Consider the following 57,671-nt stretch of genomic DNA (forward strand, 5'->3'; position numbering starts at 1 on the left):
AGTCATTGCATGCCAATTTCTCGGTTATTGACTCCGAACAAAGTCATTAGCCGGGGCTGCCATTGCTTGATACTGCCGCACCTGATGTGAAGGGAACCACCTGTCCGGAGATTCCAACGGTTCTAGAGTCAGGGCAATGATCCCTGCCCTGCCCTGCCCTGCCCTACCCTGCCCTGCACAAAGCTGGAGCTCAATTTCCGATATCCGCATGGCATGAGTGAGCCCGGGGTCAGTCTGCGCGCTGTAGAGCGATCTCTTGAAAATGCCGCTCAATCGCTTCAATCAGGTCATCCAGGGCATCTTGTAGCCTCATGTCTTCGCGCGGATCAGAGCTGTTCGGCTTGAATGTCCGCGCGTGATGCAGGAGTGCTTCTGCATCATTGGTATTGAGATCGAGCTGGATCACGTTCCCCTCCTCGTTCAGCCCTCAACCGAGCCCCTGCACACTAGCCTCACTGGGTGGCTAATGCCCCGCAGAATAGCCGCGCAACCGGCTAGCGCTCAGGCAGGATTGAAGCTGGTAAGGGGTTGTGAGCCACAACCCCTTACCAGCTTCAAGGCAAAAAAAATTCTCGCTCGCGCTGCTTTTGATTTCAAAGCGTAAGCCGCAGCCTGTCGGCTGCGAAGAAGACGAGCTCCCCCCTCACTGCCTTCCGGCAACTCATCTCAGCTATCTGTTTACGATGCTGGTACGGGCATCCTCGCCTGGTAGTACCTGGGCAAAGCTCGCCAAAGGAGGGGGCTGGCAGGGACTCGCTTTTTCTTTGCTCTCAAATATAGAGATCCGTCGTTTAAAAAATTTTTTAACCCCCCCTACCCATAAAAGCCGACGAACGGTAGCTAAAGAAGGACGTAAAAACCCTCGAAAAACACACGAAACCCTTGCAGCACTAAGGCTTCAGCCCTTTCACCCCTCCGACAAAGAAAAACCAAAAAGCGACCGACGGACGGTAAGGTTTTCACCAAAAAACCGGGGCAGTTTCGTCCAACAGCAAGCGCGTTTCTGGCCAATCGGAGTGCAGAAGTCACATGGATCACAGCTAGTATACTTTGTATACTATATTGATTTTTTCTATCGAAACGTCTTTACAGATAGTCTTAGCCTTGCTAGCTTACCTACTACACGCTTGCCCCTAAGAGGGCATGGGGCACTCGGCCCCAGCGACTTCAAGCTCCTTTAAGCCCGATCCACCTTACGAAAAGCCTCAGGAGGAGGTTCCATGGTCGACATCCCAGATAAGTTAATGCCCAACGGAGACCTTCGAGAGCCAATGGCTTTCGCAGCAAAAAACGCAGTCCGCGTGGGTAATTGGGCCAACGGCAGTCTCTGGACAGCGACAATCAAGGCCTACCGTTGCGGTGAGCCATCAAGAATCTTCGAAGACGTTTGCTTTTTCTCGACAGGCTCGCTGGCCGGAATCATCGGAATCGAGTCTAAAAGCGGGTACCCGACTGACCTGCCTCAAGAAGCCGCCATCCGCCAGCAAGAGTTCATTGCATTTCTACGCAAAGAGCGGCAGCGAAAAGTCGACAGCATGGGCCTGATGGCGCGCTGCTTTGAGGGCTGGGAGTACAGCACCGAAGCGGCAGCTACAGCCAGCTTCATGGTGCTGTGCAAGGGCCTGACAGATATCGCGGTTGGCTTCCATGACGATCACGGCGAGTACAAACTTTTTCGCGTGGATGCCGGTGACACGGGCAACGATTGGTTGGATCTCGCTCGCCGGGTCACCCCTTTCGATTCACTTAACTGAGCCCCAGATCCTCACTGTCGAGCATGTCCTGCTCACGTGAGCGGGAACATGCTTGGTCAATTCATAGCCCCTGGAACGTAGTTAGAGGCATTAATCGTGAGCGATCTTCAAGCCATCACCGAACTTCTTCATGGCCCCGGCGAGCTCATGGTTGCGTCAGCGATGACCGACGAGCGGGCCTTAGCCTTCGCGCATGAGCTCCTTTCTTACTCCGGGTTTTGCCTGGTACGTCAGTGGCTGTGGATCGATCTCGATGTTAGTGACGCCCAGCGTGAAGAGCTGAAAAAAACGCAGCGGCTGCCGGTGATGCTGTATGCCCATCATGTGGTGTACGACTCGGCACGCCGTTGGGATATCGGCGATTGCGTGCGTACATCGTTTTTGACGTCTTTTGATCATGGCTTCCTATTCAGGACACTGAATACAACGTACCTGCTACTGGGTGAAGGCCAGCGGAAACGCGCGGCTTTAGAAACCGTTGGCCGCATCCGATTCTGATCCCGGGCCACTCAGCCGGGATGTGCATAACTGCTGCGGTTAGTTGACAGGACACCCCGCCCCCCCCACTCGTCACACCTGGAATGATCGTGATGGATAAGTCGACTCAGACCAATGGCGATATTCATTGCGCGGTATGCGACCGCAATACCCGTGTACCGGGTTATGGCCAGCAGCACGGCACCTTGCAAGCTATTTGGGGATACGGCTCGCAGCATGATGGCGAGCGTTGTATCAACACCTTATTTGATGACGCGCAACTGCCAGACGACAAGGTATTTGGCCGGGTTGCCCACGATGATTATTTCAGTGAGTCGTAAATCACTTTCAACACGATGGACACGACGATGCGCATCCAACCTGCTGTCCGACCTGCACAACGAGTTCATTCAGTCTCTTCAGCCCGCAAGTACTGGATACCCTGCGCTCGCTCCAGAACAACCCTCATGCAGGTCATGTGGACGCGGCCTACGCGAATCGCTGAGCAGACCTTATGAATAATCATATTTTTGGGAGCATGGTCATTCGCACACGGCGGTCGACTATGGCAGCGAGGGCACATGAGTCGTGTGCAATCCGAGGGGCTACCTCGGCGTAAACGCAGGCCTCAATGCCAACATGGTGCTAACGCTATAGTCATGAGGGGAAGTGATCCTGAGCACACACTCTGAGTCTGAAGCAGATCGTCTGGCAGAAGCGCTCAACTACCCATTCGGTGAGCCGGTAACGGCATACCTTTCCGACGCGGTGATTGTTTCCTGCTGTGGTTTCGGCGTCATGCATCGGCATGTCAAAGCCGAGCCATCTGGCCGGTTTCAAGATGGCAACAGGTTGAGAACGTCAGACATTCTTAAAGCGGAGCAGCACGGGCCGCACTGGGTTCTGCGAACGCTCAGCGGGAGTTTTTATGTGATTGTCAGCTTTCACCCGCACGGTGGTCGGCAGTCACTTGAGGCGTTTCTCAAGCTTCGTAGCCAGGGCGTTCACTTGACGCCTCAACTTCTACAGTGAGGATCTGATGTTGATTCAGCCCATTCGCGATGAAGTCATGCGTCGCGCTCAGCGTTTGGGAGAAAAATGCCATCCTGTGGTGGCAGAAAGGCACGCTCATGAGTTGGCTCGCTATGCACGAGTAACATCTGCGTGCGATGCCCTAGAGTCGTTCACCGGCCTTCGCCCTCCAGAGGATGAAGACGTCTTCAACCTACTCGCCCAGCGGCGTGGTCAGATTGCCGATGTGCTCGCTCATGCCTCTCTTGAGGCTTATGAGCAAGAGGCCGCCCCTGGGATCTATCTGGCTATCCCGTACTTCGTCCGGTGTTCTGACAAGCAACCTGTTTGGCTAGTGAATCGAACTGATCAGCAACTCACTTACATCCGGCGATCCCTGTACGCATATGCGAGCACGGATGATGGCGTTGATGAGTACCGAGCAGCAGGGAGTGCGTTTGTCGATGGTGTTGCTGCTGACGCAGTGATCGATCCTGGTCAAAAGCTTCAGATCGACACGTACTCAATGAGCTGGGACGGGGACTTTGTCAGCAATAGGCGGGTTGTGTTGCTAATTGAGGGCCAGCGCGGAGAGTGGTTGGCTAGCATCTCAAAGCTAGCAGGCTATTTGTGGGATGAGCACTTGCATGGGCTGCATCCGTTAAAGGTGGTGAAGAACCTTTAGTTCTGCGGAACCACCACTCTTCAGGGACTGCGCACTAGCCCATCCGGGGAGCTGACTGCCTTGGCTTCAACGCGAGGTCGGGGTCGTCGACGTACTCCCTGGCCCACCAGGACATGAGTCGCTCAGAGGTTTCTTGCAGCTTGTAGAGCAGCCAGCCATTCCACTCAGGCGGTAACTGCGAACCTGGCTCATACTCTCCAGCCCCCAGCTCCACTCGATCTGCCACAGCCTCTACAAGCTCGATCTCAGGATGTAACCACACGCCTTCACCGCTCAATACAATGTCGGCCTGGTTGACAGGCGGTGGCAGTAATCTGGCCATCGAGACGAATCCTTTTGGAGGAGTGGCAATACTAACCCATCGATTAGGCGGGTAGATGCCTATGGTTTTCTGTTACGTATTTCCTGCTCTCGTCGATCCTTGATGACATTCTCTAGATCCGTGATATGGCGCTGGGTGAGCTGGCCCGGCAACGAAAAGGAAGCCAGCATAGCCAAGCAGGCCAAGAACAACAGCAAGCACTCAAGGCTCACCTGAATAGGGGCAGGCCACTTGAGCCCCAATGAGACCAAGAATGCCAGCGCCAAAATCACCAAGTAGAGGTAAAACAGGATCGCATGCCGGCGCAGATCCTTTTTCACCTGGGTCAGGTAGTACGTGTTCTGCTTCCAGCCAGTGCCTCTCAGGGCTCGCTCACTGCCTACGATGGCCATAACCGCCACAAGGAAGCCTGCCAGAATGGAGAACACCGTGACCAGCACTGTGAGGGCATTGGCGTTGTCGTGATAGCGAGGTTGGAAGCGCCAGGCAAAATAGCCAGCCACAACAACGCTCGCCAAGGCATAAACCAACTTGCGCTTGCTGATGCGTTGTTTGCTGTCTGTCACTTTTGCCAATGCCTTTGCGTAATCAGTTCCGTTCGGTAGTTCTTCAGGGCGGTGTAAACATCTGTATTCACTAGATCGTTTGCATTGCTTCGCCGAAACAGCCGAACCTTCTTGATCGGGGTTACCTGGCCGAGACGGATCTCGGTGTTCTTCTTGGTGATAACAGTGACCTCGACGCTGTCGTCTTCTTCTTCGATGACGCCTTGGCCCACGATGTTCATTACATCCAGAACAATTTCCTCTGCCCTGGAGCCACCGTCAGCCCGAATCACTGTATTGACCTGCATTTCGTCCCAGTGCTTTGCCAGGAGCGCACGCTTGGCCTCGGACATGTCCTCTGCAAACATATCCTTAAGCGTGCCGACGAACGACTTAAGGGTAGATGTGACTTTGCTGTCGGCATCATCAGCTCCGCTCAGTTCCCGAGTGGCCCGGTACATATTGGTGTTGAGGCGCAGCTCCTTGATGCCCTCGGCCTCAAGGACAGCAGCTGTTTCTTGATTCGTTACCTTGCGCAGCTCGAAGGCGCTATCACCTGCTTTCAGGTTGGCCTTGGAAATTAGCAGCCGGAGGTAAACAGCAACCCCCGCCGTACGGAAGCTGCCTTCAGTCATAATCAGCAGGTCATTCTTGTCGATCAGGACAAAGGCCTCCGAAAGCTTGAATGCTCTGCTTGTAGGCGGCTGTGTAGACTGATCAACGTCTTCGGCTGCTTTGACCTTCAGGCCAACCGTTGTTATCTGTTCGCCAGGAACCCCAGCCCCGATATCAAGTAGCAAGGGCTCATCGGCGGTATCCCGGCGATGGCGAATGACTGCCGTGCCCAGATTGCCCATTGCTACTTCTGTCTGTCCCATACTTCCCAGCTTACGCATTGCTGCTCTGACGAGCTGCTCCAAGGTGAATTTGGGCGTCGTATTCTGGTTGTAGATAGCTCGCACATAGTGAATCGGCTTGTCGGTTGGGCGTCGGGACACTGCTCACACTCCGTTGCATTGATATCTCCGCATCCTCGGAGATTTGTTTGCATATGCCAATAGGCAAGGTAGCTACGGGCCCGCGCCGGCACCACCGCCGTAGTGTTCTGCTAGATCGCGATAGCTGGGATTGATACGGTATTTGGACGAAACCAACCCACAATCAGGGGGGGGGGCCGGCAGTATTGCAAACCGCGCTACCAGCCACAGCTCGCAGCAGATGCGGCATAGCTCGAATGACAAATATGCCCGGTTGTCACCTCCCCCAAAAAATACGAAACCCCGGCCACTAAATGGCCAGGGTTTAGAAGCGCGTAACCTACTCAGCAGCTATCAGCCTGGCTCACTCGTTACGGCGTCAATCACCTCGGATTGCATTCGCCCTTCGACAATCAGAGGCGCAATCCAGTGATAAATGAAATTCCGCACACCCGAGCGCGGCCCTTTCCAGTACCCATGCCAATGGCCTCGCCTCAGGTGGGTTTTGACTGTTCGACCAGTTACCTCAGATTCAATGGCATTTCGCAACATGGGCCCAACGCTCCCACCGACCGAGAAGACGCTGGGTTTATCAGGCGTGAACAGATAATGCCCTCGCTTCCCTTTTTTCAGAGCAGGCCTACTTGGCCTGGGCTGCGGTGTTCTGGATGGGTCGAAATCCGGTTCGTCAGAACACAGGTACAACAAGATGGAAATTAAGGGCTTCAGCTCCGCGAGCGGTGAAAAACCAGCCAAAGTTTCCATATCCAACCATTGCGTCAGCCAATTTTTCTGGGCATTGCCCAGCGTATATTCCAATGTCTTGTGCAATGCCTCCTCAATAGACCAATTGCCAAGATGCAGTGGCTGCATTACCAGACCACGGTCAGTATTCAGAAGCAGCCTGAGCTCTTCACGCTGAAGATTGTAGTCCCACTCCAAATGCGCCCAGAACCCATGAAGCGCCGAACCAAGCCAGGTAAATCCTGGCGTTTCAATGTAGACACACCACTCAGGCAGCCTACGAAAGACCTTTGACGGAAGCTCACCGGAGAGCTTTGAATCCGCAAGCGCTGAGAGCAAGTCGGCGTCATAACGATAGATGCCCTGCGAGTATCTCCACATTCCAATAGCCGAGAGCCGCGCCAAGTCAGCAGAAACCGCCAACTCCTTCAGACAAGGATCAAGGCCAGCACACCTCACTTGAATCAACGCAGCCCAGGCAGCCATGGGCATAAAGCACCAGTTGGGCCAATCGGGCTCGCCAGGCTTGCCTTTATCCTGAAGGCAGGTGCTGACCCAAGAGGACATTCCAGGATAGGACTCAGTGAGCCTCTTGAGATGCTGCATTGGGCTTACCTTAGCCATGCTGCACCTCCTGATATGCCACGATCACAGACAAATGCTTTCGCATCCCATCACTGCCAGCTTTCAGGCTCTGTCGCTCAACACTCAGTCTTTTCATCACTCTCACTCCAGATCGGTCATATAAAACAGCATTTGCTGTTTTCACAAATACTATTGACCTTCCTGCAATTGTCAATAGCATTTATTGACAGGGCTGTTAGAGATGAGTACTATCGAGCCAACTGATGAGGAAAGAAGCTGATGAAAGCCTTCGACACGAACACGCTCGGTGGCCGGATCGCCACTGCACGCAGGGCTCGTAAACTGACCCAAAGCGACCTTGCAAGACTGGTCGGCATTACCCAGTCAAGCGTTGCCCTGCTTGAGAGCGGATCGTCCAAGAGCTCCCACAACGCTGTAGAGCTCGCACAGGCACTCAAGGTGCCTGCTGACTGGCTTATCAACGGAGAGGGCCCTGCCCCCTTTGCTGATACCGGTGGCCCAATTGCACAGGATGAAAGTGGTGAAAGCATTGCTATCACCACACAGAAATCGCTAGCTAGCTTTGCTGAACGCCTGACTTTCCTGCGTGAAGAACGCCAGCTGACGCAAGCCCAACTGGCCGCAAAGTCAGGCCTTTCGCAAGCTACCATCGGCAACTTAGAGACAGGGCGTAATAAGGGCACCAAGAAGATACTTGAGTTGGCAAACGCCCTGCATATCACGCCCGAATGGCTGATCCATGGCGGTAACCTTGCCCAAGCGAAAGGAGCTTTTTTCCGAAAAGATATGGGAGTCTTGCCTGCGGAAGAGACGGGCCCTCAGCACTTATTGGGCTTGATCAGCCGCGCCAAAATGGCACCAGTTGTCGAGGATGAGCCAGAGACGCAGGCCGGTATACCGACCCCTCCCCCGGCGCGAAAATTGCCCATCATCTCCTGGGAGAACGAAGCGCTGAGCACACCGCTCGAAGCCCACCTAAAACATCAAGACAAAGACTGGTTCTTGAGCCCCTTTGAACATAGCCCCCACGCCTTTTGGATGAGGGTCTGCTTTGATCAGATGGAGCCTCATTACCTCGTAGGCGACCTGATCCTGGTGGATCCCACAGTCACGCCCAACAATAACGATGATGTCGTGGTTCGGAACGCCAGGGACATTACTGATTTTGGACGTCTATGCCAGACACCAAGCGCAAAGTACCTAGAAATCTTTAACCCCAAGTACCCCGAAAAGATGCTCCGCCTAGACGAGAACACAGTGACCGTCGGTACCGTCATGGGACTAGTGAGAGCGCGCCGTGCCATGGCTTAGCCGTGGCTCCCCCTTTTTTTACCCACCACAACAGCATTTGCTGTTATATATTGGCAGCCAGGAGAAAGAGCAGTGACAGCAACAGCGAAACAACCCACCGACAACGACATCATCCAACCACCAAGCATTAAGCAGTTATTCGCGATTGTCCCCGCCAAGTGGGTCAGGCAAGAGCTCCTGTTCCCTGTCTTCGGTATCAGTCCTGAGGCTGCTCGAAAGTACCGAGGAAGCGGCCAATGGCACGAAGGTAAGCACTGGGATCGAGACCCCGCGAATCGCGTCATCTACAACCGCGATGCCATCGAAAAATGGATGTCAGGAGCGCTATGAACATGAAGATGCCCACAGGGGTTGAAATCCACAACGGCAAAGTCCGCATCAACTTCATGCTCAACGGCAAGCGCTGTCGCGAAGTGATCCGCGACATGCCGGTGAATGAGAAGACCATCGCGTACGCCAAAAGCATCCGCGAATTGGTGGTCGACGAAATCAAGCGGGGCGTCTTTGACTACCAACGCCGATTTCCGGATTCCGTCAAAGTGACTAAAGCCGTGGTGGTTGATCAGGTGGAAAGTCCTCTTCCTGTCCAACCTGCTATTACGGCACCAGTTGCGACGCCCCCTGCCCCCACGTCCGATTGCATGACCGTCAAAGAGGGCGTCCTGCTCTGGCTGCGCGTGGCACAAAGCGGGTTGGCATCGACCACATACCTCAATTACAAGTGCAAAGCAGGCCATGTGATTCGCTACTTCGGCGACACCGCTATCAACGAAGTCACGATTCAAGAACTCAAGTTGTTCCGTAACCACCTGGTGAAACCCTTGGACGGCTCAAAGGGGCTTTCGCCTAAGACGGTTAACGACGTTTTGACCGTGGTTCGGGGGGTATGGGCTGACGCCAAATCAAACCAACTGATTACGACCAATCACATGGAGGGGATCCAGAACCACAAGGTGAAATACAAAAGCCTGGCAGACCCGTTCACCCGCGAAGAAATCAAACGGATCCAGCATGCAGATCCCCTGAGGCTGCGTGAGGCCCGTGTGGTGGTGATGAACTGCTGGGCCGGCCTCTCACGCTCTGAGATGATGGGACTGGCTCGTGAGGACGTGGATCTGGACAACAAGCTAATCCATGTGCGCCGCGCCTATGTGGATGGCATTTACCGAGTGCCCAAAGAAGAATCGCGTGAGCGCTTTGTTGAGCTGATCAAGCCAGCTGCGGAATTGATGGCGCTCGTCCTGGAGGACACCGTCACCTGCCAACCGCAGCAGATTGATGTCACCCAGCGCGATAACCTGACCAGTGAGCCTGAGAGCGTCACCTTCCTGTTCCGGGACTGGACGACGGGTAATGCGTGGCACCCTGACCGCCTGGATGAGTGGTTCAAGGAGCACCTGGTCAAGTCCAAGGTGAACCATCGCGGGATCAACCAGTGCCGGCATACGTTTGCCAGCCAGGCCCTATCAAGCCACGTGACGCTGGAGTGGCTGGCCAAACAGCTGGGCCATGCCGACACGACCATGATTAAGAAACACTATGCAAAGCTGATCCCGTCTGACACCAAGCGAATGGCCCACCAGGTGTCTGAGCAAATGGGATTTGGGGAGGATTGGAGCGGTGTATAGCGGTTTGGGAGGACTGGTTTTTGCCCCCAAATGCCCCCAATTTTGCCCCCAAGCGATTTTTTACTTTCCTGAAGACAAGAAAAAGCCCCGTAACTCATTGAATTACGGGGCTTTTTAGTATGGCGGGAAGATAGGGATTTGAACCCTAGGTGCCATTGCTGACACAACGGATTTCGAATCCGTCCCGTTCGACCACTCCGGCATCTTCCCAAGCGGCGCGCATGATAACAGCTGAATGCGCTTTGGCGAAGCTTATTTTGAAAAATTTTCTTGTGCTATCAGGCGCTTGTGAAAAGGCCGGGGCTCAGGCGGTCAGACGGGTCAGCGCTTCGCGATACTTGTCGGCGGTCTTCTGCGCGACATCTGCCGGAACTGCCGGGGCCGGGGGTTGTTTGTTCCAGCCGGTGGACTCCAGCCAGTCGCGCACGAACTGCTTGTCGAAGCTCGGCGGATTGCTGCCCTCTGCATAGCTGTCGGCGGGCCAGAAGCGGCTGGAGTCCGGGGTCAGCACTTCGTCCATCAGGGTCAGGGTGCCGTCTTCGTCCAGGCCGAATTCGAATTTGGTGTCGGCGATGATGATGCCGCGGGTAGCGGCGTACTCGACTGCCGTGGTGTACAGCTTGATCGCCGTGTCACGCACCTGGGCGGCCAGTTCGGCGCCGATGATGGCTTCACACTGCTCGAAGCTGATGTTCTCGTCATGATCGCCCACGGCGGCCTTGGTCGAGGGGGTGAAGATCGGTTGCGGCAGCTTGGCCGCTTCTTTCAGGCCGGCCGGCAGGGCGATACCACAAACGGTGCCGCTCTTCTGGTATTCCTTCCAACCAGAGCCGACGATATAGCCGCGCACGATGGCTTCCACGGCGACCGGCTTTAGGCGCTTGGCGACGACCGCGCGGCCTTCGACCAGCGGCAGCTCGGCAGCCGATACGACGTCCTCGACCTTGTCACCGGTGAAGTGGTTGGGCACCACGCCAGCCAGCTTGTCGAACCAGAAATTGGAGATGGCGGTGAGGATCTTGCCCTTTTCCGGGATCGGTTGTTCGAGGATGACGTCGAATGCCGACAGACGATCGGTGGCCACCATCAGCATGCGCTTGTCGTCGATTTCGTAGAGGTCGCGGACCTTGCCCGAGTAGATTTTCTTCAGGCTCAGGGTGGTGGGTGTGCTCATGTCGGCATTTCCGTTTCTGGCAAACGAAACAGGCGAAACCTTTGCGGGGTTTCGCCCATCGATTAGCGGCTGGAGCGCAGTGCGCTGATCAGCCGAGATTATCCTGGATCAGGCTCAGCACGCGGCGCGATACATCGGCCGGAGCGACGGTGTTGAGGTCTTTTTCCACAGTGACCTGCACGCCATCGCCCACCGGGGTCAGACGCACCTGGTAGCGCTCGGCACGGGCTTCGATCTCTTCCTTGCTCGGCGCGCTGCCGAACATGCGGCCGAAGAAGCCGGGCTTCTTCTCGTTGACCTGAGCACCTTCGGCCAGGTTGATGTAGTACAGGCCGAGGCTGCGGTTGAGGTCGTCGACGCGCACATCGCCAAGCTCCAGCGAGCGACCGACACCGGACCAGGCACGGTCGAAATCGGCGCCCAGGTTGAGCACCGGGTTACCGTTGCCGTCTTCGCTCAGGCTGACGCGGCTGGGGGCGTCGAAGTCGCGCGCGGCCAGCAGCGATACGGAACCGCCCTGCTCCACGCCGCGGGCCATGCTCACCAGCATTTCGTCGAGCAGCGCCGCTTCCAGACTGGCGTTGCCGCTACGCGATGCGAAATCGACCTCGGCCGCACTACCGGCAGGACGCTCGGCACTGGTGACGAAAATTTCGCTGGTGTTGCGCTGCACGCCCGGTTCGATGCGCACACGCACGCGGGTTTCTGCATCCGGCGCAACGCCGGAAACACGGCTGCTCAAACGGCGCGCCATACCAGCGGAGAGCTCGTCGAAACGCTGCCAGGAGGTGGTGAACTCACCGACCTGCGGACGCTCGTTGGCGATACGGAAGCCATTGTCTTCGAAGAACTGACGCGCCAGCGGCCAGACTTCGGCCGGCACGCGCTGAGCCACCACCCAGCGCGAATCGCCGCTGCGCTGCAAGCTGAACTCACGCTCGTCGGCGCGCACCTGCAGGCCTTGCGGGCGCGGCACTTCGAATTCGGCAGGAGTGGCGGTGGTGCTGGCAATCTGTGCAGGCACAGGCAGTAGCGGATCGAGGCGCTTGGCCTGGACGTCGGCCGGCAATTGCATCGGTGCAGTCTGGCGCGCTTCCAGGTAGTCGCTGCCGCGATCACGGAAGTAGCCATTTTCACCCCAGAGCCAGCCGCAACCGCTGGTGCTGGAGACGATCAGAGCAAGGGCGGAGAATCCGGCCAGTCGCTTCATGCGTAAAGTCCTTGAGTTAAGCCAATACACCGCACTGGCGCATGGCCTGGCGCAGCGGTTCGTGACAGCGCGGGCTGAGCCAGGTCAGCGGCAGGCGGATACCATCGCCCATCAAGCCCATTTCGTGCAGCGCCCATTTCACCGGAATCGGATTGGATTCGAGGAACAGGGCCTTGTGCAACGGCATCAGACGGTCATTGATGGCGCGGGCGATGGCAGCCTCGCCACGCATGGCAGCAGCGCACAGGTCGCTCATGGCGCGCGGCGCAACGTTGGCGGTAACCGAGATGTTGCCCTTGCCGCCCAGCAGCATGAGTTCAACGGCGGTGGCGTCGTCACCGGAGTAGACGAGGAAATCCTTGCTGACGCGATCCAGCACTTCCTGGGCGCGCTGCAGGTCGCCGGTGGCTTCCTTGATACCGATGATGTTGTCGATCTTCGACAGGCGCTCGACGGTCTCCGGCAGCATGTCGCACACGGTACGACCCGGCACGTTGTAGAGGATCTGCGGGATGGACACGGCTTCGGCAATGTGGCGGAAGTGCAGGTACAGGCCTTCCTGGGTCGGCTTGTTGTAGTACGGGGTCACCAGCAGGGCAGCGTCGGCGCCAACCTCCTGGGCGGCACGGGTCAGCTCGACCGACTCGCGAGTGGAGTTGCCACCGGTACCGGCGATCACCGGAATGCGGCCGGCGACCTGCTTGACCACACGCTTGATCACTTCGATGTGTTCACCCACGTCCAGCGTGGCGGACTCACCGGTGGTGCCGACCGCGACGATGGCATTGGTGCCCTCCTGCAGGTGGAAATCCACCAATTTGCTCAGGGCCTCCCAATCCAGACCACCCTGCGCATCCATGGGCGTGACCAGTGCCACCATACTGCCCGCAATCATGCAACCGCTCCTGCCGGAAAAATTGAGCCGTAATGGTACTGGTGCCACCAGTCCGGCACAAGCAACGGCCCGTTATACGTGCTGGCCGTCGTCCGATGCACCAGGTGCCGCCATTCCCCTCGGCGGTGCTTTTCGCTAACCTGCTGCCTTTGGTCTGCGGCTGCTCATGCGCGGACCGTTCATCGCTTTAGGAAGGCTGCATGTCCACCCCCCCCGTTCGCGAACAATTCCTCGTTATCAGCGCTCTCGGCCGCGATGCCATGGCCCTGACCAACCTGCTCAGCCGCACCAGCCACGAGAACCGTTGCGCGGTGATCAGCACCCGCTTGAGCCGCCATGGAGAGTTCAGCGCTCTGGTGCTGCAGGTGTCCGGCAGTTGGGATGCACTGGCGCGCCTGGAGTCGAGCCTGCCGCTGCTGGCCAAGAAGCACGACTTCACCGTGGACCTGGTGCGCAGCGCCGCCGCGGAGGTACGCCCGCAGGCGCTGCCTTACGTGGCCTACGTCAGCGCCGTTTACCGCCCGGATATCCTCAACGAACTGTGCCAGTTCTTCATCGATCACCGCGTCGAGCTGGAGAGCCTGACCTGCGATACCTACCAGGCGCCACAGACCGGCGGCACCATGCTCAACGCCACCCTGACCGTGACGCTGCCGGCCGGCACGCAAATCAGCTGGCTGCGCGATCAGTTTCTGGATTTTGCCGATGCGCTTAATCTCGATGCCTTGATCGAACCCTGGCGCCCGCAGAATCCATGACGATCTGCTGCGCGTCGGCCCTGCTGCGTTAGAAACAGGTTCGGCTCATTTACCACTCGTAAAGGCGTACGCGATCCCGACCGGGCCTCACCTGTTTCTGCGGGGCCGCAATCGGTATTGCATGGCTCGAGCGCGAGAGGTCGCCGACAACCCCTGAATGAAGGAGTCTCCATGTCCGTTGAACTCGACAAACCCGTTGCCGACTTCCAGGCCCAGGCCACCAGTGGTCAGCAGGTAAAGCTGTCCGACCTCAAGGGCAAGCAGGTGGTGCTGTACTTCTACCCGAAGGACGCCACGCCGGGCTGCACCACTGAAGGTATGGATTTCAGCGCTCGCTTCGAGCAGTTCGAAGCAGCCAATACGCTGGTCTTCGGCGTATCGATGGACAGCCTGAAGAAGCACGAGAGTTTCAAAAGCAAGCAGGCCTTTCCCTTCGAGCTGATCAGCGACGAAGAGCACCAGCTGTGCGACCTGTTCGGCGTGTATCAGCTGAAAAAGAACTACGGCAAGGAATACATGGGCATCGTGCGCAGCACCTTCCTCATCGACAAGAACGGCGTGCTGCGCGAGGAATGGCGCAATATCAAGGTCGCCGGCCATGTCGACAAGGTGCTGGCAGCGGCCGAGGCCCTGAACAAGGCCTGATCCTCGCCACAATCGAAAAAGGCCGCGCTTGCGGCCTTCTTTCTATCTGCGTGTCCCTTTCAGTCGATAGCCACCAGCTCGGTACGCGGCCAGGCATTGATCACGGCCTTGAACAGGGTGGCCAGCGGAATGGCGAAGAACACGCCCCAGAACCCCCATAGCCCACCGAACAGCAGCACCGCGCAGATGATCGCCACCGGATGCAGGTTGACCGCCTCGGAGAACAGCAGCGGCACCAGCACGTTGCCGTCGAGTGCCTGGATGATGCCGTAGATCACCATCAGGTAGAGGAATTGGTCGCTCCAGCCCCACTGGAACAGACCGATCAGCGCCACCGGCACCGTCACCACCACCGCACCGATGTAGGGCACCACCACCGACAGGCCGACCAGCAGGGCCAGCAGCGCGGCGTAATTCAGGCCCAGGTAGGCGAAGGCGATGTAAGTGACCACGCCGCAAATGATGATCTCGATGAACTTGCCGCGAATGTAGTTGGCGATCTGCTGGTTCATCTCCTGCGCCACCTGAGTGATCAGCGCGCGCTCGCGCGGCAGGTAGCCGCGGAACCACTGGCCGATCTGCTCTCGGTCCTTGAGGAAGAAGAACACCAGAATTGGCACCAGCACCAGGTAGATCATCACGCTGACCAGCACCGGCAGGCTGGACAGGGAGAACGACAGCGCCCACTGGCCAAACTTGCCGGCTTCGCCGCGCATGCTGTCGATCAGTTGCACCACCTGTGCATCGGTAATCAGATTCGGGTAACGCTCAGGCAGCAGCAGGAAGACCGACTGCCATTCAGCCGCCATGCGCGGCAGTTCGTTGAACAGGGTGCTCAGCTGCTGCCAAAGCAGCGGCATCAGCACCAGCAGAAATACCGTCAGCCCGCCCATGAACAGGGTGAACACCAGCCAGACTGCCAACACCTGCGGTACCTTGAGACGTTCCAGACCGTTGACCAGGCCCTGCATGAGAAAGGCCAGCACCAGGCCGGTCAGCACTGGCGCAAGCATCCCGCCGAGCGTCAGCACCACGGCAAAGCCCAGCACCAGCAGCACCGCCAGCACCACGGCCTGCTCATCGGAGAAATAGCGGTACAGCCAGTCGCGAATAACCTTGACCATCAACAATCCTTAATCTGCAAAAGAGGCGCGCCCGTTATCTTTTAGCCTGCGTGACGGGGATGGTTCAGGCTTTACGCAACCAGTAACGATAAATACCTGCGTCGACCTCTTCATGCAGCAGCGCATGCCCGGCGAGACTGGCGAAGGCGCGAAAATCGCGCTGCGAGCCGGCATCGGTGGCGCTGACCTTGAGCACGGCACCGCTGGCCAGGCGATTGAGCTCGAGCTTGGCTTTGAGCAACGGCAGCGGGCAGTTCAGCCCGCAGGCATCGAGTTCGGCATCGAACGCCGGTACGTCTGTCATCATCTACTCCTGATAAGTCGGCTAGGATACCCAAGCCGCCGCAACCCTGGCCAGCGCGGTGTCTGGCCGGCTACAGTAACGCCTTTGCCTCCCGAGAGCCCTGAGTGCATGACTTTTCTGCGCCCCACCCTGCTGACGCTGGCCTGCCTGTTCGCCGCCCATACCGGCGCCAGTGACCTGCCGTCGCTTGGCGACGCCAGCTCCTCGATCGTCTCGCCGCAGCAAGAACACCAGCTAGGCCGCGCCTGGCTCGGTCTGCTGCGTGGTCAGGTTTCGCAACTGGACGACCCGCAACTCAAGGACTTCGTCGAGTCCAGCGTCTATCGCCTGGCAGAAACCAGCCAGCTGCAGGATCGCCGCCTGGAATTCGTCCTGCTCAACAGCCCGCAACTGAACGCCTTCGCCGCCCCTGGCGGAATCGTCGGGGTCAACGGCGGCTTGTTCCTCTATGCTCAGACCGAAGCCGAGTACGCCTCGGTCATGGCGCACGAACTGGCGCACTTGTCGCAGCGCCACTTCGCCCGTGGCGTCGAGGCGCAGCAGCGCATGCAGTTGCCGCTGATGGCGGCCATGCTCGCCGGCATCGTCGCCGCCGCGGCAGGTGCGGGCGACGCCGGTATCGCCACCATCATGTCGACCCAGGCCGCGGCCATTCAGGAGCAACGGCGCTTCTCCCGACAGAACGAGCAGGAGGCCGACCGTATCGGCCTGGTCAACCTGGAAAAGGCAGGATACGACCCACGCGCGATGCCGATGATGTTCGAGCGATTGATGCGTCAGTACCGCTACGACGCCAAACCGCCGGAATTCCTGCTCACTCACCCGGTGTCGGAATCGCGTATCGCCGATACCCGCAACCGCGCCGAACAGTATCCGGCCCAGGGTCGTGAGGACAGCTTGCGTTACCAGTTGATGCGTGCACGCGTACAACTGACCTACGAGGAAACACCGGGCGTCGCTGCCAAGCGTTTCCGCGCCATGCTCGACGAGAACCCGGGCCTCGATGCAGCCCGCTATGGGCTGGTGCTGGCACAGATGAAAACCGGCCAACTCGCCGAGGCCGGCGAGACCCTGGCCCCGCTACTGAGCAAGAGCCCGGACGACATCACCTACAACCTGGCGCAGATCGAGCTGGATATGGCGGCCAACCGCCTGGATGCCGCCGAGCGCCGCCAGAAGCGCATGTTCACCCTCTACCCGAGCAACTACCCGCTGCAGCAGACGCAAGTCGACCTGCTGCTCAAACAGCAACGCATCGCCGAAGCCGAGCGCGCCCTGGACAACCTGCTCAAGACCCGCGCCAAGGACCCGGACGTGTGGTATCAGGTCGCCGAGGTACGCGGCCTGAGCGGCAACACCATCGGTCTGCATCAGGCGCGCGCGGAGTTCTTCGCCTTGGTCGGCGATTACAACCAGGCCATCGAGCAACTGGACTTCGCCAAGCGCCGCGCCAGCAACAACTTCCAGTTGGCATCGCGCATCGATGCCCGTCAGCGCGAACTCTCCGAAGAGAAGCGTCTGGTCGAGCAGATGCTGCGCTGAGCTTGGGTACGTAGCCCGGAGGAAAGCCGGGGCGTCCCTGAGCCTGACCCCGGATTGCATCCGGGCTACGGGTTTCCGTCTAGCGAGACAGACAGATGACTCGCGGCGCTACCGCCCTCTCCCCCTGCCCCTCTCCCATGGGAGAGGGGAGCACACTGCGTAGAACCTGGATGTGTAGCCCGGATGAAATTCGGGGCGTTCTTGAGCCTGCCCCCCGGATTGCATCCGGGCTACGGGTTTCCGTCTAGCGAGACAGACAGGCGACTCGCGGCGCTACCGCCCTCTCCCCCAGCCCCTCTCCCATAAATGGGAGAGGGAGCACATTTGCGTAGAACCTGAATGTGTAGCCCGGATGAAATCCGGGGCGTTCCTGAGCCTGCCCCCGGATTGCATCCGGGCTACCCGACTACCAAAGCCTGTGAATACCGCCCCAGAAAAAGAAGCCCCGCACTTGGCGGGGCTCTTTGATTTCAGCGGACAGCTCAGGCGCTTTGCGCCAGATCCATCAGCTCGCGGTTGGCCACCGCATACATGGCGTAGTCAGTGCCGGTCGCCGAACGCAGCTCGACCAGCATCGCCTTCCAGCGGTCGACCAGGCGTTGATGCTGGTCGAGCCACAGCGCCACGCGCGCCTCGATTTCCTGTGGCCCCTCGGCCATCTGCAGCACCGACACGGTGATCGCACGCTGCTGCCAGTCCAGATCGTCACGGAAGGCTTCGCGGGCCAGCGCCTGCCAGTTGGTTTCCACCGGCAGATTGGTGATCTGCTGCAGGTACCAGGACAGCTCCAGCGCGCCACCGACGGCGAAGTAGGCGGTGGCCACTTCGCTGGTGTCCTTGCCGGTGACATCCGCCGCTTCGATGATCGGCAGCAGGGTGTACAGATGGCTGGTGCCGGCCACAACACGCGCCAGCTCTTCCGGCGTGCCGGCTTCGACGAAGCTCTGGTAACGCGCCAGCCACTGTTCGCGAGCCGGGCCTTCGAGCAGCTCGTCCAGACGACCGACCAGCGCCTCGATGCGCGGCGCGAAGTGCGCGACATCGCGCGCCGCATCCAGCTCGTTGCGACGGCTGCGCAGGAACCAGCGGGTGGCACGACGGCCCAGACGCATCAGCTCGTCCATCAGCTGCAGCTGCAGCTCGGCCGGTACCTTGTAGTCCAGCGCCTCGATCTGCGCCCACCAGTGCGGCAGACGGAACAGGTCACGCACGATGACGTAGGCGCCGGCGACGTTGGCCGCGCTCATGCCGGTGGACTCCTTCAGGCGCTGCACGAAGGTGATGCCCATGTGGTTGACCAGATCGTTGGCGATCTGCGTGCTGACGATCTCGCGCTTGAGGCGATGACGGCGCATGGCGTCGCCGAACTTCTCGGTGAGGATTTCCGGGAAGGCGGTTTCCATCTCGCGCGCCAGGTAGTCGTCGTCCGGCACCAGGGACTTGAGCAAGGATTCCTTGAGGTCGATCTTGCTGTAGGAGATCAGCACCGACAGTTCCGGGCGGGTCAGGCCCTGGCCGTTGGTGGCGCGCTCGTTCAGCTCTTCGTCCGAGGGCAGGAACTCCAGCGCGCGGTCGAGCTTGCCGGCGCTCTCCAGCGCGTTCATCAGGCGCTTGTACTCGCCGACGCGCTCGCGGGCGCGGCGTTCGGCCAGCGACAGCGCCTGGGTCTGCTTGTAGTTGTTGCCCAGCACCAGCTCGGACACGTCATCGGTCATCTCGGCCAGCAGCTTGTTGCGCTGCTTCTCGGTCATGTCGCCGCCCGAGACGATCTCGCCCAGCAGAATCTTGATGTTCACTTCATGGTCGGAGCAGTCCACACCGCCGGCGTTGTCGATGAAGTCGGTGTTGCTGGCGCCGCCATGCAGGCCGAACTCGACGCGGCCAAGCTGGGTCATGCCCAGGTTGCCGCCCTCGCCCACCACCTTGGCGCGCAGTTCACGACCGTCCACGCGCAGCGCGTCGTTGGCCTTGTCGCCGACGTCGGCGTGGCTTTCCTTGCTGGATTTGACGTAGGTGCCGATACCGCCGTTCCACAGCAGGTCGACCGGTGCCTTGAGCAGCGCGTTGAGCAGCTCGGTGGGCGCCAGCTTGTCGGCGGCGATGTCGAAGCGCGCCTTCATCTGCGGGGTGATGGTGATGCTCTTGGCGCTGCGCAGGAAGATGCCGCCGCCTTCGGAGATCAGCTTGCTGTCGTAGTCGGCCCAGCTCGAACGCGGCAGGTCGAACAGACGCTTGCGCTCGGCGAAGCTCCTGGCCGCATCCGGGTTCGGATCGATGAAGATATGCATGTGGTTGAAGGCAGCCACCAGCTGCAGCTTGTCCGACAGCAGCATGCCGTTGCCGAACACGTCGCCGGCCATATCGCCGATGCCGATCACGGTAACGTTGTCCTTCTGCACGTCGATGCCGCGCTCGCGGAAGTGGCGCTGCACCGAGACCCAGCCGCCCTTGGCGGTGATGCCCATGCCCTTGTGGTCGTAACCGGCCGAACCGCCGGAGGCGAAGGCGTCGCCGAGCCAGAAGCCGTACTCGGCAGCGATGCCGTTGGCGATGTCGGAGAAGGTCGCGGTGCCCTTGTCCGCCGCCACCACCAGGTAGGGATCGTCAGCGTCGTGGCGCACCACGCCCACCGGCGGCACCACCTCGCCTTCCTTGAGGTTGTCGGTGATATCCAGCAGGCCGCTGATGAAGATGCGGTAGCAGGCGATACCCTCGGCCATCACCTCGTCACGCGAACCGCCGAGCGGCATCTTGCGCGGCACGAAGCCGCCCTTGGCGCCCATCGGCACGATCACCGCGTTCTTCACCTGCTGCGCCTTGACCAGGCCAAGCACCTCGGTACGGAAGTCTTCCTCGCGGTCCGACCAGCGCAGGCCGCCGCGGGCGACGTCGCCGAAGCGCAGGTGCACACCCTCGACGCGCGGGCTGTAGACGAAGATCTCGAACTTAGGCACCGGCCGCGGAATCTCCGGAATCAGGCGCGGGCTGAGCTTGAAGCTGAAATAGGACTTGGCCACGCCGCTGGCATCGGCCTGGAAGAAGTTGGTACGCAGGGTCGCCTTGATCAGATCCAGGTAGCGACGCAGGATGCGGTCTTCGTTGAGTACGGCGACGTTGTCCAGCGCAGCCAGGATGGCCTGCTCGAGCTTCTGCTGCTTGTCTTCCAGATCCTCGGCGGTGAGCTTGCGCGCGAGGTAGAAACGGGTGCGGAACAGGCGCACCAGCTCCCTGGCGATATCGGCGTGGTTGATCAGGGTCGAGGCGATGTAGCTGAGGTCGAAGCCCAGGCGGATCTGCTTGAGATAACGCGCATAGGCACGCAGCAGAGCGACGTCACGCCAGGGCATGGCGGCGATCAGCACCAGGCGGTTGAAGGCATCGTTCTCGGCTTCGCCGCCGACGATATGGATGAACGCGTCCTGCAGCGTGTCGTTGAGCTGCTGGATGTCGACATCCAGGCCTTCGGCGTAGGTGAAGGCGAAGTCGTGAATCCAGAATTCGCGGCCGTCATTGCGGCGCAGCTTGTAGGGGAACTCGCCGAGCACGCGCAGGCCGAGGTTCTCCAGAATCGGCAGCACGTCGGACAGCGGCAGCGGCGTGTCGGCGTGGTACAGCTTGCAGTGCAGCTGTTGGTCGCCCTGCGCCAGCGGCTGGTAGAAGCTCATCACCAGCGGTTTTTCGTTGCTCAGGCTGAGCAGGTGCTGCATGTCCACCACCGCCGAATGCGGGGCGAAACGCTCGCGGTAACCGGCCGGGAAGCCGCCGGGGAATTCGGCCAGCACACTGGTGCCCTGGGCTTCTCCGAGGCTTTCCACCATCAGGCTGGCGTAGTCGTCCTTCCACGAACGGCAGGCCTGGATGACTTCCTTCTCCAGCCGCACGGGGTCGATCTGGGTTTTGTTCTTCGGGTCGACGCGCAGGATGAACTGGACGCGCGCCAGCACCGATTCGGAGAAAAAGGTCCAGAACTCGCAATCGGTGGCCTGCAGACGATCCATCAGCACCTGCTGGATCTTCATCCGGGTTTCGGTGGAGTAGACGTCGCGCGGCACGTAGGCCAGGCAGTAGCAGAAGCGGCCGTAGGGATCGCGACGCAGGAACACGCGAATCTTGTTGCGTTCCTGAATCTGCACGATGGCCAGGGCGGTGTTGAACAGGTCATCCACCGGGGTCTGGAACAGATCATCACGCGGCAGCACTTCCAGCACCTGGGCCAGTTCCTTGCCGAGGTGGGCGCTGCTGTCGAAGCCCGAGCGCTGCTTGATCACATCCACCTTGCGGCGGATGTAGGGGATGTTCCACACGCTTTCGGCGTACACCGCCGAGGTGTACAGACCCATGAAGCGGCATTCCTTGACCACGTTGCCCTTGGCATCGAGTTCGCGGATGGAAACGAAATCCGGGTAGGCCGGACGGTGCACGCGGCTCGGCACCGCAGCCTTGGCAAAGGACAGCAGCTGCGGCTCGCGCAGGTAGGCCACCGCTTCCGGCTCGATGTGCAGTTCCTCGGCGGACAGTCCGGTGCGCAGGCGCTTGGACAGGCCCAGCAGGGATTTCTCGTCATAGACCATGGTGCCGCCATCGGCGGTCGGCGCGACGGTGAACTCTTCGTAACCGAGGAAGGTGAAGTGGTTGTCCAGCAGCCAGTTGAGGTAGACCTTGATTTCCTCCAGCTCGGTCTTGTCCACCTTGAGCTTGGCGCGATCCAGCCAGGCCAGCAGCTCGCGTGCCTTGGCCTTCATCGGCTGGAAGTCGGCGACGCTCATGCGCACGTCACCGAAGACTTCGTGAATGGCTTTCTCCAGGGTCTTCAGCTCGGCGGCGCTGGAGCAGCGATCGATCTCCAGGAACATCAGCGCTTCCTGCAGCACGCCCTCGCCCTGGGTGCCACGCGGGAGGATTTCCAGCAACTGGCCATTCTGGTCGCGGCGCACGCTGAATACGCTGTTCTGCAGGGTGTGGATGCTGTAACCGTGGCGGTTCAGCTCCATGCGTACCGAGTCGACCAGAAACGGAATGTCGCCATGCAGGATTTCCACCGCGGTGTGGGTGGACTGCCAGCCGTGCTTCTCGTAATCGGGGTTGAACGCGCGCACCTGCGGCTTGGCGTGATCGAACTGCTCCAGCATGCGCCAGGCCGACAGGGTGCAACCGACCAGGTCGGACAGGCGCCGCTGGGTCAACTCCTCGAGGGCGATGATGCCGAAGAACTGTTCGGCGAAAAGGGCTACTTGTGGCAGCGCCTGCTCACTCACGTGCTGTGCCAGGGCCGCTTGCAGTTGGTGCTGGAAGTCGGCTTTGCTGGCCGCCGTAAAGAACGCCATGGTTTTGCTCCATTGGGCTGATGGTTCGACAGAAGTCTGGATTGCTGTCGCAGGGTTTAGCAGGCTGTTGAAAACTACCTACGTTGCCATTGCTGCGTTAAAAACAGGCTCAAAATGCTCATTTACAACTCGTAAACTCCGCTTTTTCGCCTGTTTTCGCCTTGCACTGGCTGCCTCGCCTACGTTTTTCAATAGCCTGCTCGTTCAACGTTAGTCCATGAAGCGACAATGACACTTGCAAGTCGCATGCGGACCAGCGTGAAGGCGGGCGACCAGGTGGTCACACTTAATCGGCGAGCTTAACGAGGGACGCCCTGCCACCGCTTGCGGCGCTGCGACATTTTCTTTCAAGGCTGCACCGAGACGGTGCATGACTACAGAACAGACCGACCGGTAAGCCATTCTGTGGGGTATGGCAACCGCAACCACATGCGCCCCGGTCCTGCTGCGTGACAACGCCATTTGAATCCGCTACGCCAGGGTTCGCGGGGACACTTCCGATCGCGCGCAAGAGCCTGAGCCGGGTCTGTAAACCACCCACGCATAAAACGCCCACACAGCCATAGACTTTTAATCAAGTTGTATGACAACTTGCCGATTCCTAAGAATCATCCACAAGAAGATGGCGAGGCCTTATCGTGAATTTTTCACTGTCCTGGCAACAAAAATTCCGCGCCCTGATCGCGCTCACCCTGATCAGTCTGACCCTCATGGCAGCCGCCTCGTTATGGTCCAGCCACCGTCTCAGCAGCGCGCTGCAGGCGCGAGAACAGGCGGCTGCCTATGCCAGCGCCAGTACCCAGCTGATGAACCGCTGGTGGCAGCAGAACGCTCTGCGCCAGCAAATCACCCCGGAAAGGCAGGAGGACTTCAACGATGGGCTCAACGAATTGCAGGAACTCATCGGACAACTGTTGACGCAAGCCCAGGCTCTGGAAGATGACGTCACTTTGCAACAAGCTCAGCAGATCCAGGCCGCGCTGCTCGAGGAACTGGCTCAGCAACGCCAGTGGCTGACGCTCAATCAGGCCCTGGGCCTGACACCATTCGAAGGCCAGCGCAAAACGCTGACGGAGAGGGGCAAGGCGTTGGAAGCGATCAGCTTCGACCTGATCAAGCCCTTTATCGCCAGCGCCCTGAGCAGCCAGCGTGACTATCTGTCGACATTCGATCCGGCCTACGCCCAGATTGCTCTGACGGCGATCGGCAAACTGCAGGAGCAGATTGCGGACCTCGAATGGGAGCAGACGCCGATCGGCAAGAATGTGCAGGGCTACGCTCAGGCTTTCGCGGACATCCACGGCAATATCGAACGCATCAACGCGACCAACCAGCGCCTACGCCAACTGGGCGAGCAATTGCAGACGCGTATCGATGAACAGGCGCAAGCGCTGCAAAGCGGCCTGCTGCTGCGGCGTAGCCAGGAAGCCGAACAGGCTCGCCTGTCCGCGCTGTGGATGATGGGGCTGAGTTTCCTCGCCGTCGCCGCCCTGCTCTGCTTCACCCTGCTGCAGGCCTCACGCACCCTGGTCACTCGGCTACGCAACGTGATCCAGCTGCTCACGCAGGTCGCCTCCGGCGATCTCACCGGCAAGCTGTACGTGGGGAGCAACCCGCGCGACGAGTTCAATCAGTTGGCCGACGCCGCCAACCGCATGATTCAGGGCATCGGCGGCATCGTTGCCGAAGTGGTGCGTGCCAACGGCGAGCTGAGCCGCCTGCATAACCACCTGGGCGATGCCATGCGTCAGTTGGGCGACAACAGTACCCAGGTGGAAATGCAGACCGAGCAGGCCGCCTCGGCCTCGCACCAGATCAGCGCCACACTCAATGACATGGCGCAACGCACCGCGGAAGTCGGTAGCGCCACCACCAGCGCCTACGATGCGGCGCGCAACGGCGGCGAGGTGATAGCCGCCAGCCTAGACAGCATGAGTCGCCTGGCGCAGCTGATCCAGGACACCCACAGCCAGGTCGACGCCCTCGGCCAAAGCAGTGCACGGGTCAACGGTATCGTCGACGTGATCAACAGCCTCGCCGATCAGACCAACCTGCTCGCGCTCAATGCGGCCATCGAGGCTGCCCGTGCGGGCGAAGCCGGTCGAGGCTTCTCGGTGGTGGCTGATGAGGTGCGCTCGCTGGCACAGAAAACCGTCGCCGCGACCACTGACATCAGCGCCATCGTCGGTGAATTCCAGCAGCAGACCCGACACATGCACCAGTTGATGAGCAACGGCCTGAACCTGGCCGCCGACAGCGAACGACATGCCGCTCAGGTGGCGGATGCGATCACCTCCATCACCTCGGCGATGGAACGACTGACCGGCGAAATGAATCAGGTCGTGGTGGCCATCGAGGAAGTCTCCACCACCACCGAGGACATTGCCGACAAGATGGAAACCATCCATGTGCATACCGGGCAGAGCAAGGACCTGCGCCACACCTTAGGCGGTCACACCGAGGGGCTGTCGTCCCAGGTGGACGCCTTGGGACGCAGCGCCAGCCAGTTCCGCCTGGCCTGAGCCGGCTGTTTTTTGCTGGACGCCCCCGACATGCCGCTGAAAAATGACGCCAGGGGATGACGACCATGTCCGTCCCCAATCGCGCCACTATGGCTTACCAAAGCTCGCAGGAGGAACGCCCCGCGTGAACGACATGCTTGTGCATTGCGCTGTTGGCGCACGCTTGCGGGCCCGGATCATGGGCCGCGATGCCAGGACCACACCCCGCCATAACTCGGTGGCTGCCGTGCAACATATCCGCCAGCCCCTCGACGGCCCGGTTCAGGCATGAAGGGGCCCCACGCCCGGCTGGAAGTCGCCGGCATCGACAGCCTGATCCTGCGCCTGTTCGACCATATCGATGAAGCCAACCTGCCGTGGATGCTGGCGGCGCGTGCACGTCTGCAGGAGGCGTTCGGCAACGCGCTGATCGATCTGGTGCCCTCCTACACTACGCTGCTGCTGCACTACGACCTGTGCCAGCTCGACAGCGAGCAGGCGCGAGCGAAGATCGCCGGGGCGCTCGATGGCTTGCAGCCTGGCGATCTGCAGGGCGGCCGCGAACACCAGTTGCCCACCTGGTACGACCGCAGCGTCGGCCCGGAGCTGCAACTGCTCGCCCGGCGCAGCGGACTCAGCGAAGCCGAAGTGATCGCCCGGCACAGTGGCCATGCCTATCAGGTATTCGCCCTGGGTTTCGCGCCCGGCTTCGCTTTCATGGGCCTGGTCGAGGAAATTCTCGCCGCGCCGCGCCTGAGCACGCCGCGCAAGCGCATCGCCGCCGGCAGCGTCGGCATCGCCGAACGGCAGACGGCCGCGTACCCGGCAGTTTCCCCCGGCGGCTGGAACCTCATCGGGCGCACACCAAGCCGCCTGTTCGGCAGCGATATCGAGGGTTACAGCCTGCTGCAACCGGGTGATCGCGTGCGCTTCGTGCCCATCGAGCGCGCCGAATTCGTCCGCCTGGGCGGTGATGACAGTCCGCTGGAGGCCAACCAATGAGCGCCATCGATGGCGGCCTGCGTGTATTGCGCAGCAGCCCTTTCATTCACCTGCAGGATGCTGGCCGCTTCGGTGTTCGCCATCTCGGCGTAACCCAGTGCGGCGCCCTGGACTGGATCGCCCATCGCTGGGCCAACTGGCTGCTGGGCAACCCGCTCACCGCCGCGGTGGTGGAGATCACCCTGGGCAACGTCGAGTTCGAATGCACTCGCGACGCCACACTGGCGCTGACCGGGGCCGACCTCGGCGCACGGCTGGACGATCAGCCGCTGGCGCCCTGGCGCAGCTTCGACGTGCGCAAGGGCCAGCGCCTGAGCTTCGCCCAACCGCGCCAGGGCGCGCGCGCCTACCTGGCCGCTCCAGGTGGATTGCAGGCGCCGCTGGTGCTTGGCAGCTGCGCCAGCATGCTGCGCGAAGGCCTCGGTGGTTTGCACGGCGATGGCCGCGCCATCGCTGTCGGCGATGCCCTGGGTTGGAGCAGCAGCGCCAAGGCAACGAGGCAGATGCCCGCCGAGTACATTCCCGAGTACCAGAGCACGCCCCGCCTGCAGCTGGTGCTGGGCGCGCAGATCGGCGACTTCCGCGGCCAGAGTCTGTTCGATGCGTTCAACAGCGAGTGGCTGATCGACCAGCGTGCCGACCGCATGGGCATTCGTCTCAACGGTCCGCAGCTGCAATGCCAACGTAGCTCGATGATCTCCGAGGGCATTCCCCTGGGCGCCGTCCAGGTGCCGCCGGATGGCCAGCCGATCGTCCTGCTCAACGACCGCCAGACCATCGGCGGCTACCCGCGCCTGGGTGCGCTGACGCCGCAGGCCGTGGCGCGGCTGGCGCAATGCCTGCCAGGCCAGACGCTGTACCTGGCGCCCATCACCCAGGACCGCGCACAGCTTGCCCAGCGCCGGCTACTGGCGCAGTGGCAATAAGCTCCGTCCTGGACGACGGTGGGCGCTGGCGACCTGCCTCGCATTTCTGTTGCCAGAGCGTTCATGACCAGCGCCGCTGATAGCGGCTGAAGAGGCAAATGCATTAAAGTCGGCGGTCTGCACGCGCGGCTTCGCAAGCCCGCTCATCCGCCAGAAGAGCCCGACGATGGAACACCGTGAAGCGCTGGTCGCGTTACGCCAATTTCTCTCCACCCAGATTCTCGGCCAGGACAAGCTCATCGAGCGCCTGCTGATCGCCCTGCTCGCCGACGGCCACCTGCTGGTCGAAGGCGCCCCCGGCCTGGCCAAGACCAAGGCGATCAAGGAGCTGGCCGAAGGCATCGAAGGCGAGTTCCATCGCATCCAGTTCACCCCGGACCTGCTGCCTGCGGACATCACCGGCACCGAGATCTATCGCCCGGAAACCGGCAGTTTCGTGTTCCAGCAGGGGCCGATCTTCCACAATCTGGTGCTGGCCGACGAGATCAACCGCGCCCCGGCCAAGGTGCAGTCGGCGCTGCTCGAGGCCATGGCCGAACGCCAGGTTTCCGTAGGCCGCTCGACCTATGACCTGTCGCCGCTGTTTCTGGTCATGGCCACGCAGAACCCCATCGAGCAGGAAGGCACCTATCCGCTGCCCGAAGCGCAGCTCGACCGCTTCCTGATGCACGTGAAGATCGGTTTTCCCGATGCGGCGGTGGAGCGCAAGATCCTCGCCCAGGCCCGTGGCGATGCGCTCAATGGCGAAGCCAAACCCGAGCACCGGGTCAGCCAGCAGGCGGTGTTCGCCGCACGCAAGGAAATCCTCGGCCTGTACATGGCTGATGCCGTGGAGGAGTACCTGGTGCAACTGGTAATGGCCAGCCGTACCCCAGCCAAGTTCGACGCCGAGCTGGCCGACTGGATCGCCTATGGCGCCAGCCCGCGCGGTTCCATCGCCCTCGATCGCTGCGCGCGTGCTCATGCCTGGCTGGCCGGGCGCGACTTCGTCAGCCCGGAAGATATCCAGGCGGTGCTGTTCGACGTGCTGCGCCACCGCATCATCCTGTCCTTCGAGGCCGAAGCCTCGGGCGTCGATCAGGATCGCGTGATCCAGCGCATCCTCGACGTGGTGGCGGTGGCCTGATGCAACCGCGCGACCTGCGCTCGTCCCGCGTAGCCCGCATGCAATCCGGGACTGATCACGCTGCCTTCCCGGATTGCATCCGGGCTACGGGCTGAAGCCCATGCAAGCCCCGGCCGGCAACCCCGGCATCCATATCAGCCTCGGCGAGCTCATCGACATGCGCCACAAGGTGCATGAGGTGCCGCTGTTCTCCACTCCGGCCCGGCGCAGCCCGCTGACGGGCCTGCATCATTCCAAGCTGCGCGGCCGTGGTGTGGACTTCGACCAGGTGCGCGTCTACCAACCGGGCGACGACGTGCGCACCATCGACTGGCGCGTCACCGCGCGCACCCAGGAGCCGCACACCAAGCTGTTCCATGAGGAGCGCGAGCGCCCCATCTTCATCATCAGCGAACAGAGCCAGCGCCTGTTCTTCGGCTCCGGCCTGTGCTTCAAGTCGGTGCTGGCTGCGCGCGCCGCAGCGCTGATCGGTTGGGCCGCGCTGGGCCACAACGACCGCATCGGCGGCCTGGTATTCGCCGACAACGAGCATCACGAGGTCAAACCACGGCGCAGCAAGCAGAGTCTGCTGCAACTGCTCAACCTGCTGGCCCGCGCCAACCAGGCGCTGGGCCCAGAGAGCCAGGCCAGTGCCGGCCGCGACAACTTCGGCCTGGCCCTGCGTCGCGCCCGCGAGGTGCTGCGACCGGGTAGCCTGGTGATCGTACTGTGCGATGAGCGTGCCCTCAGCGACAATGCCGAGCAGCAGTTGACGCTGCTCGCGCGCCACACCGACCTGCTGCTGCTGCCGCTGTCCGATCCACTCGATCACGCTCTGCCGGCAGCCGGTCTGCTGCGTTTTACCCAAGGTGGCGCACAGCTGGAACTGGACAGCCACAACGGCGACCTGCGCCAGGCTTATCGTGCCCAGGCCCAGGCGCGTGAGGCGCGCTGGCAGCGTCTGGCGCAGAAACTCGGTGTGCCGCTGCTGCCTTTGAGCACGCAGCTCGAACTGGTCGAGCAGCTGCAGGAACAGCTCAGCACCCTGCACGCGAGAAGATCCCTATGAACCCCATCGACCAGTTGCAGCCGCTGATCGACCCGGCCCCAGTGCCCTGGTGGCCACCGGCACCGGGCTGGTGGTTGCTCGCCGTATTGCTGCCGTTGGTGGGGTGGGGACTGTGGCGCCTGCTGCGCAACTGGCGGCGTCGACCGCCCAAAGCGGCAGCGGAGCAGGCGCTCGACCCACTGCGCCAGGCGGCGCTCGACGAGCTGGCCACCTTGCGCAAACCCTATGACGGCGCCCCTGCCGGCCCCTGGCTGCAGCAGCTCAACGCCCTGCTCAAGCGCCTGTGCCGCGAACGCTACCCGGACAGCGCCAGCCACACCCTGAGCAGCCGAGCCTGGCTGGCCTTTCTCGACAACCGCTGCCCGGCAGCGGGCCTGACCCGCTGGATGATCCTCGTCGATGGCGGCTACAGGCCACAATGCACGCTGAGCGACAAAGCCATCGCGGAACTCGATCAGGCCGTCGCCACCTGGATTCGCAAGCATGTTTGAGTTCGCCTGGCCCTGGATCTTTCTGCTCGCGCCGCTGCCCTGGCTGCTGCGTCTGCTGCTGCCCGCGGCCGACAGCGGTGACGCCGCATTACGTGTCGGCTTTTTGGACGAGCTGCAGGCTCTGAGCGGTCGCCGCGCCCGCGCCGCCCTGCCCAGCTGGCGCCAGCAGGCGCCGCTGGTCCTGCTCTGGTGCCTGCTGTTGTGCGCCGCCGCGCGGCCGCAGTGGGTCGGTGAACCGCTGCCGCTGCCGGCCAGCGGCCGTGATCTGCTGCTGGCGGTGGATGTCTCGGGCTCCATGGATTACGCCGACATGCAGTGGGACGACGAACCCATCAGTCGCCTTGAGCTGGTCAAACGCCTGCTCGGCGACTTCATCGAAGGTCGCCGAGGCGATCGCGTCGGCCTGATCCTGTTCGGCAGCCAGGCCTATCTGCAGGCGCCGCTGACCTTCGACCGTCAGACGGTGCGCACCTGGCTGGACGAGGCGCTGATCGGCATCGCCGGCAAGAACACCGCCATCGGCGACGCCATCGGCCTGGCCGTCAAACGCCTGCGTCAACGCCCCGCGCAAAGCCGGGTGCTGGTGCTGATTACCGATGGCGCGAACAACGGTGGCGAGATCGATCCGATGGTCGCCGCGCAACTGGCCGCCGATGAGGGCGTGCGCATCTACACCATCGGCATCGGCGCCGATCCACAACAAAGCGGCGCTTTCGGCACCTTCGGTTTCAGCGCGCTGGATCTGGATGAAACCAGCCTGCGCGCGATCAGCGACACCACCGGCGGCGAGTACTTCCGCGCGCGCAATCAGGCTGAGCTGGAGCAGATCGAGCTGACCCTCGATAGCCTCGAGCCGGTCGCCCAGCAACCCACCCTCGCCCGCCCGGCCATGGCGCTCTACGCCTGGCCACTGGCGCTGGCTCTGCTGGGCTCGCTGCTGCTGGTCGGCCAGGTGCTCTGGCCTGACCTGCTGCAGCGGCTAAGGAGGCGGGCATGAGTCTGCTCTGGCCGGAATGGCTGCGCCCATTGTGGCTGCTGGCCGTGCCCGTGCTGGCCTGGCTGCTCTGGCGCCTGTGGCATCGCGAACGGCAGAGCGGGCGCTGGCAGCTGCTGTTGCCGCCTGCGTTCCATCAGGCGCTGCTCAAGGGCGGCAGCGGCCGCTCGAGCAAATTGCCATGGCTGACACTCGGCCTGGCCTGGCTGCTGGCTGTGCTGGCACTGCTCGGCCCCAGCTGGCAGCGCGTCGAGCAGAGCAACCAGAAGCCTGCCGATCCGTTGGTGATTCTGCTCGAGCTGACGCCGCAGATGCTCGCCACCGACGGCCGCCCCAACCGCCTGGAACAGACCCGGCGCAAGTTACTCGACCTGCTCGAAGCACGCCGCGATGCGCAGACGGCGATCATCGTCTATGCCGGTAGCGCACACAACCTGGTGCCGCTGTCAGACGACCTGGCCACCAGCCGCAATCTGCTCGAGGCGCTGAAACCCTCGCTGATGCCCGAGCCGGGCCGTCGCGCTGACCTGGCCGTGGCGCGGGCGCTGCAACTGCTCGACCAGGCACAACTGGGTCAGGGCCGCCTGCTGCTGATCAGCAGCGCCCTGGATGACGAGGAACGCAGCGGCATTCAGCAGGCGCTGGCCAAGCGCTCAGTGCCGCTGCTGGTGCTCGGCGTGGGCAGCCGCGAAGGCGCCCCCGTGGCGCAGGAAGACGGCAGCTTTCTCAAGGACTCGCGCGGCGCCATCATGATTCCGCGTCTCGATGCCCGCAGCCTGCGGGAGGCGGCGAAGGCCCACGCTGGCCGCTACGCGGCGATGCGCCTGGATGACGACGACTTGCGCAGTCTGGGCCTGCTCGACGGCCCGCAGGCCATGCGCGCTGCGGGTGAGCCTACTCAGCTCGACAGCCATCTCGACCAGGGCTATTGGCTGTTGCTGCCGCTGCTGTTGCTGGCTGCCTGCGCCGGTCGTCGAGGCTGGCTGTTCTGCCTGCCGCTGCTGTTGATACTGCCGCCGCAAAGCAGCCAGGCCTTCGAGTTCGAGGATCTCTGGCTGCGCCCCGATCAGCAAGGCCAGCGCCTGCTGCAGGCACAACGCCCGGCCGAGGCGGCGCAACGCTTCATCGACCCGCAGTGGCAAGGCAAGGCGCTCTTCGAGGCCGAGGATTATTCCGCCGCCGCGCAGCGTTTCGCCAAGGGTGACAGCGCCGCCGATCATTACAATCGCGGCAATGCGCTGGCCAAGGCCGGCGAGCTGGAGGCAGCGCTGGATGCCTACGAGCAGGCGCTGGAGCGCCAGCCGGAGCTGGCCGCCGCGCAGCATAACAAGGCATTGGTGGAACAAGCGCTGCGCCAGCGCGAGCACCAGCAGCAGCCCGGCACTGGCGATTCGGAGGAGCAGCACCAACCCGCCCACGAGCAGCCGGAGGTGAGAGAATCGCCGGCCGGTCAAACGGCCGAGAACAACACGGCGCAACCTGCCCAGCCAGGCAGCAGCGGCGAGAACAGTGAGAACGACCAAACACAAGGCACCGCCAATAGCGCTGGGGAAGACAGCGAGCCCGGCACCGACAGTGCGAGCCCAGGCGATGCAGAACCCGTCGAGCAGCCTCTTGCGGAAGCTGATCTGGGCACTGCGGCAGAGCGCCGGCAAGCGCTGGAACAATGGCTGCGGCAGATTCCGGACGACCCGGCCGAACTGCTGCGGCGCAAATTCTGGTATGAACAGCAACAGCGTCAGGACCCGAAACCATGAAGCCTCTGGTCTTCCTGCTTCTCCTACTGCTTGCGGGGCAGGCCCACGCCGAAACCTTCTTCGCCAGTGTCGACCGCACCCGCCTGAGCGAAGGCGAGACCGTGGTGCTGACACTGGAGTCGACCGATCCGACCCGCTTCGGCCGCCCCGACCTGAGCCCGCTGGAGCAGGATTTCGAGATTCTCGGCAGCCGTCAGGTCAACCGCCTGAGCAGCATCGGTGACACGCCACGTGCCAGCACGCGCTGGATCCTGACCCTGCAGCCACGGCGCAGCGGCGAAGTGACGATCCCGGCGATTCGCCTGGAAGATGCCGAAACCCTGCCGATCGTGCTCAATGTCGAGGAAGCCGTTAGCGCTGGCGATGGCGGCAAGCTCGCGCCGGTATTCATCGATGCCAGCCTCGATCAGCCAAGCGTCTACGTGCAGGCCCAGGCGGTGCTGACCCTGCGCATCTACCACTCGGTTTCGATGTATGACGACAGCAACCTGACGCCTCTGCGCATAGAGGACGCCCGCGCTGAACAACTGGGCGAGCCGCGCACCTATGAGAAAAGCATCGGTGGCGTGCTGCACGGCGTGATCGAACTGCAATACGCCATCTATCCGCAGCGCAGTGGCCAACTGGTGATTCCCGGGCAAACCTTCAGTGCCACGCTGGTCGACCGCTCGCGCAATAACGACTTTCTGCCCTTCGGCCCGCGCACCGGCAAGGTCACGCGGGTCAAATCTCCGGACATTCCCCTGCAGGTCAAACCCAAGCCGGCCGACTACCCGGCTGACGCGCCCTGGCTACCGGCACGAGCCCTGGGGCTGGCGGAAACCTGGAATCCGCAACCGCAACAAAGCCAGGTCGGCGACTCGCTGACCCGCCGCCTGATTGTCAAGGTCGATGGCCTCTCCAGCGCCCAGCTGCCGCCGTTGCCGGCAACCCAGGTCGACGGCCTGCGGCGTTATCCGGATCAGCCGCAGATGGACGACCAGAAAAGCGAGAACGGCATCGTCGGCACCCGCGAAGAGCGCGAAGCGCTGGTGCCCAGCCGCGCCGGCAGCTTCGACCTGCCACCGTTGGAAGTGCTGTGGTGGAATACCCAGACCGACACGCTGGAGCGCACCACCCTAGCCGCCCGCAGTCTGCAGGTTGCGGAAAATCCGCAACTGCAAAACGACGAGCAACCCAACACCCCGATGGTGACGACTCAGGTGATCGAAGGGCCGGAGCTGTGGCCCTGGCAACTGGCCTGCGCACTGCTGAGTCTGACCACCCTGCTGGGCTTCGGCCTGTGGTGGCATGCCCGCCGGCAACCGGCGATCCAGCGCGCGGCACAGGCGGGCCCGAGCCCGCGCACGCTGCTCGACGACCTCAAACGCGCCTGTCAGGCTGGCGACGCCCAGGCGACCCGCCATGCCCTTGATGCCTGGGCGCGGCAGCAGCCGGAGACGCTCGCCGATATGGCGGCGCGCTACGTACCGCTGTCCGACGCGCTGGACGGCCTCAACGGCGCGCTGTACAGCGAAACTGGCCAGCAATGGCAGGGCGAGGAGCTGTGGAAAGCCATTCGCAACCTGCCCGCCGCACAGGAGCCGAGCGCTGCGCCGCAGGACAGCAGCGCACTGCCGCCGCTGTATCCGCGCTAGGCGCGCGATGGGCTTGCAGGATATGCAGTCCGAGGCGTGCACCTGGTGGGGTGCGCATCGCTGAATCGATCACGGCACTGTGCCCATCAGGGCGGCGCCCTGTCCGGCAATCGAGCATTCGCCTGGTTGATAGCCGTGAACGCTCTCACGTAGCCTGACCCTGGCCTTGTCGGCATAGTTGCCGGCGAAGCCCCGGATTTCATCCGGGCTACCGGTTGGCTCAGGCAGGCCATGCAGCCTTTGAGCGAGACCGTCTCGTCACTGCAAAGCCTTAAAACAAAAAACCGCGGCCAGGGCCGCGGTTCTCGTCTTACGCAACGGGCATCAGCCCTTGGCGCGCAGCTTCTCCGGATTGATCAGGAAGCGGGCCAGAGCCGGCAGCAGCCAGATCGCGCCGATCATGTTCCACAGGAACATGAAGGTCAGCATCAGCCCCATGTCGGCCTGGAACTTGATCGCCGAGAAGATCCAGGTCGCCACGCCGATGGCCAGGCAGACGCCGGTGAACAGCACCGCCTTGCCGGTGGACTTGAGCGTCTCGTAGTAGGCGTCCTGCAGCGACAGCCCCTGACGCAGATAGGTCTCCAGACGGCTGTAGATGTAGATGCCGTAGTCGACACCGATACCCACACCCAGGGCGATCACCGGCAAGGTGGCGACCTTCACACCAATGCCCATGAAGGCCATCAGCGCGTTACCCAGCACCGAGGTCAGCACCAGCGGCAGGATCACGCACAGGGTCGCAGCCAGCGAACGGAAGGTCAGCAGGCACATGATGCTCACCGCCGCGTAGACCGCGATCAGCATGGTGGTCTCGGAGGCCGCGATCACCTCGTTGGTGGCCGCTTCGATACCGGCGTTACCCGCTGCCAGCACCACCTGCAGCTCCTCGGTGTTGTGCTGCGCGGCGAACTCTTCGGCAGCAGTAACGGCGCGCGACAGGGTTTCTGCCTTGTGGTCCTCGAGGAAGATCAATACCGGAGCCACCGAACAGTCTGCGTTGTACAGGCCTTCAGCACGGGCGATGGAGTTGTTCAACACATCCTGGTTACGCGACAGGGTCTCCCATTTCAGGTTGCCCTCGTTCATGCCCTTGATCACCTGCTTGGACACCGTGACCATGGAGATGGCCGACTGCACACCTTCGGTGTTCTCCATCTTCCACATCAGCTCGTCCATAGCCGACAGCGCTTCGTAGGTGGAGCAGCCTTCGGTGGGCGTTTTGATCATCACTACCAGCACGTCGGAGCTGGTCGAGTAGTTGCGGATGACGAAATCGTTATCCAGGTTATAACGCGAATCCGGGTGCAGTTCCGGCGCGCCTTGGTCGAGGTCGCCGATCTTCAGGTTCTGCCCGTACCAGACGCCGCCAGCCAGCGCCACCACGGCGATGACCACGGAAATCGGTGCCACCATCGGATGGGCGAAGTTGGAAATGGCACGCCAGACCGGGTGATCCTTCGCGGCCTCCTCGCGACTCTTCTTCACCGCGCGTTTACCAATGCCGATATAGGAAATCAGAACCGGCAGCAGGATCAGGTTGGTCAGGATGATCACCGCCACGCCCATCGAGGCGCCGATGGCCAGTTCGCGGATCACCCCGATATCGATCAGCAGCAGGGTGACGAAACCGACGGCGTCGGACAGCAGCGCTACCAACCCCGGAATGAACAGCTGACGGAAGGCCATGCGCGCGGCGGACAGAGCATCAGTCGCCTCGCCCGAGGCCATGGCGATGCCGTTGATCTTCTGCACCCCGTGAGAGATACCGATGGCGAACACCAGGAACGGCACCAGCATCGAGTAGGGATCGAGACCGAAGCCCAGAGTGTGCAGCAGGCCGAGCTGCCAGATCACGGCGATCAGGGTGGTGATCACCACGGCCAGGGTGCTCTTGAAACAGTGGGTGAACCACAGCAGCAGCACGAAGGTGATGCCGATGGCGACGGCAAAGAACAGCGCCACGCCCACCAGGCCATCGATCAGGTCGCCAACCTTCTTGGCGAAGCCGATGATGTGTACCTCGACGTTGGGGTTCTGCGCTTCGTACTTGTCGCGAATCTTCTCTTCCAGCTCGTGGGAGAACTTCTGATAGTCCAGCTTGATCAGCTTGCTCTGATCCTCCGGGTCCGGATAGGACTCCAGCAGCGGCACGTCGACGATGCTGGACTTGAAGTTGTTCGCCACCAGACGGCCAATCTGGCCTGATTTGAGGATGTTGCTGCGCAGGTCTTCGAGGCTGTCGGCAGAACCGTCGTAGGTCTGCGGGATCACCTCGCCACCGGCGAAACCCTCTTCGGTCACTTCGGTCCAGCGCACGCTGGGGCTCCACAGCGACTTCAGGCCGGAGCGGTCGACACCGGGAATGTAGAAGGCCTCGTCATGGATCTGCCGCAGCGTTTCCATGTACTCCTTGCTGAAGATGTCGCCATCGGTGGCTTCTACCGAGATGCGCACCGTGTTGCCCAGGTTGGCCAGGTCGTTGCGGTGCTCGAGCATCTTCTGGATGTAGGGGTGACCCAGCGGAATCATCTTCTCGAAGCTGGTCTGCGGACGTACCTGGGCAGCCTGATAGAACAGGAAGATGCTGATCAGCAGGCAGATCAGGATCACCGCCGGGCGATTGTTGAAAATCAGCCGCTCGAGGAAAGACGCAGGCTGTTGTTGGTGCTTGCTCATGCAAAGGCTCCCGGCTTGTTATTGTTGGCCCAGATCGGCGCCGGTCGAGGCGGCGAGGTGAACGCCGCCCTGCCCCACCAGGATCAGATTGCCGTTATCCAGTGCAGTTACCCCGGCCAGCGAAAGGCGGTCGGGCCGATTGATCAGGCTGAAGCTCTGACCGTGATCCGTGCTGCGCAGCACGGTGCCTCCATGGCCGACCACGGCGACGCTGCCGTCATGCAGCAGGGTGCCATCGGCCAGGCCGAATTCCAGCGGACCATTGTTCGGCGTGTTGAGGGAGATCTGCTGCCAGCTGTCACCGAAATCGGTGGAGCGGAACAGGTGGCCACGCAGGCCGTAGACCAGCAGCGTGCCAGCTTCGTCGGTGCCCAGCGCGCCGAACAGCGAGCCCTCGTAGGGTTTGTCTTCGACGGTCTCCCAGGTTTCGCCCCAGTCGCGCGAGCGGAACATGCCACCCAGCTCGCCGACAATGAACAGACCGGCGCCCTTCACCGCGGTGATGGCATTGAGGTGATAGGCATCTTCGTTGTCGAGGCGGTCGCTGACGTCTTCCCAGTTCTCGCCGCCGTCTGTGGTTTCCAGCAGCGCACCATAGGCGCCCACGGCGTAACCGGTTTCAAGATCCTTGAACCAGATATCCAGCAACGGCGCTTCGCGCTCCAGATCTTCGAACTGCTTGGTCCAGGTCAGTCCGCCATCGGTGGTGGCGAGAATCTGCGCATCGTGACCGACCACCCAGCCATGCTGGGCGTCGACGAAGAACAGGGAGGTCAGCATCTGCCGGGTCGGCACCTTGGCCTGCTGCCAGCTTTGCCCCTGATCATTGGAATAGAGGATGTGGCCGCGGTCGCCCACGGCGACCAGGCGCTCGCCGGTGTTGACGACATCGAGCAGCAGGCTGTGTACGGCCTTGGGCGACTCGATAGCGTAGATGGCATCGGCTCCAGCCGTAGTCTCAGCCTGCAAGGGTGCGGCAGCGAAAGCCAGAATGGAAAGCACACTGCACAGCGAGAGCGCTTTAGCCAGCGGCGAATGGACACGGAGCGCCGATTTGCGCGCCTGCTTGGGCGCCAGACCGGACTGGGTGCGCCGCATGACGGGCTCACTCATATACCTTCCCCCTTTCTTGTTATAGGCGGTACTACTGATTCCGCCCATCCTAGCGAGCTTCGGAAAGCCCTGACAATTGGCGCGACGTTATGTTTTGTTAAGGCAAAACCCGCGTTATAGAAGCCTATTCGCCAAGCTGATACGAAAAGGCCGCTACTACTGTAGCGGCCTTCGCCTGAGGCTACACGACTATTATCGAGTGCCGCGGCGACGCAGGGCAGCCGGCTTGAAATAACCGTCGTCAGGAACCGCCTGGGTGAAGTCGATGGTGTTGCTTTCTTCGTTATCCAGGTTCTGCACGTGGTAACGACGCGCCTGCAGATCGTGGAACACGTCGAGCGCGGACCAGGTGGTCGGCAGGTCGTAGTAGTTTTTCAGGTAGGCAATGGAAACGCGCCACAGCTCACCACGGCCGTCGTACTGATCCACCACCGCTGCCTGCCAGCTGTCCTCGTCGAGGAACAGGGTACGCTTGGAGTAGATATGACGGGCGCCGGACTTCAGCGTGCCCTCGACCACCCATACGCGGTGCAGCTCGTTACGGGTCAGTGCCGGATTCAGGTGACCGACCTGCAGCAGATCCTTGTACTTAACCTCAGGGCTGGTGACCTTGTAGTTGTTGTACGGGATGTAGATTTCCTTCTTGCCCACCAGCTTCCAGTCGTAGCGATCCGGAGCACCGTTGAACATGTCGGTGTCATCGGCGGTACGCAGGCCATCGGCTGCGGCGATCGGCGTGTCGTAGGCCAGGTTCGGCGCACGACGCACACGGCGCTGGCCGGCGTTGTAGCCCCAGGCCTGACGTGGCTCCTTGACCTGATCCAGGGTCTCGTGAACCAGGGTCGCGCCACCGGCCAGACGCGCCGGGCTGGTGGTGAACGACAGGTAATAGAACATGATGTTGTTCAGATCGGCGAAGGAGCCGTTCTGCAGGTAGTACTTGAACAGTGCTTCCTGCTGCGAGGTGACCAGCGAGTAGGAGCCGTTGCGCTGCACCGCCACTTCCGAGGCGCGACGCACGATGTAGGTGCCGCGATAGCGGGCGATGTGGTTCCACAGCGCTTCCACGCCGTTCTGCGGGATCGGGAACGGGATACCGCCATAGGCGTTGGTGAAGCCGTTGCCGCCATCGGCCAGCTGGGCGCTGGTGGCGTTCTTGATGGTGTTGTCATAGACCCACTGCGGCGCGGAGCCGGAGCGGCGGGTCTGGTACACCGGCATCTGATAGGTTTCCGGATAAGCCTTGAACATGGCGATCTGACCCGGGGTCAGGTTGGCCTCGTACTGGCTCAGGTTGGCCGCGGTGATGGTGAACAGCGGTTTGTCGTCCGGGAAGGGATTGACGTGATGCTGGCCCGAGCGGGTGTAGCCGGCCGGCGCCTGGGTGATGCCACCGGTCCAGGCAGGGATGGTGCCGGCGGCGTTGCCGGCTTTCTCGGCGCCGAAAGGCGTCAGGGTATCGCCGAGCTTGGCGGCTTCCTGCGGGGAAACGCCAGCCAGCGCGGAACCGGCGGAAAACGCCAGTGCAACGGCTACAGCCATCAGCCTGTGCTTGTTCAGCATGGGTAATTCTCCGTGAAGAGTCTGACCGGGCGCCCGAGAGCGCCCGGCGGTTTTTCTGGTTATGGGTATTAGAAGGAGTACTTGACGTTCAAACCGATGTTGTCGCGATCGCGCGCCCCGTTGTTCTGGCCTGCGCCGTAGAACTCGGTGTACTGGATCTCGGCTTCCAGGCTGTTCAGGTAGCTGGCGCGCATACCGACGGTGTACGCCTTGCGACCTTCGATGAAGTTGCCGGTCTGGTGCGAGTTGCCTTCGAAGTCATGCTTGAACACGGCGAACGGCGACAGGTTCACACCGGCATAGACGTCATTCCAGGTACCGGAGAGCACCAGGGTGTAGCCGTAGGCATTCTTGTTGATCTGGTCGGCGCGATTGTCACGACCGTCATTACCGACATAAGAGGTGTTTCCGCGGCCGGAGTAGTAGCGATTGGTACCGTCCCAGGCGATGTATTGCAGGCTGCTGCCACGGATATGCTCGGAGGCCAGCTCGGCCACGCCGAACAGCGAGTCGAAACCAAATGACGGGCCGAAGTTATAGATGGTGCCCAGAGAGGTGTTGAAGGCCTCGACACGCTCGCTATTGTGGATCTGCCCGTTGATATCGACCATCTTGCCGCCGATGTTGACTTCACGGCCATCGGCCAGCGGTGCAGCCTGGCCGAGCAGATCACCCAGCAAATCATTGGTGGTTGCGATGCCGATAGGCAGGTTCGGACGGTAGGAAATCTCGCCGAAGACGGACGCAAGGCCGACCGTGGTGTTGAAGCTCATGCCGTACATACGAATGTCTTCAGCATACTCGCGACGGGCATTGACCTGGTTGGCGACGTCCACTGCGGCAGCGCCATTGACCAGCCCCAGTACAGTCCTCGCATTGTCGTTGGTAGCTGCCTGCCGTACCAGATCGTCATAGCTGCTGGCCGTCACACCCAGCAAACTGCCGAGGCTAGCCAACTGGTCGATATTCAACCCTGCATAGGTGGAATTCAGATCAGCGTAAATAGTCGGTTCTTTGGCGTGATAGTTGACGAAGTAGAAACCGAACTCCGTCGAATTCAGCTCTTCGGCGATGTAACGGAATGCCACACCGAACTGGCCATCATTCTTGGCGTTGATATCGGACCCGACGTTGGCGACCTTGATGGTGCCGTTGCTATCGAAATACTGAGTGCCCTGAAGACCACCAAAGTTCGCTGGAAGCCCCAGGAAACCACCATTAACCGCGCCGTTGTAAACCGTTTGGAAAAGCGGGTTCGCCATAGCGGTCTGAGTGGTATAGGCAGTATTACCGCCATCGGCGAACAGGTCGGTCTCGGAGAAGTAGGTACCGACCGGGTCAATAGCGGTTTCTTTCCAGTTCCACTGATAGAAAGCTTCCATCGACAGATTGTCGGTCAGGCCGAGGTTGAAGCTCAGCGCTTCGACAGGCACCAGCACTTCCTTCACTTCCGAGCCTGGCAGGCGGAACTTGGCGGCATCGACCGGGTTGGTGGTATTCACGCCACCGCGATAGAACAGACCTTCACCCCAGTTGAACACCTGCTTGCCCAGACGACCGGACACCGGCATATCGCCAACGTCCCAGTTGCCATAGACATAGGCGTCGAGAATCTGCGCATCGCGACCTGCCTTATGGCGGGTCTCACGAGTGAAGGAGTTGTTTCGCGGATAGGTCTGGCTGGGCTGAATCCCCGACATCGTATCGTTGTAATCATTGCGCTTGTCCATGATCTGGGTGTCATAGAAAGCGGTACCACGAACGAACACACCGTAGTTTTGGTAAGAAGCTTCGAGGTCACTGGTGATCTTGAACACTTCGGAAACCAGGCCGGTATCGAAGTTACGGTTACCGTCGTTAGTGTTGATGTCGTTGTTGCTCTTGTCCTGCCCCTGGACACGCCACAACTGGCCGTAGGAAATAGTGGTATCGATGGAACCGGTGATTTCGTTGTCGGCGAAGCTGAACTCCACCGCCTGAGCCTGAGCGGCCACCAGCAACGGCAGAACGCCAGCGAACGCAAAGCCGGCCTTGGCTGGGGCAAAACGTAAAACAGGCTTGCGGGACTTAATTTCCATCGAGACTCACTCCGTGGACAGATCATTCTTTTGGGCGATCCGGTAACCGGCCGCGATTTACCGTACTGACGACGGCTTTTATTTGCAGAGGTGCACTCCAAGACCGAGCGCTACAACGCGCGGTCAAAACGTCGCTTGCCATTGCAACCATGGTGCCAATTCAAACAGGTGTATCAGCTCAAACCGGCTTGGAAGAGCTGTTGGCCGGTTTCTTTTCGTGACTGATCAGCCACTGACCAACGCGTCAGAAAAACTGGCGCATCTTGTCCTACGATCCGACGCTTTATGTCGCTCTTGAGGCAGTGCTCAGCCGCAAAGATCAGCTCGCTGTCAAGGAGCGAAACCAGAACTTAGCAGTGCAATGCATAACGGGTCACATGCATATTTCATTGGGTAACAAAAAAGTGTTACCAGCCAAAGGCCGGTAACACTTCTTGTCGAGCGCAGCAGTCTTAGGCGAGGCTCTTACTCACAACTTCATAGACGTCACTGGACAGCTCGCCGGAGGCGAGAATGCGCTCCAGTTCGGTCTTCATGAGCGCCTGGCGGGCAGGGCCGTACTTGCGCCAACGGGTCAGCGGCGCCAGCAGGCGCGAGGCGATCTGCGGGTTGAGGGCATTGAGGGTGATCACCTGATCGGCGAGGAAGCGGTAGCCCGCCCCGTCCGCGCGGTGAAAGTTGATCAGGTTCTGGTTGGCGAAGGCGCCGATCAATGCACGCACCTTGTTCGGGTTCTTCAGGGTGAAGGCTTCATGCTGCATCAGCGCATGCACGCGCTCCAGCCCGCCCGGCAGCGGGCAGCCGGCCTGCACGCTGAACCACTGATCCATGACCAGCGGATTGTCCTTGAAGAAGTCGGCGAACATGGCCAGGGCCTTGCCCTGTTCGTCCTGGAACGGCGAGTTGACCAGCACGGCCAGCGCGGCCAGGCGCTCGGTCATGTTGTCAGCGTTCTCGAACTGGTCGACGCAAGCCGCCAGCACTTCAGCTTTCTCGCTGAGCATCAGGTAGGACAACGCGATGTTCTGCAGGCTGCGGCGGGCGAAGTGCGCCGCCTCGGCCACATAAGGCGTGGCCTTGGAGACTTCGCGGTTGGCCTGGTAGCGCGCCCACAGCGGGGCGAACAGTGCGCTGGCCAGCTCCTTGCGGGCGAACTCGCGCGCGGCGTGAATGGCTTCGACATCCGCCACCTCGCTGATCTCGGTCAGATACGCCTCGCCCGGCAACGAGAGCATCTCGGCGACCATGGCCTGATCCAGCGACTCGTCTTCCAGCAGGGTAAGCAGCGCGGTGACCAGGCGCTGATCCAGTACCAGCGCCTCACCACGCTGGTGCTGGCCGATCAGCTCCTGCAGCACCTGTACCGAGAGTTGCTGGCCGGCTTCCCAACGATTGAAGCCGTCGCTGTCGTGCTGCATGAGGAACATCAGCTGATCGCGGTTATAGGGGAAGTGCAGCTTGACCGGCGCACTGAAGCCGCGCAGCAGCGACGGCAGCGGCTTCTCGGCGATGCCTGCGAAGGTGAAGGTCTGCTCGGCTTCGGTGACCGACAATACCCGACTGGTGCCCTGCACCGCGCTTTCGCCCTGCAGGCGCAGCGGCAGCTCATTGCCTTGGGCATCGAGCAGGCCGAGCGCAACCGGAATCACGAACGGCAGCTTCTCGCTCTGCCCCGGCGTCGCCGGGCAGCTCTGACGGAAGGTCAGGCTGTAGCTCTGCGCGGCGGCGTCATAAGCCTCGCTGACTTCCAGGCGCGGCGTGCCGGCCTGGGTGTACCAGCGCTTGAACTGGGTCAGATCGATGCCACTGGCATCCTCCATGGCCTTGACGAAATCGTCGCAGGTCACGGCCTGGCCGTCGTGGCGCTCGAAGTACAGGTCCGAGCCCTTGCGGAACAGTTCCGGCCCGAGCAGAGTGTGAATCATGCGCAGCACTTCGGCACCCTTCTCGTAGATGGTCAGGGTGTAGAAGTTGGAGATTTCCATGTACGCGTCCGGACGCACCGGGTGGGCCATGGGGCCGGCGTCCTCGGCGAACTGGTGGGTACGCAGGTAGGCCACGTCCTCGATGCGCTTGACCGTGCGCGAGTGAGTGTCGGCGGAGAACTCGCTGTCGCGGAACACGGTGAAGCCTTCCTTGAGCGACAGCTGGAACCAGTCGCGACAGGTCACACGGTTGCCCGACCAATTGTGGAAGTACTCGTGCGCCACCACCGCCTCGACGCGCTGGTGGGCGGCATCGGTGGCGGTCTCGGCCTTGGCCAGCACGCAGCTGGAGTTGAAGATGTTGAGGCCCTTGTTCTCCATGGCGCCCATGTTGAAGTCGTTGACCGCGACGATCATGAAGATGTCCAGATCGTACTCGCGGCCATAGACCTCCTCGTCCCACTTCATCGAGCGCTTGAGACTGTCCATGGCGTGCTGGACCTTGTCGATGTTCTCCGGCTCGACATAGATGCGCAGCGCCACCTCACGCTGGCTCATGGTGGTGAAGCTGTCCTCCACGCACCAGAGGTCACCTGCGACCAGGGCGAACAGGTAGGCCGGCTTCTTGAACGGATCCTCCCAGGTGGCCCAGTGCCGACCGCCCTCTTCCGAGCCGCTGGCAATCGGGTTGCCGTTGGACAGCAGCACCGGGTAGGCATGCTGCTCGGCGCTGACCGTGGTGGTGAATTTGCTCATCACATCCGGGCGGTCGAGGTAGAAGGTGATCTTGCGAAAGCCCTCGGCCTCGCACTGGGTACAGAACATCTTGCCGGACTTGTACAGACCTTCCAGCGCGGTGTTGCTTTCGGGGTGGATGCGCACGCTGCTGTCGACCACGAAGCGTTCCTGAGTCGGCTGCAGGGTCAGGTGGCTGTCGGTCAGGGTGTAATCGGCAGCGCTCAGCTCATGGTCGTCGAGCTTGAGCTCCAGCAGCTCCAGTTGCTGGCCGTCCAGCACCAGCTTGGGCAGGCCGGCACCAGCTTCGGGGTTGCGCCGCATGACCAGCTGCGCATGCACCAGGCTGTGATCCTCGAACAGCTCGAAGGTCAGGTGGGTTTCGTCGATCAGGTAATCGGGAACCTGATAGTCCTTCAGATAGATGGTCTTGGATTGTTCGGTGCGCATGGCTCTTGGCCTCTCGTCTGCGGCGCGCCGGGCGCCGGTGGCAATCGGGTGTCAGGCGGCGATCTCGTGGACGGCCAGCTGATAGGCGGTGTACTTGCGGATATTGATCACGCCGGTGTCGAACATCAGGTACTGGCCCTTGATACCGAGCAGGGTACCCTCGGCCAGGGGCTGCTTGTCCAGGTTGAAGCTGGTGATCTTGGCCGGATAGGCCTCGATGGGGTAACGGATTTCCAGCACCTCGGCTGCGCTCAGCGGCTGGACGGCCTGCAGGCCGAAACGTTGCTGCAGTTCGGTGATGCCCGCTGCGCAGGCGGCGAACAGTTGTTCGCGAATCGCGATCAGGTCGACCGGCGCGGCGTCGCCCTTTAGCAGCGCGCGCCAGTTGGTCTTGTCCGCCACCTGACTACGCAACAGGTCTTCGACGAAACCGGACTGCTGCCGGGTGGCCACGCGCAGGATCGGCAAGGCCTGAGTCGCACCCTGGTCGATCCAGCGCGTCGGCACCTGGCTGGCGCGAGTGATGCCCACCTTCACGCCGCTGGAGTTGGCCAGGTAAACGACATGGTCGGTCATGCAGAACTGCTCGCCCCAGCTCGGTTCGCGGCAGGTGCCGGCGTCGTAGTGACATTTCTCCGGGCTCATTATGCAGATGTCGCACTGCGCCAGCTTCTGCATGCAGGGGTAGCAGTAGCCCTGGCTGAAGCTGGTCTTGGTTCTGCGCCCGCAATGGCTGCAATGGATGGCGCCGAGATACTCCAGGCGCAGGTGCTTGCCCACCAGCGGATTGACCGGCACCTCTTCCTCGCCGAGGCGGAAGGCGTATTGCACCGGCGCATCCAGGTGCACCTTCATCTTGCTCAGCGCGCCACGTCCCAACTCGGTCATCAGTGCAGGGTATCCGTGGACTTGAACAGCAGGTTCGGCACCGGCTCGGACTTGGATTGGCACTCCTGCGGGCCCATGTAGCCGGTTCGCTGATCTTCCGGCAGGTTCTGCATTTCCCAGGCAATCATCGCCTGCAGGCTCAACTCTTTCTGCTCCTGGGTCAGCTTGCGGCCATCGGGCCATTTGCCGATTTCCACGGCCAGCTTGAGGCTCTCGTAGATTTCCGGGGTGATGTTGTCGATGGCTTCGAGAAAGGACGACATAGAGTTCTCCAGTTAAACCGTAGGGCGGGCTCAACCCGCCAGATAAATCAGCGTCGCGCCAGCATACCGCCAAGCAGACCGGTCAGGCAGCCGGTGAGAAGACCGCCGACATGCGCGGCATTGGCGATGGCGCCGAATTGCAGCAGCTCGAAGATGCCGGTCATACAGATCGCCAACCAGGCCAGCATCATCACCAGCACGCCGGGCGGCAGGCGATACGCCGGGTTCGGCGCCAGGCGCTGGTAGATCCAGCAATGCCCGAGCAGGCCGTAGAGCACGCCGGACAGGCCACCGAACAGCGAAGGCCCGGCCCACCAGTATTGGGCGAAATTCGAGGCGAGGCCGAACAAAAGGGTCAGGCCGAGCAATCCAATCGCGCCCTGGCGAAATTCGATGCGCCGGCCCAGCTCCCAGTACCACAGGCTGTTCATCGCCAGATGCAGCCAGCCGAAGTGGATCAGCATCGGCGTGATCAGGCGCCACCACTGGCCGCTATCGAGCGTGGCATCCAGATAGGTCAGGTAGATGTGCTCGCCGTCGATACGAAAGTCGACGAAGCTCAGCCAGCGAATAGCGGAAAAATTCTCGCCCGCCAGCGTCACGGCGAACACGATGAAGGTACTCAGCAGCACCAGAGCCGTTATCGGGCTGCGCCGCAGTTGGGCAAGAAAGCCGTCGCGCACGGGTGCCGGGTTGGGCGGCAGCTCCGCGCCCGCGTCGCCCTGTGGGTGGCGTGCGTAAAGCTCACGCACCTGCTCAGCAAGCTCCTCACCCGGCACCCAGAGCACCTGCTGTCCGCCCTCTTCCGCCACCCGGTGCGGCACACGCAGGCGCTGCAGCAAGGTGACGAACCCGCTCAGGTCAGTCTCCAGCGGCAGGCGCAGTACTTCCACTGGTGTCATCGCGGCGCCTCCTGTGGGTCGACATCGACCCAGACGAACTTGCCCGCGTCCAGACGCGTCTCCTGATCCAGACGGTAAGCCACCAGACGGCCGCCGACCACCGCGCTGTAGTCCAGGCAGGCCAGGTTCGCTCGAATCGGCGCCGGCTTGCCACGTCGCCAATAGTGGCCGACGAACAGCAGCGGCTCGTGCGCGCCATATCTGAGCAGCTCGTCCTTCTGTAGCTCGGTCAGGGGCGTCTGCGCCGCCAGCTCCGGCAGGGCATCGGGTTGGAAGACGATATCGCCGTAGGTCTGCGGATTCTCTTCCCAGAACTTGGTACGGAAGTAGGAACGGGTGAAGCCGTCACCACCGGTCAGGGTCAGGCCATGCGGCAGGCGCATGTCGGTGCCGCGCAGCAGGCGATCGAGCGCCATGTTGGCGAAACTGCCAGGCACGGCCGAGGCCTGCAGGAAATGCTCGTCGATGCAGCCGTCGGGGAACTGCGCCCTGAGCGGCGCGATCAGCTCGGCATCCCAGCAGGCATGCACGACGCGGAAACGCCCGGCGTCGAGAAACAGCGGCATCTCGTAGAACCAGCGCAGGAAGTCGCGCCACTCCTGCGGATGGTCCTCGAACTGCATCAATGTCTCGCGCATCAGGCGCTGATGGCGCGGGCTGTGTTCGCGCACGTACTGGCGGCCGCTGCCCGGTGGCGCCGGCGTGCTCCAGCCCAGTGCGTTGAACTCGTGGTTGCCCATGATGCAAAGGGCCTGGCCGGCGCGCACCATGTCGTGCACCAGGTGCAGGGCTTCGCGAATGCCGGGGCCGCGGTCGACCAGGTCACCGAGAAAGATCGCCATGCGCGTCGGATGGCGCCACACGCCGCTGTGCCGGCTGTAACCCAGGCGTTCGAGCAGGCGTTCGAGGGTGCGCGCACAACCGTGGATATCACCGATCAGGTCATAGCCACGATGGGGGTCGAGGGACATTCAGTCCTGCCCTCCCAGGCGGCTGCCCCAACCGAGTTTGGTTCTGCAGACCTCGTAATAGTTGTGATCCAGCGGATGGATCAGGCGCAGCTTCTGCGCCTTCTTGGCCACGTGCAGGGTGTCGCCCGGCGCACAGGTGAAGTGGTTCTGGCCGTCGCAGGACACCTGTGGGTAGATGGTCATGTCCGGCGACACCACCACCTTCAGTTCGCTGTTGCCGTCGACCACGATGGGCCGGCTGGACAGGGTGTGCGGGTACATCGGCACCACCACGATGGCATCGAGCTTGGGATGCATGATCGGCCCGCCGGCAGACAGCGCGTAGGCGGTCGAGCCGGTAGGCGTGGCGACGATCAGACCGTCGGCCTTCTGGCTGCAGACGAACTGGCCATCGATATACAGCTCGAACTCGATCATCCGCGTCGACTTGCCGGGGTGCAGCACCACGTCGTTGAGCGCATCGCCCTGGCCGATGGCCTCGCCCTGACGGCGCACCTCGGCCTCGAGCAGGAAGCGGTTCTCGGTCAGGTACTGACCTTCCAGCACCTGTGCCACCTTCAGTTCCAGCTCATCGGGGCGGATGTCGGTGAGAAAGCCCAGGCTGCCGCGGTTGATCCCCAGCACCGGAACCTTGTGCCGCGCCAATGCGCGCGCGGCACCGAGCATGCTGCCATCGCCGCCGACGACGATCACCAGGTCGCAAACCTCGCCGAGCATCTTGCGCGAAGATGTCTGCAGGCCATGGCCAGGCAGTACATCGGCGATGGTGTCCTCGAGAATCACATGCAGGTGACGGTCGATCAGAAAGCGCTTGAGGCGACGCACGGTTTCCAGAACCCGCGTGCTCCCCAGGCGCCCGATGATGCCGACATTGCGAAATTGCTCCATGGGACCCCGCCAGACAGATAAGAAACGATGGGTGATTATCGGCCAAAGGCCTGGGCCGCAGCAAACCAGCACTGTTACTGCGCTATGCTCGGCTTCATGACCCACCATGACACGATGCACGTCCTGCTGCAGAGCCTGCGCAACCCTGCTGTGCGCGACCTGGCCTGGGCGCTGCGCTCTTGCCCCTTGCTCGGTGAGACCACGAAAGTCCAACGTCATCCCCTGCAAGCCAGCTGCTGGACGCGACAACCGCAGCGGCTGGCAGACTGGCTTGCGCAGCAGGACAGAGACCCCAGCCCCCTGCACAGCTGGCTGGCGGAAAAACCGGTACGCCGCCTCGGCCTGTACTACGAGCGTCTTTGGCAGTTCGCCCTGCATGCCGCACCTGACGTCGAAGTGGTCGCCGCCAACCTGCCTATCCGCCAGGGCGGTCAGACTCTGGGCGAGCTGGACCTGCTACTGCGCGACGAAGACGGCGAGCACCATCTGGAACTGGCGGTGAAGTTCTATCTGGGCACCGGCGGCAGTGATGCCGCTGACTGGCTCGGCCCCGGCAGCCATGACCGACTCGACCTGAAGCTAAGCCATCTGGCACACCATCAACTGCCCCTGTCGTCACGACGTGAAGCACGCGGGACATTGAACGAGCTGCAGTTAAGCGAGGCTCGCGCGGCCTTCTGGCTTGGCGGCTATCTGTTCTACCCCTGGCCTGACGCTTGCTCGGCGCCGCGCGGCGCATTACCTGGACATTGTCGGGGCGGCTGGCTGCATCGACGCGACTGGGATTGCTTCGCTGCGACAAGACCGGATGCTCACTGGCAACCACTGCCCAGGCTGGCCTGGCTGGCACCGGCGCTGCTGAGGGCTGACGAGGCCTGGTCTGCAGAAATGTTCCAGCAATGGCTGAGCACCCTGCGCCCCGAGGCGCAGGCGCAGTTACTGGTACGCCTTGAGGAAGATCAGGTCGGGTATTGGCGGGAAGTGGAGCGGGTATTTCTGGTCAACGACCAGTGGCCGACGCACTCGTAGCCCTTATGCAATCCGGGATGTATGCATCTGCAAACCCCGGATTTCATCCGGGCTACGCTTGCCCCAAAGCCAGCGCCGCTCAAAGACTGCGCTCGATACGCCCCCCGGAGCGCGCCAGATACCCGGCACCGCTCTCACACAGCAGCGCGTCACGCTGTACTGCCGGCAGGCCATCGAGCCCCTCACGCAGGGCGTAAACGCTGTAACCCAGCTGAGCGAGGAGAAACACCGCGCTGCTGCTGCGTTTGCCGCTGTCGCAGTAGCATAGATAGGTGCGCGACCGATCCAGCAGACGCGCCTTCAGGCGCAACAGTTGCAACGGCATGTGCAAGGCCTGGGGCGCATGTGCCTTTTCGTACTCTTCCAGCAGACGTACGTCGAGCCATTGTGCGCCCTGTGCCAGCAACCTAGCCGCCTCGCCAAGCGAAACCTCGGCCACCACGGGCGCCTTGAGCAGGGCGAAGAAATCCTGGCGATCCAGACGCAGCACAGTGCCGGCCTCGACCATGGTCACCGTGGCATTGCGTGGTCGATCGGCAAGCAGCGCCTCCTCACCGAAACAGGCGCCCACATCCAGTTCCGCCAGCACCTGACGCTCACTGCCGGCACTGCGGATCACCTCGGCCCGACCGCTTTCCAGGAAGTAACAGCAATCGCCACTGGCGCCCTCCTCCAGTACCTGACTGCCAGCCGCTAGCTCGACCCGCTGCAGGCGGGCGAGCATGCTCTGCACGTTGGCCGGCGGCACCTTGGCGAACAGCGGATTCTCCAGCAGCCGCTCCAGCCACTCGATATCGGCGCCACTCTGCTGCAGCGCCAGCAACAGGTCCTGATGCGCCACACGCCAGGTCAACAGGCGATCCAGGGTGGCACTGTCGATCATCAGCACGCTGACATCGGTGAAGGCGCGCGCGTCATGCAAGCGCGGCAGCCCCGGCGACAAGGGATGACAGCTGACCTCGCTGCCAGCCTGGACCTTCTGCGTGCGCCCCTCGGCATCCTGCAGTTGCAGCTCGCCGGCCAGCAGGTAGCAGGTCAGGCGCGCCTGATCCCCCTGGCGAAACAGCAACTGCCCGGCCAACAGCGGCTGGGGCACCAGCTGGCTGCGCAGCTCGCGCCGCTGCTGCTCGGAGAGCGCATTGAGCGGCGTCAGGCTGCGTAGCTGTTCGGGGGTAAGGGGTTCGCTCATGTGGGTTCCAGGCTCCGCTGGTCAGACCTGAGTGTAGTCGGCGTCTGCGCCCATCAGCGCCCGACGCCCCTGCAAGCCGCCAGTATGAATGAAGATCAGCCGACTGCCGCGCGCAAGTTGACCACGTTCGCAGAAATCCCGCAGCGCCATCAGCGCCTTGCCGGTATACACCGGCTCCAGCGGCAGATCACAGGCACGTTCGGTGTGCAGGATGAACTGGCGCAGCGGCTCGTCGAACCGGGCAAAACCGCCGCGCGCGGCATCGACCAGTTGGTAATGCCGCTGCGCCTCACCGGCCGCCTCCAGCAGCGCGGCGACCTGGGCAGCGACGCCATGGTCCCCCGGCACGGCCAGTGCACCGAACACGGTGCGTCGCCTCTCCCCAAGCACCACTCCGGCCAAGGTGGTGCCGGTCCCGGCGGCCAGCCACCAGGCATCGAAATCGTCCCAGCCGATTGTGCTCAGTTGTATCTCGGCCATCTCCACCAGCGTGCTGCAACCTCGGGCACCGAGCAAACCCAGACCTCCCTCGCCTATCGCGTGAAAACCACTGTAGCGTTCCAGCCAGGGCGCCCAGAAATCCGGCTGATGGCGCGCGCGATAACCGCCATAACCTAGCCAGTGCAGCTCCATACCCATGCGCTGTAGATCATCGACAGTCGGCGTTCGTTGCGCCTCACCGCGCAGCAAACCGACGATAGCGAAGCCGAAGCGCTGCCCGGCGGCGGCCAGCGCATGCAGATGATTGGAGTGTGCGCCGCCAAGGCTGATCACGCCCTGCGCGCCTGCGGCAGCGGCCTGCTCCAGATAGGGCGCGAGCTTGAACCATTTGTTGCCGGACACCAGTGGATCGACGCGATCGAGGCGCAAACAGGCGAGCTCGACGCCGGCAGCCTCGAGCCAGGGCAGCTTCACTGGGTGCAATGGCGCCTGCGGGCGCCAGCGGGGAATGTGTATCGGCAAAATCAGCTGACGGTACGCAAACGGCTACTCGCCTTGTGCCGCGTACAGCAGTTCGAATCCCCCAGCGTGAAACGACTGGGCGTATCGACACGGTCGATGGGAATGGCGCAGCGTTCTCCACTGGGCAAGGTGGCATCGCAGCTGGGCTGCTGATAATGCGCCAGCCAGTGGCGGTACTGTTCTTCGGAAACGAAGCATTTGGCTGCGGCGTAGGCCATGGGGTTGTCCTGATAACGGGCAACATCCTGCAGCGCAATGGTCAGGTGCCCGGCGCCGGGATGGTACACCACGAACACCACGCCGAGTTTGGCCAAGCGCTCCAGCACCTGGTCTGCGCCCTGACTGGCAAAGGCATCGCGCTCACGCTTGAGACGCTCGATCTCCGCCTGTTGCTGAGCGTCCAGCTCGTTGCGATAGGCCAGTTCCACGTCACGAATGGCGATCTGTTCCTTGTACTCGGCGACCGCCGCGGCGACTTTCGCCTTCAGCTCGCTGTCGAACTGGGCGCGCAGGATATCGCCTTCGGTGCGCCCGTGACGCTCCAGGGCACGCAGCTGCTGGGCCATTTCCTCACGGCTGCTCTGGAAGCTTTCCGCCTGTGCCGCCAGCTGCGCCTTGAGACTGGCGTTGAGTTCCTCCTGCTGGCGCAGCGCCTGATGCAGGCCATGCAGCTGCGCCTGCAGATGCTTGCTCTGCTCCTCACTGGCCAGCTTGAGTTTGGCCAGTTCTTCCTCATGCTGCTGGGTCAGGCTGGTGATACGCAGGCGCTGCTGCTGAATCAGCTGCGCGGTCTTGGCGCGGTGCTCCTGGTCCATCTTTTGCGCCAACTGGTCAGCGACTTCCTTGGCCGGATCTGGCGCATACCATTTGTCTTCGGAGGCCACCTGCAAACGTTCGGCAACCACCGCCTGGGCGCTGTCGTCCTCGACCAGCAGGCCGAGCTGATTGCGCTTGACCGCATCACGTAATAGCACAAGATCGTTCTGCCCGGGCGCCAGGCTCGGGTCCCACAAATGCATCTGGTGCCAGGACACCGGGCATTGGCTGCGACAAGCCAGACGAATCGGCCCGGCGCCGAGATCGGGCCCGCGCCCGGCGCGCTCGGCCAGATGCTGCAGAGGAATGTTCCAGCCCTTGTCGGGGCGACCGTCCTCGTCGAAATCCAGCAAGAAGAACACCGCGGACCTGACCAGCAGGCGCGGGTTGATCGCCACGAATACCGCACGCATCTGCTCGTCGGCGAACTCGGGCATGTTCACCACACCGTCGAGCAAGGCTTCGAACTCAGGGAACATCATCTGTTTGCAGATACCGCGTTCACTGAAGAACATCACGGCTTCCACCATCTGCGGCTTGTTCTGCATGCTCATCGAAGGCCCTCTGAACCAACGGGGGATATGCGCGTACGACATCGATCGCCAAAGCCCATCCTGCTTTGGCGATTGATGCCGTCCCTGATCGGTCAGGCAAGTCTAGGGGAAAACCCGCCCCCAGCAATGTGACTGGGTTGGCACTCATTCTGCGAGCCAGGCCGGATAGGCGCACCGCTGACGCCAAAATGTGATGAGAGCGCTAAGTTCGGGGCGATCATCGCCTGGTAGCGAGCCTGCTGACACATACCAATTGGCGGATTTCTGCCATTACCACTCGGCCAGACAAGCGAATTTCCGCCTAGAAAAGCCGGCTGCGAAATCCGCACCCGCTCTGCAACGGCATTGCGACAACCTGGCACGTCACCTGCTCGTCATACATCCCCCACGCGCCCGTTGCGCGACCGGACTGATAAAAAAGACAAGAGGTCAGCCATGCTCCGCCATCGTTTCACTGCCAATCCTTCCCGCTCACTGCACCTGGCGAATGCCTGTCCCACGCCTGCATAGCCCTGCGCTGACTCGCTCAGCTCGAAGAACAACAATAACGGAGAATTCACCATGCGCTTAGCCAAACGGCTTGGCCTGCTCGTCGCTGCCGCGATCCTGGTCAACAGTCCCAACACTCATGCCAACCCAACCTCAATCAACATCCTTACCGGCGGCACCAGTGGCGTGTATTACCCGCTGGGCATGAGCCTGTCCGACCTCTATAGCGAGAACATCGAAGGCTCGACCACCAGCGTACGCGCCACCAAGGCCTCGGTGGAGAACCTGAACCTGCTGCAGATCGCCCGTGGCCAGCTGGCCTTCGCCCTTGGCGACTCGGTGGCCGACGCCTGGAAAGGCAACGAGGACGCCGGCTTCAGGGCACCGCGTGACCGCCTGCGGGCCATTGCCGGCATCTACCCGAACTACATTCAGATTGTCGCCAGCCAGGCGTCAGGCATCCGCAGTCTGGAAGACCTGCGCGGCAAGCGCATTTCCGTCGGCGCCCCGCGCTCGGGCACCGAGCTCAATGCCAGGGCCATCTTCAAGGCCGCAGGTCTGAGCTACAAAGACATGGGGCAGGTCGAGTTCAAACCCTATGCCGAGTCGGTGGAACTGATCGAAAAAGGCCAGTTGGACGCCACCCTGCAGTCGGCCGGTCTGGGCATGGCGGCCATTCGCGAACTGGCCGAGCGCATGCCGATCACCTTCGTGGCCATTCCGGAGCAGGTGGTGTCACGTATCGGCGGCGCCTATCAGCCAGGCATCATCCCGGCCGGCACTTACAGGGGGCAGGCCAGCGACGTGACCACGGCGACCATCACCAACCTTCTGGTGAGCCAGACCAGCGTTTCCGACGACCTGGCCTACCAGATGACCAGGCTGCTCTTCGAGAACCTGGGCCGCCTGGCCGAAGCTCATCCGGCCGCCAAGGACATCCAGCTGGAGCGGGCAACCAATGGCCTGCCGATTCCGCTGCATCCCGGTGCCGAGCGCTTCTACCGTGAAGTAGGCGTCCTCAAATAGGACGCGCCTCAGCCCTTGGCTGCGGCGAGAAAAGGCGCGAGGCGCTGCGCCATTTCCGCGCCGAGGGCCTGCAGCCCGCTCATTGGGCGCACCATGACCTCGAACTCGACGATCCGCCCTGACTCGTCGAAACGAATCATGTCGATGCCCTTGAGCTCGCGCTCGCCCACCCGTGCGGAGAACTCCAGCACGACATTGAGACCATCGGCCGAGGCCAGCTCCCGGTGATAGGTGAAATCCTCGAACACCTTGAGCACCGTATTGAGGATCAGATTGACTGCCTGCGCCCCCGGATAAGGCGTATGCGCCATGGGCGAACGAAACACCGCCTGCGGATGCAGCAGCTCAGGCAAGGCGCTCAGGTCCCTGGCCGCGACGAACTGGTGCCAGCGCGCCAGGCTGGCGGCGGCGGATGGGTTGAGTTGAGCATCGAACGACATGGGCTTCTCCTTGTTATTGTCAGCCACTAAGCAGACGCCCCGCATAAGGCGGGGCGTCGGTTCGATCAGAGTTCGGCCGCCAGGCGCGAGCCCTGGTTGATCGCGCGCTTGGCATCGAGCTCGGCGGCGACATCCGCGCCACCGACCAGGTGCACGCGCTGACCTGCGCTTTCCAGCCCTTCCTGCAGCTCGCGCAGCGGATCCTGCCCCGCACAGACGATCACGGTGTCGACCGGCAGCACCTGCTCATCGCCACCGGCGATGCGGATATGCAGGCCGGCATCGTCGATCTTCAGGTACTCGACACTGTTGAGCATCTGTACGTTCTTGTTCTTCAGCCCGGTGCGGTGAATCCAACCGGTGGTCTTGCCCAGACCATCGCCAACCTTGGACTTCTTGCGCTGCAGCAGGAAAACCTGACGCGCAGCCGGCTGCGGATGCGCCTGTACGCCAGCCACGCCACCACGCGCTTCGAGGGAGGTATCGATACCCCACTCCTTCCAGAACTCGTCACGGTCGAGGCTGGTGGCCTTGCCCTGGTGAGTGATGAACTCGGAGACGTCGAAGCCGATACCACCGGCGCCGATCACCGCCACCGTCTGGCCGACCGGCTTGCGCTCGAGAATCGCGTCCAGGTAGCCGATCACCTTGGGATGCTCGATCCCCGGAATATCCGGAGTACGCGGGGCGATGCCGGTGGCCAGGATGATTTCGTCGAAACCGCCCGCCACCAGGTCATCCACCGACACGCGGGTATTGAGGCGCACGTCGACACCGGTGGTTTCCAGCTTGCGCTTGAAATAGCGCAGGGTCTCATAGAACTCTTCCTTGCCCGGCACGCGCTTGGCCACGTTGAACTGGCCGCCGATCTCGCTGGCCGCATCGAACAGGGTCACACTGTGGCCACGCTCGGCAGCGACGGTGGAAGCAGCGAGGCCGGCCGGGCCGGCGCCGACCACGGCGATCTTCTTCACCGTGGTGGTGGGAATGTAGTTGAGCTCGGTCTCGTGGCAGGCGCGCGGGTTGACCAGGCAACTGGTCAGCTTGCCGCCGAAGGTGTGATCCAGGCAGGCCTGGTTGCAGCCGATGCAGGTGTTGATTTCGTCCGCGCGGCCTTCGGCGGCCTTGTTGACGAAGTCCGGGTCGGCGAGGAAGGGGCGCGCCATGGACACCATGTCGGCATCGCCCTCGGCCAGCACCTGCTCGGCCACTTCCGGGGTGTTGATGCGGTTGGTGGTGATCAGCGGGATGTTCACCTCGCCCTTGAGCTTGGCGGTGACCTTGGTGAAGGCCGCGCGCGGTACCTTGGTGGCGATGGTGGGGATGCGCGCCTCGTGCCAGCCGATGCCGGTGTTGATCAGGGTGGCGCCGGCCTGTTCGATGGCCTTGGCCAGCAGGACGATCTCGTCCCAGGTGCTGCCGCCTTCGACCAGGTCGAGCATCGACAGGCGATAGATGATGATGAAGTTCGGCCCGACCGCCTCACGCACGCGGCGCACGATCTCCACCGGCAGGCGCATGCGGTTATCAAAGCTGCCGCCCCAGCGGTCGGTACGGTGGTTGGTGTGAGCGACCAGGAACTGGTTGATGAAGTAGCCTTCCGAGCCCATCACCTCGACGCCGTCGTAGCCGGCCTGCTGGGCCAGCGCGGCGCAATTGACGAAGTCGGCGATCTGCTTCTCGATGCCCTCCTCATCCAGCTCGCGCGGCTTGAACGGGTTGATCGGCGCCTGGATGGCGCTGGGGGCCACGGACTTCGGGCTGTAGGCATAACGCCCGGCATGCAGGATCTGCATGCAGATCTTGCCACCGGCCTCGTGCACGGCCTGGGTGACGATCTTGTGCTTCTCCGCCTCTTCCACCGTGCTCAGCTTGGCCGCGCCAGCGTAAACGCCGCCCTCCTCGTTCGGGCCGATACCGCCGGTGACCATCAGGCCAACGCCGCCCCGGGCACGCTCGGCGAAGTAGGCCGCCATGCGCTCGAAGCCGCCCGGCTTCTCTTCCAGGCCGGTGTGCATGGAGCCCATCAGGGTGCGGTTGCTCAGCGTGGTGAAGCCGAGATCGAGCGGGGCCAGCAGGTGCGGGTAACGAGCAGTCATGGAATTCTCCACATCGCGGTGCAGTTCACGGATTGCCGCGGTCTCATGGTCACGCGGTCGGTTATGGAGCCAGACGATAAAGAGGCCGCCAGC

47 protein-coding genes and 1 tRNA gene are annotated in these 57,671 nt (G+C 62.0%); 21 read left to right on the forward strand and 27 right to left on the reverse strand.

Annotation, left to right across the window (positions count from 1 at the left end; translation table 11 throughout):
• Positions 1-229: 229 nt before the first annotated feature.
• A complete protein-coding gene (locus GYB81_RS24465) occupies positions 230-406 on the reverse strand; it encodes a hypothetical protein (RefSeq protein WP_178101810.1) in 177 nt (58 codons plus the stop codon).
• A gap of 814 nt (positions 407-1,220) precedes the next feature.
• Here GYB81_RS24465 and GYB81_RS10490 point away from each other — a divergent pair.
• From GYB81_RS10490 to GYB81_RS10505, 4 genes are all read left to right on the forward strand, one after another.
• A complete protein-coding gene (locus tag GYB81_RS10490; RefSeq protein ID WP_161866911.1) occupies positions 1,221-1,754 on the forward strand; it encodes a hypothetical protein in 534 nt (177 codons plus the stop codon).
• Between the two features lie 96 nt (positions 1,755-1,850).
• Positions 1,851-2,252 carry a DUF6957 family protein gene (locus GYB81_RS10495; RefSeq protein WP_161866912.1) on the forward strand — a complete coding sequence of 134 codons (402 nt, stop codon included), beginning with the start codon at positions 1,851-1,853 and terminating at the stop codon, positions 2,250-2,252.
• A gap of 92 nt (positions 2,253-2,344) precedes the next feature.
• Positions 2,345-2,572: a hypothetical protein gene (locus GYB81_RS10500; protein ID WP_161897817.1), complete on the forward strand. Its 228-nt coding sequence runs from the start codon at positions 2,345-2,347 to the stop codon at positions 2,570-2,572.
• A 698-nt stretch (positions 2,573-3,270) separates the two neighbouring features.
• Positions 3,271-3,927, forward strand: a complete 657-nt coding sequence (locus GYB81_RS10505; RefSeq protein ID WP_161866914.1) for a hypothetical protein — start codon at positions 3,271-3,273, stop codon at positions 3,925-3,927.
• A gap of 34 nt (positions 3,928-3,961) precedes the next feature.
• Here the strand turns inward: GYB81_RS10505 and GYB81_RS10510 are convergent, their stop codons facing one another.
• The 4 genes from GYB81_RS10510 to GYB81_RS10525 form a co-directional block, all read right to left on the reverse strand.
• Positions 3,962-4,249 carry a hypothetical protein gene (locus tag GYB81_RS10510; RefSeq protein WP_161866915.1) on the reverse strand — a complete coding sequence of 96 codons (288 nt, stop codon included), beginning with the start codon at positions 4,247-4,249 and terminating at the stop codon, positions 3,962-3,964.
• A 59-nt stretch (positions 4,250-4,308) separates the two neighbouring features.
• Entirely contained in the window at positions 4,309-4,815 is a 507-nt protein-coding gene (locus GYB81_RS10515) for a hypothetical protein (protein WP_161866916.1), read from the reverse strand.
• Positions 4,812-5,792, reverse strand: coding sequence for a hypothetical protein (locus GYB81_RS10520; RefSeq protein WP_161866917.1), 981 nt, complete (start codon positions 5,790-5,792; stop codon positions 4,812-4,814). Before GYB81_RS10520 ends, GYB81_RS10515 begins: the two co-directional genes overlap by 4 nt.
• A gap of 333 nt (positions 5,793-6,125) precedes the next feature.
• Complete coding sequence (locus GYB81_RS10525; protein ID WP_161866918.1) at positions 6,126-7,139, reverse strand: AcrVA2 family anti-CRISPR protein; 1,014 nt, start codon at positions 7,137-7,139, stop codon at positions 6,126-6,128.
• A gap of 240 nt (positions 7,140-7,379) precedes the next feature.
• Here GYB81_RS10525 and GYB81_RS10530 point away from each other — a divergent pair, with 240 nt between their 5' ends.
• The 3 genes from GYB81_RS10530 (at position 7,380) to GYB81_RS10540 (ending at position 10,060) form a co-directional block, all read left to right on the forward strand.
• Complete coding sequence (locus tag GYB81_RS10530) at positions 7,380-8,432, forward strand: helix-turn-helix domain-containing protein (protein WP_161866919.1); 1,053 nt, start codon at positions 7,380-7,382, stop codon at positions 8,430-8,432.
• A gap of 126 nt (positions 8,433-8,558) precedes the next feature.
• Positions 8,559-8,762 carry an excisionase family protein gene (xisR, locus tag GYB81_RS10535; RefSeq protein ID WP_143505456.1) on the forward strand — a complete coding sequence of 68 codons (204 nt, stop codon included), beginning with the start codon at positions 8,559-8,561 and terminating at the stop codon, positions 8,760-8,762.
• Entirely contained in the window at positions 8,759-10,060 is a 1,302-nt protein-coding gene (locus GYB81_RS10540) for an Arm DNA-binding domain-containing protein (protein ID WP_143505404.1), read from the forward strand. Before xisR ends, GYB81_RS10540 begins: the two co-directional genes overlap by 4 nt.
• A 120-nt stretch (positions 10,061-10,180) precedes the next feature.
• Here the strand turns inward: GYB81_RS10540 and GYB81_RS10545 are convergent.
• The 4 genes from GYB81_RS10545 to dapA all read right to left on the reverse strand — a co-directional run bounded on the left by GYB81_RS10545 (position 10,181) and on the right by dapA (position 13,339).
• Positions 10,181-10,270 (reverse strand) — tRNA-Ser (locus tag GYB81_RS10545).
• A 94-nt stretch (positions 10,271-10,364) separates the two neighbouring features.
• On the reverse strand, positions 10,365-11,234 hold the full coding sequence (locus GYB81_RS10550) for a phosphoribosylaminoimidazolesuccinocarboxamide synthase (RefSeq protein WP_161866920.1): 870 nt from the start codon (positions 11,232-11,234) through the stop codon (positions 10,365-10,367).
• A gap of 88 nt (positions 11,235-11,322) precedes the next feature.
• Positions 11,323-12,444, reverse strand: a complete 1,122-nt coding sequence (gene bamC / locus GYB81_RS10555) for an NlpB/DapX family lipoprotein (RefSeq protein ID WP_161866921.1) — start codon at positions 12,442-12,444, stop codon at positions 11,323-11,325.
• Between the two features lie 16 nt (positions 12,445-12,460).
• Complete coding sequence (gene dapA / locus GYB81_RS10560; RefSeq protein ID WP_024308786.1) at positions 12,461-13,339, reverse strand: 4-hydroxy-tetrahydrodipicolinate synthase; 879 nt, start codon at positions 13,337-13,339, stop codon at positions 12,461-12,463.
• A gap of 200 nt (positions 13,340-13,539) precedes the next feature.
• On the opposite strand from dapA, the gene GYB81_RS10565 reads away from it, so the two are divergent.
• Complete coding sequence (locus GYB81_RS10565; RefSeq protein WP_024308787.1) at positions 13,540-14,097, forward strand: glycine cleavage system transcriptional repressor; 558 nt, start codon at positions 13,540-13,542, stop codon at positions 14,095-14,097.
• Positions 14,098-14,268: 171 nt separating this feature from the next.
• Positions 14,269-14,742 carry a peroxiredoxin gene (locus GYB81_RS10570; RefSeq protein WP_161866922.1) on the forward strand — a complete coding sequence of 158 codons (474 nt, stop codon included), beginning with the start codon at positions 14,269-14,271 and terminating at the stop codon, positions 14,740-14,742.
• A gap of 59 nt (positions 14,743-14,801) precedes the next feature.
• Here the strand turns inward: GYB81_RS10570 and GYB81_RS10575 are convergent, their stop codons facing one another.
• A complete protein-coding gene (locus GYB81_RS10575) occupies positions 14,802-15,866 on the reverse strand; it encodes an AI-2E family transporter (RefSeq protein ID WP_161866923.1) in 1,065 nt (354 codons plus the stop codon).
• A 64-nt stretch (positions 15,867-15,930) separates the two neighbouring features.
• Positions 15,931-16,170 carry a sulfurtransferase TusA family protein gene (locus GYB81_RS10580; protein ID WP_013716292.1) on the reverse strand — a complete coding sequence of 80 codons (240 nt, stop codon included), beginning with the start codon at positions 16,168-16,170 and terminating at the stop codon, positions 15,931-15,933.
• Between the two features lie 108 nt (positions 16,171-16,278).
• On the opposite strand from GYB81_RS10580, the gene GYB81_RS10585 reads away from it, so the two are divergent.
• A complete protein-coding gene (locus tag GYB81_RS10585) occupies positions 16,279-17,712 on the forward strand; it encodes a M48 family metalloprotease (protein ID WP_161866924.1) in 1,434 nt (477 codons plus the stop codon).
• Between the two features lie 482 nt (positions 17,713-18,194).
• On the opposite strand, the gene GYB81_RS10590 is transcribed toward GYB81_RS10585, so the two are convergent.
• Positions 18,195-23,036: an NAD-glutamate dehydrogenase gene (locus GYB81_RS10590; protein WP_161897818.1), complete on the reverse strand. Its 4,842-nt coding sequence runs from the start codon at positions 23,034-23,036 to the stop codon at positions 18,195-18,197.
• A gap of 638 nt (positions 23,037-23,674) precedes the next feature.
• Here GYB81_RS10590 and GYB81_RS10595 point away from each other — a divergent pair.
• From GYB81_RS10595 to GYB81_RS10635, 9 genes are all read left to right on the forward strand, one after another.
• The gene (locus GYB81_RS10595) at positions 23,675-25,558 is read left to right on the forward strand and encodes a methyl-accepting chemotaxis protein (RefSeq protein WP_161866926.1); all 1,884 of its coding nucleotides are present in this window, start codon (positions 23,675-23,677) and stop codon (positions 25,556-25,558) included.
• 267 nt (positions 25,559-25,825) lie between these two features.
• Positions 25,826-26,539, forward strand: coding sequence for a 5-oxoprolinase subunit B family protein (locus tag GYB81_RS10600; RefSeq protein ID WP_161866927.1), 714 nt, complete (start codon positions 25,826-25,828; stop codon positions 26,537-26,539).
• Entirely contained in the window at positions 26,536-27,465 is a 930-nt protein-coding gene (locus tag GYB81_RS10605; protein WP_161866928.1) for a 5-oxoprolinase subunit C family protein, read from the forward strand. The genes GYB81_RS10600 and GYB81_RS10605 overlap by 4 nt, the downstream gene beginning before the upstream one ends.
• 166 nt (positions 27,466-27,631) lie before the next feature.
• Positions 27,632-28,591, forward strand: coding sequence for an AAA family ATPase (locus tag GYB81_RS10610; RefSeq protein ID WP_074856748.1), 960 nt, complete (start codon positions 27,632-27,634; stop codon positions 28,589-28,591).
• A 100-nt stretch (positions 28,592-28,691) separates the two neighbouring features.
• A complete protein-coding gene (locus GYB81_RS10615) occupies positions 28,692-29,639 on the forward strand; it encodes a DUF58 domain-containing protein (RefSeq protein WP_161866929.1) in 948 nt (315 codons plus the stop codon).
• Positions 29,636-30,130, forward strand: a complete 495-nt coding sequence (locus GYB81_RS10620) for a DUF4381 domain-containing protein (RefSeq protein WP_161866930.1) — start codon at positions 29,636-29,638, stop codon at positions 30,128-30,130. Before GYB81_RS10615 ends, GYB81_RS10620 begins: the two co-directional genes overlap by 4 nt.
• Positions 30,123-31,127, forward strand: coding sequence for a vWA domain-containing protein (locus GYB81_RS10625; RefSeq protein WP_161866931.1), 1,005 nt, complete (start codon positions 30,123-30,125; stop codon positions 31,125-31,127). The genes GYB81_RS10620 and GYB81_RS10625 overlap by 8 nt, the downstream gene beginning before the upstream one ends.
• A complete protein-coding gene (locus GYB81_RS10630) occupies positions 31,124-32,881 on the forward strand; it encodes a VWA domain-containing protein (protein ID WP_161866932.1) in 1,758 nt (585 codons plus the stop codon). Before GYB81_RS10625 ends, GYB81_RS10630 begins: the two co-directional genes overlap by 4 nt.
• On the forward strand, positions 32,878-34,518 hold the full coding sequence (locus GYB81_RS10635) for a BatD family protein (RefSeq protein WP_161866933.1): 1,641 nt from the start codon (positions 32,878-32,880) through the stop codon (positions 34,516-34,518). The genes GYB81_RS10630 and GYB81_RS10635 overlap by 4 nt, the downstream gene beginning before the upstream one ends.
• Before the next feature lie 324 nt (positions 34,519-34,842).
• Here GYB81_RS10635 and GYB81_RS10640 read toward each other — a convergent pair whose 3' ends face one another.
• From GYB81_RS10640 to GYB81_RS10685, 10 genes are all read right to left on the reverse strand, one after another.
• A complete protein-coding gene (locus GYB81_RS10640) occupies positions 34,843-37,197 on the reverse strand; it encodes an efflux RND transporter permease subunit (RefSeq protein WP_161866934.1) in 2,355 nt (784 codons plus the stop codon).
• 18 nt (positions 37,198-37,215) lie between these two features.
• Positions 37,216-38,310 carry a WD40/YVTN/BNR-like repeat-containing protein gene (locus GYB81_RS10645; protein WP_438810706.1) on the reverse strand — a complete coding sequence of 365 codons (1,095 nt, stop codon included), beginning with the start codon at positions 38,308-38,310 and terminating at the stop codon, positions 37,216-37,218.
• Positions 38,311-38,502: 192 nt separating this feature from the next.
• The gene (locus GYB81_RS10650) at positions 38,503-39,873 is read right to left on the reverse strand and encodes a DUF1329 domain-containing protein (protein ID WP_161866935.1); all 1,371 of its coding nucleotides are present in this window, start codon (positions 39,871-39,873) and stop codon (positions 38,503-38,505) included.
• 68 nt (positions 39,874-39,941) lie between these two features.
• Positions 39,942-41,951 (reverse strand): DUF1302 domain-containing protein, encoded by a 2,010-nt coding sequence (locus tag GYB81_RS10655; RefSeq protein ID WP_161866936.1) that lies wholly within the window; start codon positions 41,949-41,951, stop codon positions 39,942-39,944.
• A 452-nt stretch (positions 41,952-42,403) separates the two neighbouring features.
• A complete protein-coding gene (pepN, locus tag GYB81_RS10660) occupies positions 42,404-45,061 on the reverse strand; it encodes an aminopeptidase N (protein ID WP_161866937.1) in 2,658 nt (885 codons plus the stop codon).
• Between the two features lie 51 nt (positions 45,062-45,112).
• Complete coding sequence (locus GYB81_RS10665) at positions 45,113-45,949, reverse strand: DUF2797 domain-containing protein (protein ID WP_161866938.1); 837 nt, start codon at positions 45,947-45,949, stop codon at positions 45,113-45,115.
• Positions 45,949-46,212, reverse strand: coding sequence for a YeaC family protein (locus GYB81_RS10670; RefSeq protein WP_161897819.1), 264 nt, complete (start codon positions 46,210-46,212; stop codon positions 45,949-45,951). Before GYB81_RS10670 ends, GYB81_RS10665 begins: the two co-directional genes overlap by 1 nt.
• A 47-nt stretch (positions 46,213-46,259) precedes the next feature.
• Positions 46,260-47,114 carry a rhomboid family intramembrane serine protease gene (locus GYB81_RS10675; protein WP_161866940.1) on the reverse strand — a complete coding sequence of 285 codons (855 nt, stop codon included), beginning with the start codon at positions 47,112-47,114 and terminating at the stop codon, positions 46,260-46,262.
• Positions 47,111-48,085: a metallophosphoesterase gene (locus GYB81_RS10680; RefSeq protein ID WP_161866941.1), complete on the reverse strand. Its 975-nt coding sequence runs from the start codon at positions 48,083-48,085 to the stop codon at positions 47,111-47,113. Before GYB81_RS10680 ends, GYB81_RS10675 begins: the two co-directional genes overlap by 4 nt.
• Positions 48,086-48,973: an NAD(+) kinase gene (locus GYB81_RS10685; protein WP_013716320.1), complete on the reverse strand. Its 888-nt coding sequence runs from the start codon at positions 48,971-48,973 to the stop codon at positions 48,086-48,088.
• Between the two features lie 96 nt (positions 48,974-49,069).
• Between GYB81_RS10685 and GYB81_RS10690 the strand changes: the two genes are divergently transcribed.
• Complete coding sequence (locus tag GYB81_RS10690) at positions 49,070-50,002, forward strand: DUF1853 family protein (protein ID WP_161866942.1); 933 nt, start codon at positions 49,070-49,072, stop codon at positions 50,000-50,002.
• A gap of 79 nt (positions 50,003-50,081) precedes the next feature.
• Here GYB81_RS10690 and GYB81_RS10695 read toward each other — a convergent pair whose 3' ends face one another.
• From GYB81_RS10695 to GYB81_RS10705, 3 genes are read right to left on the reverse strand one after another with little or no spacing between them, the layout of a single operon-like run.
• Entirely contained in the window at positions 50,082-51,191 is a 1,110-nt protein-coding gene (locus GYB81_RS10695; protein WP_161866943.1) for a cyclic nucleotide-binding domain-containing protein, read from the reverse strand.
• A gap of 21 nt (positions 51,192-51,212) precedes the next feature.
• The gene (locus GYB81_RS10700) at positions 51,213-52,154 is read right to left on the reverse strand and encodes a 1-aminocyclopropane-1-carboxylate deaminase/D-cysteine desulfhydrase (protein ID WP_178106595.1); all 942 of its coding nucleotides are present in this window, start codon (positions 52,152-52,154) and stop codon (positions 51,213-51,215) included.
• 2 nt (positions 52,155-52,156) lie between these two features.
• A complete protein-coding gene (locus GYB81_RS10705; RefSeq protein WP_161866945.1) occupies positions 52,157-53,524 on the reverse strand; it encodes a chromosome partitioning protein ParA in 1,368 nt (455 codons plus the stop codon).
• 561 nt (positions 53,525-54,085) lie between these two features.
• Between GYB81_RS10705 and GYB81_RS10710 the strand changes: the two genes are divergently transcribed.
• A complete protein-coding gene (locus GYB81_RS10710) occupies positions 54,086-55,039 on the forward strand; it encodes a TAXI family TRAP transporter solute-binding subunit (RefSeq protein ID WP_161866946.1) in 954 nt (317 codons plus the stop codon).
• Between the two features lie 8 nt (positions 55,040-55,047).
• Here GYB81_RS10710 and GYB81_RS10715 read toward each other — a convergent pair whose 3' ends face one another.
• The gene (locus GYB81_RS10715; RefSeq protein WP_161866947.1) at positions 55,048-55,479 is read right to left on the reverse strand and encodes a nuclear transport factor 2 family protein; all 432 of its coding nucleotides are present in this window, start codon (positions 55,477-55,479) and stop codon (positions 55,048-55,050) included.
• Positions 55,480-55,544: 65 nt separating this feature from the next.
• On the reverse strand, positions 55,545-57,578 hold the full coding sequence (locus GYB81_RS10720; RefSeq protein WP_161866948.1) for an NADPH-dependent 2,4-dienoyl-CoA reductase: 2,034 nt from the start codon (positions 57,576-57,578) through the stop codon (positions 55,545-55,547).
• Positions 57,579-57,671 lie beyond the last annotated feature (93 nt).

The sequence above is a fragment of the Pseudomonas yangonensis genome (assembly GCF_009932725.1).
GTDB classification, from domain to species: Bacteria; Pseudomonadota; Gammaproteobacteria; order Pseudomonadales; family Pseudomonadaceae; genus Aquipseudomonas; species Aquipseudomonas yangonensis.

Excerpts from the sequence above, each read along its gene's own strand:
- GYB81_RS10490 (WP_161866911.1), top strand. The coding sequence starts at position 1,221 with ATGGTCGACATCCCAGATAAGTTAATGCCCAACGGAGACCTTCGAGAG.
- GYB81_RS10500 (WP_161897817.1), top strand. The coding sequence starts at position 2,345 with ATGGATAAGTCGACTCAGACCAATGGCGATATTCATTGCGCGGTATGC.
- GYB81_RS10505 (WP_161866914.1), top strand. The coding sequence starts at position 3,271 with ATGTTGATTCAGCCCATTCGCGATGAAGTCATGCGTCGCGCTCAGCGT.
- GYB81_RS10510 (WP_161866915.1), bottom strand. The coding sequence starts at position 4,249 with ATGGCCAGATTACTGCCACCGCCTGTCAACCAGGCCGACATTGTATTG.
- GYB81_RS10525 (WP_161866918.1), bottom strand. The coding sequence starts at position 7,139 with ATGGCTAAGGTAAGCCCAATGCAGCATCTCAAGAGGCTCACTGAGTCC.
- GYB81_RS10530 (WP_161866919.1), top strand. The coding sequence starts at position 7,380 with ATGAAAGCCTTCGACACGAACACGCTCGGTGGCCGGATCGCCACTGCA.
- GYB81_RS10540 (WP_143505404.1), top strand. The coding sequence starts at position 8,759 with ATGAACATGAAGATGCCCACAGGGGTTGAAATCCACAACGGCAAAGTC.
- GYB81_RS10550 (WP_161866920.1), bottom strand. The coding sequence starts at position 11,234 with ATGAGCACACCCACCACCCTGAGCCTGAAGAAAATCTACTCGGGCAAG.
- bamC (WP_161866921.1), bottom strand. The coding sequence starts at position 12,444 with ATGAAGCGACTGGCCGGATTCTCCGCCCTTGCTCTGATCGTCTCCAGC.
- dapA (WP_024308786.1), bottom strand. The coding sequence starts at position 13,339 with ATGATTGCGGGCAGTATGGTGGCACTGGTCACGCCCATGGATGCGCAG.
- GYB81_RS10565 (WP_024308787.1), top strand. The coding sequence starts at position 13,540 with ATGTCCACCCCCCCCGTTCGCGAACAATTCCTCGTTATCAGCGCTCTC.
- GYB81_RS10570 (WP_161866922.1), top strand. The coding sequence starts at position 14,269 with ATGTCCGTTGAACTCGACAAACCCGTTGCCGACTTCCAGGCCCAGGCC.
- GYB81_RS10575 (WP_161866923.1), bottom strand. The coding sequence starts at position 15,866 with ATGGTCAAGGTTATTCGCGACTGGCTGTACCGCTATTTCTCCGATGAG.
- GYB81_RS10580 (WP_013716292.1), bottom strand. The coding sequence starts at position 16,170 with ATGACAGACGTACCGGCGTTCGATGCCGAACTCGATGCCTGCGGGCTG.
- GYB81_RS10585 (WP_161866924.1), top strand. The coding sequence starts at position 16,279 with ATGACTTTTCTGCGCCCCACCCTGCTGACGCTGGCCTGCCTGTTCGCC.
- GYB81_RS10590 (WP_161897818.1), bottom strand. The coding sequence starts at position 23,036 with ATGGCGTTCTTTACGGCGGCCAGCAAAGCCGACTTCCAGCACCAACTG.
- GYB81_RS10600 (WP_161866927.1), top strand. The coding sequence starts at position 25,826 with ATGAAGGGGCCCCACGCCCGGCTGGAAGTCGCCGGCATCGACAGCCTG.
- GYB81_RS10605 (WP_161866928.1), top strand. The coding sequence starts at position 26,536 with ATGAGCGCCATCGATGGCGGCCTGCGTGTATTGCGCAGCAGCCCTTTC.
- GYB81_RS10610 (WP_074856748.1), top strand. The coding sequence starts at position 27,632 with ATGGAACACCGTGAAGCGCTGGTCGCGTTACGCCAATTTCTCTCCACC.
- GYB81_RS10615 (WP_161866929.1), top strand. The coding sequence starts at position 28,692 with ATGCAAGCCCCGGCCGGCAACCCCGGCATCCATATCAGCCTCGGCGAG.
- GYB81_RS10620 (WP_161866930.1), top strand. The coding sequence starts at position 29,636 with ATGAACCCCATCGACCAGTTGCAGCCGCTGATCGACCCGGCCCCAGTG.
- GYB81_RS10625 (WP_161866931.1), top strand. The coding sequence starts at position 30,123 with ATGTTTGAGTTCGCCTGGCCCTGGATCTTTCTGCTCGCGCCGCTGCCC.
- GYB81_RS10630 (WP_161866932.1), top strand. The coding sequence starts at position 31,124 with ATGAGTCTGCTCTGGCCGGAATGGCTGCGCCCATTGTGGCTGCTGGCC.
- GYB81_RS10635 (WP_161866933.1), top strand. The coding sequence starts at position 32,878 with ATGAAGCCTCTGGTCTTCCTGCTTCTCCTACTGCTTGCGGGGCAGGCC.
- GYB81_RS10640 (WP_161866934.1), bottom strand. The coding sequence starts at position 37,197 with ATGAGCAAGCACCAACAACAGCCTGCGTCTTTCCTCGAGCGGCTGATT.
- GYB81_RS10645 (WP_438810706.1), bottom strand. The coding sequence starts at position 38,310 with ATGAGTGAGCCCGTCATGCGGCGCACCCAGTCCGGTCTGGCGCCCAAG.
- GYB81_RS10650 (WP_161866935.1), bottom strand. The coding sequence starts at position 39,873 with ATGCTGAACAAGCACAGGCTGATGGCTGTAGCCGTTGCACTGGCGTTT.
- GYB81_RS10655 (WP_161866936.1), bottom strand. The coding sequence starts at position 41,951 with ATGGAAATTAAGTCCCGCAAGCCTGTTTTACGTTTTGCCCCAGCCAAG.
- pepN (WP_161866937.1), bottom strand. The coding sequence starts at position 45,061 with ATGCGCACCGAACAATCCAAGACCATCTATCTGAAGGACTATCAGGTT.
- GYB81_RS10665 (WP_161866938.1), bottom strand. The coding sequence starts at position 45,949 with ATGACCGAGTTGGGACGTGGCGCGCTGAGCAAGATGAAGGTGCACCTG.
- GYB81_RS10670 (WP_161897819.1), bottom strand. The coding sequence starts at position 46,212 with ATGTCGTCCTTTCTCGAAGCCATCGACAACATCACCCCGGAAATCTAC.
- GYB81_RS10675 (WP_161866940.1), bottom strand. The coding sequence starts at position 47,114 with ATGACACCAGTGGAAGTACTGCGCCTGCCGCTGGAGACTGACCTGAGC.
- GYB81_RS10680 (WP_161866941.1), bottom strand. The coding sequence starts at position 48,085 with ATGTCCCTCGACCCCCATCGTGGCTATGACCTGATCGGTGATATCCAC.
- GYB81_RS10685 (WP_013716320.1), bottom strand. The coding sequence starts at position 48,973 with ATGGAGCAATTTCGCAATGTCGGCATCATCGGGCGCCTGGGGAGCACG.
- GYB81_RS10690 (WP_161866942.1), top strand. The coding sequence starts at position 49,070 with ATGACCCACCATGACACGATGCACGTCCTGCTGCAGAGCCTGCGCAAC.
- GYB81_RS10695 (WP_161866943.1), bottom strand. The coding sequence starts at position 51,191 with ATGAGCGAACCCCTTACCCCCGAACAGCTACGCAGCCTGACGCCGCTC.
- GYB81_RS10705 (WP_161866945.1), bottom strand. The coding sequence starts at position 53,524 with ATGAGCATGCAGAACAAGCCGCAGATGGTGGAAGCCGTGATGTTCTTC.
- GYB81_RS10710 (WP_161866946.1), top strand. The coding sequence starts at position 54,086 with ATGCGCTTAGCCAAACGGCTTGGCCTGCTCGTCGCTGCCGCGATCCTG.
- GYB81_RS10715 (WP_161866947.1), bottom strand. The coding sequence starts at position 55,479 with ATGTCGTTCGATGCTCAACTCAACCCATCCGCCGCCGCCAGCCTGGCG.
- GYB81_RS10720 (WP_161866948.1), bottom strand. The coding sequence starts at position 57,578 with ATGACTGCTCGTTACCCGCACCTGCTGGCCCCGCTCGATCTCGGCTTC.